This window comes from Romboutsia weinsteinii (assembly GCF_002250835.2).
Lineage (GTDB): Bacteria > Bacillota > Clostridia > Peptostreptococcales > Peptostreptococcaceae > Romboutsia_A > Romboutsia_A weinsteinii.
Window position 1 is genome coordinate 57,672 of record NZ_NOJY02000013.1, and the last position, 52,701, is coordinate 110,372.

Below are 52,701 nucleotides of genomic sequence, written 5' to 3' on the forward strand. Positions count from 1 at the left end.
TTTATGTATTATCCTATTATAAGCTTCGCCATCCATAATATTTTGCTTAATTTGAATAATACTATCTCTATATGACATATATACCACTCCTACACCATATTTCATAAAATTGTTAGCAATAGCAAGACATAGATGAGTCTTCCCGCTACCTACTTGTCCCATAAAAATTATAGAGTTGTTTCTACTATTTTTGATTCCTTTAAAATCTTTAACATAACTTCTAGCACTATTAAACGCATCTAATATTTGCATGTCATAAGCATAATTAAAGTTTTTAAAAGTCTTATTTCTATACCCCTCACTTATTCCACTATTTTTTAATATCTGCTCTGAAATTAATATTTCTCTGCACTCACATGGTATTGCCTCATTGTCATTTAAAATAAAGGTCAAGTCCCTACACTTACTACATCTGTAACTATGAGATGAGTAACTCCTCTGCTCGTCTAAGTTGCTCTTCACTTGGCTTTTTATAAATTTGTTCATTCTCTCCTTGAAGTACACCGGCATATTTAAATCCATTTGTATTCCCCCTATTTTTACTTAGATAAATTTCTAAATCTTTAATAGTCTTTATATTAAGATTTATCCATTGATTAATTATTCCATTTACATATACTTTGCTACATTTATCTTTATTTGAGGCAATTTCTATAGCTTTTTTAAATAGATGTATATCTATCTCCTGACTTATATAAGTAATCCACTCTTCTATTACACCATTTACTTTTCCAATGTTTTCTTCAAATAGTTTTTTGTATTCTTCTCTTTCTATATATTCTTCTTTTTCTTGTTCTTCTTCTTTTTCTTCTTCTTGCCCACGTATGGTAAAAATTTTTTCAATCTTTTGGTACCTATCGTCAATTGCTTCATTTATACACTTATATACTTGTCTTCCATTATCTTTCTCAAAGATTTCTCCAATACGCTCATTAAAAAGTTCTATTACTTCAACTCTTGTAATAGCTTTTATTACAAATTTTAAAAGCGAAGTATCTTTAACAAGTCCTAGATCTTTTTTTATACAATCAATCATGGGTTTACCAAGCTTCCTAAAATTGTATCTACCCCAGTTCTTTATAGCTACTTCCTTTGTTTTGTAATTGTATTTTATTAATTTATAATCATTTTCAAATCTATCTAGAAGGCTTTTCACACTTTCATTTGAATACCCAAGCTCAAAAGCCATTTGCATAGTGTTTAGGTTATATACTCCTATTTGAGTAGTATTAGGATTTGTCATAAGATACAGAAAAAACAGCTTATCCTCTGGAGTCATCTCAAGCATTACTTTATCATCCTTCCAAAATGCAACTTCAACTTGTCTAAATATAGCCATCTTAAATTACCCCCTATGTATTCTAAACGTCCTACTAACAGTGGTTTTACTGTATTTTTCAGCTATTTCAGGTAAATCACTTTTTAACCTCTTAGTATCTATACTACACTTAGTTGAGCTTTTCCATGTTATTTTTCTCTCTTTGCAAAATCCAGTTTCACAGTACTTAAGTTCACTTTGCAGAGTATGTTCTATTATTTTCTTTTCACTTTCCAGCTTTGTTATTTGCCCTACTATTTCATCATGTTGCTCAATTAAGTTGTACATTTCTTCATTTATAATAGCTACTTCATTGACTGAATCTTTGTAAGTTTCTTTTAAGAATCTTCCACACTCTTCACTTCCAAAAGGTAGCTTTTGTTTAGCATTATTTAACATATTTCTTAAAATCTTCATTATATTACATCCCCCATTATCTTTTTTATAAAATAAATCTGACCCTTGCCTGTTATATAAGGCGTTATAAATACTCTTTGACCATCTTCAGTGTTTTTTACAAATTGACGAGTGGTAAAAAGACCTTGTTGTAAGTATATTTGCTTAGGCTCATTTCCTCTTATAGTTTTCATAATATATCCATTATCTCTAAACCAAGCCATAAGATTGTTTCTTCCTAGATTTGCACCTACTGCATATATCATCTTTGCAAATGACCCTATGTTTATTGCATCGTCACAGTCTCCAATAGTTTTTCCTACTTCTATGTACGGTTTTACACTTTCAAATTCTTCTTTTAGATTTTTTATTTTACTTCCTTGTATGCTTAGCATTTCTATAAGTTTTAATAAAAATGTATTATCCTCTTTACTTTTGTTTATTGTTTCTTCGCTCATGTAAGCTCCGTATTTTCTTATACTTGGAAGTACTTCATCCATTACCCACTTTTCAAACTTTATAGCATTTGATAGCTTTGATTTTATAATAAGTCTGTATAAATCTCCCTCAGTTATATACTTTCTATCTACAAATTTATATGCATCACTTCCATCAGACTTCTTACCAGTTACTACCCTTCTGTCGTGATTCACGACGCAAGGGTAAGTACAATGTCTGCGTATTGCATCTCTAGGATTTGTATATCCCAAAACTTCAGCAATTTGAATAGCGTCAAAATATTCTTTATCATCTTTTACTATTACATCAATTTCTCCAAACTCAGCACTAGTAAACGTTTTCAGTTTTAACATAATTATCCCCCTAAATAATTGATTTCTCTAATTCCCCCCAATACTATTTGCAAAGAAAATCTTATTTACATCATCAATATTAAGCTCAAGCCTCTCTATTATCCTCATCATCTCACCCCTAGTAAACTCTGTCCATCCATTTTCTTTTCGGTTGTAAGCTCCCTTAGATATGCCAAGCATCTTTGCCATCTCATATTGATGATACCCTTTATACAATCTTGTCTTTTTTAGTAACTCAAGCATTGTATTTTATCCCCCCTTTGACTAATTCATCACCCTCTGTAATTAAAATGGTAGTCTATCCAATTGTAATATGTCAATTACATTCGTTATATTTTTACCAAAGGTGACTTATTCTGCACTTCAGTTACCGAAATCAGTAATTTAATGCTATAATTACCAAAAAGGGGTGGTAATATGAAATCTGTCGGGGAAAGAATAAAGACATCTAGAAAATATTTAAATTTAACAAAAAGAGAGCTGGCCCAAAGAGTAAATATAACCGAGCTAACTCTTTCAAGATATGAAAGTGGAGAAAGAGAGCCCAAGGTAGGAGTGCTAGGAGAACTGTCAAAAGTACTTAATGTGTCTTGTGACTACCTTATGGGATTTACTGATATAAGAAATTATGATACTGATACGGGTAAGGCAAAGGATGAGAAAGATATTCAGTGTATATTGGAAGATATGCTTAGGAAGGAAGGGCTTATGTTGTATGGAAAGCCTCTGTCTAAGCAAGCTTTGGCAAAGATATTAGCAGCTATACGAGTCGGTATAACTATTGCAAATGAGTAGTATGTTTTATAAAAATTTAAAATACCGAGAGTAATGCCCTCGGTATCTATTTTTTGTTTATTTTTATTAATCTTCTTTTCCAAAAATAAATTCATGCCAAGCGTTTAAGTTATACTCCTTATCCCACTCTAGCACCCATCCTTTTTGTTTGCTTATAATATGACCATTTCGATGCCCTTCTAGCGGGAATTGTAGTTGCTCTATATCTTTATCATTTATTTTATACGCTGTATAAGCTAGGTTTATCATCTCCATAGGGCTTATATTTGTCTTAGTATTTTCTAGAAGTATATCAGCTACTTTTTTGTAAGTCTTTGAATCTTGCTTTAAAAATTCGTTGTAAGCACTTTGTGCTACTTCTCTATGTCTATTATCTCTAGCGTAAGCACTGTCAGTGTATCTTATTCTACTGAAGGCTAGTGCTTGATATCCATTTAGTCTTTGTACTCCAGGCTTTTTAATATATTCTTTTGATACTTCATCTTTCCTGTTGTAGTAATAATCATAACAAGCGTCTATGTACTTATTGACTTCTTCAACATCTTTTTCTTCTATATTTACTTCTACTCCACCTATTTCATCCATTATGTCCATAAATGAAACAAAGTTGACTGCTATATACTTATCTATTTGTATATCAAAGTTTACTCTAAATACTTCTCTTAGAAGATCAATACTTCCGTAAGCATATGCATGAGTTAGTTTTTCAGTAGAGTGACCTGGTATATCTACGTAAGTGTCTCTTGCTATTGATGTTATTTTTATATCATTTTTGTTGCTGTCTATTGTAACTAGCATAACAGAGTCTGATCTATTTCCTCTTTCTATGTGCTCTCCATCTAGACCTGCTAGAAGTATATTTGTTACACCATCTACCATTTGTCCTGTTTCTTCTTGTGTGTTAGTATCAGCGTCTTTTACTGCTTCATCCTTAACATATATAGAGTCTAGTTTGCTATATACGTACCCTACTCCTGCTATCATAGCTATTACAACTGTACATATAAGTATTAAGGCTATTTTTTTAAAGTTTTTCAATTTTCTTATCCCCCTAAAAAATCCTAAGAATTAAGTTCCTAGGATTTTGTATATTTTATTCAACTGTAACAGCTACCTCTTTTAAAACTGGTTCATTTATATCTATCTTAGTTTTTAGATAACTCATTAAGCTTTCCTTTAGGTCATCTCTTTTAAGAGCGTAATCTATTGTAGCTTCTAGGAAACCTAACTTATCCCCTACATCATATCTTCTACCTTCAAAGTTATATGCATATATAGCTTCTTTGCCTCCTAGTGTTTTAAGAGCATCTGTAAGTTGGATTTCTCCACCTTTTCCTGGCTCTTGGTTTTCTAGTATGTTGAATATTTCTGGAGTTATTATGTATCTTCCAAGTATAGCTATGTTTGATGGAGCCTTGTCTACATCTGGCTTTTCTACCATATCTTTTACTTTGTATACTCTATCTTCTATGTGTTTTACATCTAAGATTCCGTATTTATTAGTGTCTTCATTAGCTACTTTTTGAACTCCAAGTATTGAAGTTTTGTACTCGTCATAAGCATTTATAAGTTGCTTTAAGCATGGAGTATCTGCATCTACTATATCATCTCCTAGAAGTACTGCGAAAGGCTCATTTCCGATAAAGCTTTTTGCACAGTGGATAGCATGTCCAAGTCCTTTTGGTTCTTTTTGTCTTATATAGTGGATGTTTACCATGTTAGATATATCTTGAACCATTTTTAGCATTTCTGATTTTCCTTTTTGTTCAAGTTCTAGTTCAAGTTCTACAGATCTATCAAAGTGGTCTTCTATTGATTTTTTGCTACGACCAGTTACTATTAGTATTTCTTCTATCCCTGAATTTATTGCTTCTTCTATTATGTATTGTAGTGTTGGTTTATCTACTATTGGTAGCATTTCTTTTGGTTGTGATTTAGTAGCTGGAAGGAATCTTGTTCCTAATCCTGCTGCTGGTATTATTGCTTTTCTTACTTTTTTGTTCATTTTCTCCTCCATAACTGCATATAAAATCCCACTTATAAACCAAGCTTTAGCCCTTCTACATTCCCAATATATAGTGACTTACTGTTTCTAAATCATTTTTATATTTTTCTAAAGATTTATAATCTATACATTGTTCTAATTTATGTTTAATATCATCTATATCTATACTTAACAATTCATTTTCTGTAATAGATATAGCAAGATTTCTTTCTTTAGCTTTTAATATATTAACACTATCTTCATAAGATGTAGGCCTTTCTATAAGTACTAAGCTAGAATGACTTATTATACATTCTGCTATAGTTCCCCATCCAGCCTTAGTAATTACTATATCACTTGCAGCAATATAGTTTTGAGTATCTAATACCTCTATAGGTAGATTGACAACATTACAATCCTTAGAACAAACTATATCAATTCCAGAAGTAGTAAATATTGTTCCCCTAAAGTTACTTATACTTATACTATTTAAACTAACTGACTTACCACAGGTTATAAATATAGATTCTCCGTATCTTTGCTGAATATCATTAACCTTAGTCTCATCAATATTTCTACAAACAAATCCAGCTTCATATATTTCATCAGCATCTATACTACTCATAGGCAGGCATAAGTCATACCTTATAAACTTATCTACATAAGAATAAGCTTTTTTAAACTTACTTATTATTCTATTATCTATACCTAAGTGCTCATACTGTTCAACCCAGCTAAAATTACTTACAAATATATTAGGTAAATTTAACTTATTACCTACTATACATCCTATAGGACTTATATCATTTACTACACACTTAATATCTATAGCTCTTAAAAAATCACACTCAGATTTAACAATATTATCTAGACTTAATATAAACTCATCTAACTTTTGTTTAAGAGCTACAATGTCTACTTCTAGACTATTATTTTTATTAACAAGACCTACATCAGTTACTATATCTTTATAGATTATCCTGTCTTCAAATTTAGATAAATATATTCTAGCAAATTCATTTTGTTTTTTATCACAAACTATATATACCTTATACTTACTATCATTCAAGATATTTTCGATAAGGCTTAAGCATCTAGTCATATGTCCAAACCCATGAGATGATATATAAAATGCTATATACATCCTACCACCTCTAAGAATTTTTTGTAATCTCTAATATAATCAGCTTCATCATATTCAAATGACGATAATACTAACAATATTGCGTCTGGTGAATGATCAAGAGTTGTTCTCCATACATTAGAACCTATATAAAGAGCTTCATGATTTTTATTTAGATGATAGACTAATTCATTTTTTCCATCGAAGCATCTTATCTTTATACTTCCTGATAAACAGATTAAGACTTGCTCTGTATTATAGTAAGCATGGGACCCCCTATTACTTTCAAATGGAACATCATAGGTGTAAAATATTCTCTTTGCTTTAAAGGGTATATTGATCCCAAGTTCTAAAGGAACTAAATAACCACTTTCTACATTACCTTTACTATTTAACTTAATTTTATAACTATTATTCATATTCTCACCATCTTATTCGTAGTCTAAAATAAGTTCATTTCATTAGATTTATACATATATCTCTTCTTCCGTATCGACCTTCTTTTTCTTCTTTTTTGCAAGTAATACTCCCCCTACTACAATTACAATTAAAGAAATAATAATAGTACCTACTGATATACCTTCTGCTAAATGCATCGACACTGTTATCATTATAAGGCCTGCTATAGCATTTCCTACAAATATACCAAGTAGTGCATCTTTAATTTTCATCTTAAATATAGATGCAAGAGCAGCAGCGCTCCATGATCCTGTAGTTGGAATAGGTACTCCTACAAATATGATTATACCAATTAGACTTGCAGCTTTAAGCTTCTTTGCTCGTCCTTCTATTTTTTTGTCCACCCATCTTATTACTAGGTTAAAGTATTTTCTATGCCTTAGGTACTCTATAACTTGTCTAAATACTAGTACTACAGGTACAGCTACAATAGATGAACCTATTAAACAAGTAATATATAAATATACGGGGTCTAAATTCGTTGCTATCCCAATAGGTATAGCTCCTCTTAGCTCTATGATTGGCACCATAGATAAAAACATAAGTTTTATATATTCCACTTTTACTCTCCTCTATGTTCAACTAGGGAATATAAAAGGCCATAATAACTTATGACCTTTTATATTAATCTCTAAAGAATAAATTTACTTTCTCATAACCCTATTTTATTATTGTATAACTAAATATTACCCACTGTTCTTACTATTGTTTTGAATACCTTCTATTCTTCTATTTATATTATATATTACATCCACTGAACACATAACAGATGATATAGATAGACATATTATATTAGATAACATCACACCTAATACACCTAAGTTAAAAACTTTTATAAGAATAATTGCTATAGGTATATTCAGAATACACGATATTATACTACTAATTGTCTGTATTCTGATTTTACTCATCCCATTTTGAATATTTACAAAAATTCCATTAAAACAAATTAACCATGCATAGAAAGCCGCTAGTAATATTAGTCTTTTATCTACTACGATTGATTTTCCAATCCATATTTTAATTAAAGTATCAAACTTAATTACTATAATACTTAAAATTATAGCAACCGGTATAAGTAAAATAATTAATCTATTCATCGATTTTTTTATCCAACTATACTCTTCATTATGTGTTGATCTTGCAACCTCAGACCATAGTTGAACTAGTAATATAGAAAAGAAAGTTGAAACAATTTGAAATAATTTTGATATTAAAGAATAATCAGTTACCTCATTTACACCTATAAATGTAGATATTATAAAGTTATCAGTTGAGAATAAAATAATAGTTGAGATTTGAAGAACAAAAAATTCTAACCCTAGAGATGTTAATTCTATTCCGTACTTTTTGCTTTTATACTTAATATTCGGTCTTAATTTTTTATCACTAAATATATATATAGTAAATATTATATTCGAGAATGTATTAGCTATTAAATATAATAGTGATATATTTATAAGACTTGCTTGTGTAAATTTAGGCAATAAAATCAAACCTATTAATGTAATTATATTTGCAATTATTTGAAATAAATTAACAATCGAACTCTTGTGAATACCAAATGCTATCGAATTACTAATTCCTAATATAAAATTCAAACAAAAACTTATAATTACAATAATAAAACTTAATATAATCTCATCTTGTGATAAACTATTCTCTTTAAATAGTACATTTGTATCAATTGTACATACCAATATAATGGATATTATTAGTATAATTGTCGAAATAGTTGTTATATATAAATATGCACTTGTTATATAACTCTTTAACTTTTCATATTTTTTTTCTGTCAAAGATTCTGTAACCTTATTTCTTAATCCATTTCCTATACCAAAGTTAGATAACGATGCCCATGATATTATAGTCAGTATTGTTTGCCAGATTCCATAACGTTCGTTGTCTAAATACGACAATGTTAAAGGAATAGTTATGTATGTTATTGCCATAGAAAGTATCTTATATATATAATTAAAAATAGTATTTATAATATAACTATTCTTTTTTATAATTTGCATTTAATTCACCACCAGTCTATTTGCATATTATAAATATCTAAATTTATCCTCATTTTTGTTTTTCTTAAATTTTTCAATATCTCTATACTTCACTATTTTAGCCGGATTCCCAGCTACAATTGCATAATCTGGGATATCTTTTGTTACTACAGCGCCCATTCCTACTATTGCTCCTTCTCCAATTGTCACCCCTGGGAGTATTTTGACACCTTCTCCTAACCAAACAAAATCTTTAATTATTACTTTTTTATAATTATATTTATAGTTAAATGGAATCATTTCTGAATCGTATATATGGTTAGATGACCATATAACTAAATTTATTGCACCATGTACATAGCTTCCAATATCGACACCCCCGGAAGATTCTATATAACTATCTTTTAAACATGAATGTTCTCCAATTTTAAATTTACTTATATCTGTAATAACATTATTGCCTACAAATTTACATTGATTAAATTGTTTTGATAAATTATAATTCTTAATATTAGAAGGTAAATTTATAAATAATCCTAAAATTTTATCAATTTTCATTTTTATAAGTGTATTAAATATAGCTTCTTTTATATTATTCTTTGTCATAAATTAAACTCCATAAAATATTAAAGCATTCTTTTTTTTATAATTTTTTTTTCATTATATATATTTAAATATAATAAAAATTTTTTAGCGAATTCTTTAACTTTAAATTTTAATATTTTATCTTTTCTGTAACTAGCAACAATTTGAGGATAATTAGAGTTCATATACACCTTAGGCATATAAATGTATCCTTTTTGCATATATTCCCATGGTCTATCTCCAAATTGTGAAGGTTCTCTAAAAGGAACTATGTTATATTTTCTGCAAATAATACTAAAAATAGATTGATCCTCTCTGTGAGCTATAAAGCTTTTATCATTTTGTATAGTTTTTTCGAATATCTCATATGAAATATTTTTTTCATCACAGCAAAAATCTAAAAACTCTTCTATAAACTTTATACTTCTTTTAGTTTTTTTTATGAGAAAGTATGTCGCCAATATTTGATTTGAGTTTTTATATATTTCTTCGTTACAGTCTAGAAACTTAAATGTTTCTCCTTTAGTCCATTGCTTAGATATTAACGGTAATTCATACACCATAATATCTTCATTATTTAATTCCATAATATCAACTAAATATTGTACTTTATTTGTATAATATGCACCAGAGTCACAATAAAACAAATAATCTCCATATTCTATTTTATTCAATGTTTTTAATATAAAATAAGGCTTCCATAACCATAATCCAGCACCTCTTTTATATGATAGTATTTTTTTATTACTCTCTCTAAATTCTAAATCTATATCACTAGGCGAATATTCAATTACTTTGTCAACTTTTCCTTTTTTATATGCTGTTTTAGTATTATATTTTTGAGACTTAATAAAATTTTCATCTGCATAATTTATTGCAACTATCACTCGTCTACCTCCTATGCATTCATATTTTAAGCTATTTTATGTATTAATCTTCATTTTTACAGTAATATGGTTCGACTATCCCTAATATCATACATATATATAATATTGAATTTTTATCAAATATTAATCCTGAAGCAAATACTCCTACTATGAGTATTAATGTTAGTCTAAGTAAATATGAATTCTCAGTATCATTACTAAGATTTTTTTTACTAACTATATACATTTTATTGAAAAATGCTAGCATCCATATACCACCTAATACACCTGTTTGAATAACTACACCTATTAAACCTAAGTCTCCTACAAAGTAAAGGTATGGGTCATATCCGGTTATTATAGGCGTTAAATAATACCTAGTATCTAGTAATCCTATCCCTGAAATTAAATTATCTTTTAGTAAATTCATATAATACTCTAATTCTAAATATCTTACTCCAATGTTTCCTGTTTTAGTTTTAATTTCTATTAAAACTGAATTAATGACTTCATTTAAGAAGTTACTTTCATTTGAGAACATTAGCATATATATAAATATAGCTGTTATTAGCGTGTATACTAACCATACTTTATTGATTTTTTTACTCATAAATAATCCATATACTATAACTATTAATACCCCTAAAATAAAGTTTCTAGTCTGTGATACTACTACTAATGATACTATTTGTATAAGTATATGAAGAAAATATTTTCTCTCGAACTTCGTAAGTAATTTTGAATAAATTATTACTATAGAAAACATTATGAATACATAGCCTGTAAAAAATCTTACACTCCCACCTCTAAATGCATAACTCATATTAAAAATTACAACTTTGGGGTAAATAATAGCTTGGATTAAATATAATATAGATAAAGTTGTACCCATATATATAATAATATTTTTGACATTATTTCTCAAATCTCTTTTTCTTTCTTTATTGAAAAAATCAACAAAGTAGAAATAAAATAAATATATAAATATATGATGCATCCCTAGTATTCCATATTTTAAATTTTGCCCAAATGCAAAATAAGCTCCTATTTGTGATATTCCACAAATTACCATTAACGTTATAATGTAATTTTTAAATATATATCTTTTTTTTACTATACTTTTAAATTTGACTATAAATATAATAATACTTAATATGGCTACTAAAGATGTTATATTTATTGATGATAATCGAAGTAAATTCTCATTTATTATTATAATAAAGATTATAATTAGTTCTGGTTTTCTATAATTTATGAATATTATGCTAGCAATTAAAGCTATGATTAAAGCTATAGATAATTTGTTATATATGCTAAATAATCCCACTATGATTGAAAGTACAACCAACGCATTTATTTTTATAATTTTTTTACACATAAAACCTCATTTCTAAAAACAATCTTTATAATAAGATTACTTTATTGTTACTTTAGACTCCACCCTTTATTTAAATAACGGAATCTTACATACATTTTAGGTGGTAACAAACTTTTCGTTATTCTTTTTATTAATTCAGTTTTCTTTATTTCTAATTTCCTTTTATTTATATCTATATAACTATATTTCAACATATCAATTTCACACTTTACATGCTCTTCCAGTCCTAATTCTAACTGTGTTGTGCTAATTCCACCCATTTTCATATTAGTTATTCTGTATGGAATATGTAATACTTTTCTTTTTTGAATATACATATTCAAAAAGAATTTATAATCTGAACAAATTTTCAATTGCTCATCGAATAAATTTTGTTTAATTATAGCTGTTTTAACAAAAGTAGCATTATGGGCATTTTGTATTTTTTCTAAGTGATATTTTGACATAATATGTGTATTATTTTTTTTGTTACTTTGTGACATATTTGGTGCTAAATTCAATTCTTTTTCATATATTTTACCTTTAAACTTTTCTTGCCACGACACATTTCCATATATTAAATCAATTTTATCATTGTAATATTTATTTATTAGTTCTAATGCATCAGGTTCAAAAGTATCATCACTATTTAAAAATACTACTAAATCACCACTCGCTAAATCTATTCCTTTATTCATAGCATTGTATATACCTGTATCTTCTTCAGATAAAAGTATAACTTTTTTTGACTCTGACATATATCTATTGATAATGTCTAATGTCCCATCTTTAGATTTTCCATCTATAATTATATGTTCATAATTATTGTAAGTTTGTTTTATGACTGAATCTAGAGTTTCTTCTATAGTCTGCTTACTGTTAAAACATACTGTTATTATTGAAAATTTCACACCCATAACTTTCAACTCCTCTATTTTAAATTTCTGATTGTATTAAACAAAAAATTATAAGTTGAATGCATAATATGTTCATTTTTTAATTTGTATAAAAATACAAACAACTTATGAGACATTTTATTTGGTCTATACAAATTTATTGCTTTATTAATTTCTGAATCACTCATAATATTTTTTATCATTTCAAGTTTTTGTATCTTATTTAAATTGCATCCTCTTCTATAATTATTGTATATATATAATATAGGAGCTGCTATATTTTTAGTAAATCCGTCCTTTTCTCTCAGCTCCCTATAATATGGGAATTTAGCATAAATTTGTTCTTCTTTATACCAAAAAATATCTATGAATTCTTCAATATTTGAAACGTATTTTGTAGATAATGACTCATTATTACATTTAACATAATGATATGAATATTCATTAATAGCAGCAATTGAGTTTATATTTAAAATATAATCCTGAACAAATACAAGATCTTCGCCTAGACTAAGTTTTTCATTAAATTTTATATTGTGTTCATCTATTATAACCTTCCTATACAGCTTCATAACTGAATAACCTAATGGTAATTTAGCCATTATTTTAGATATTTCAATACTATCTCTACTTTCGATAAAGTTCTCTACAGCTTCTTTATATTTAGACTTACCATTTTTATTATCAACTGAATACCCTATATTAATTAAATCTACACAACTATTGATTGCTACCTTATACATTTTCTCAAACATATCAGGCTCACACCAGTCATCAGAATCTACAAATGTTATATATTGTCCATTTGATGCATCAATTCCCATATTTCTAGCAGAGGAAACCCCCCCATTTTTTTTGTTTATAACCTTTATCCTAATATCAGCTTGAGCATAGCTATCAATTATTTCCTTAGATTTATCTGTACTTCCATCATTTATAACTATAATTTCTATTTCTTCTAGTGTTTGATTGAGTAAGCTTTCAATACACCTTCCAATATACTTCTCAGAATTATATACTGGAACTATAATCGATACATATATATTATTCATTTTGTCTCCTTTAATTTAGCTTTAGTCAACTTAAGCATATAAGATATTCGGCTCTAAATCTTATCTAATTACTTATATGTCTCTAATCATTTGCTAATTTAATACCAAATCAAGCTACATCAATATAATATTATAAGAATATTGACCTATATGTTATATTAACAATTTTAATATATGTAATAGGTAAAATGAGCCTATACTTTATTTATTCTTTGCTCTTTCTAATTCTTCAATTAAACAATCAATATCATTAAAGTAGCACGCTATTTTCTGTAATTCACTGTCATCCAAATTCCACCAATTCACTGATCGTAAGTTTTCTATGGTTTCATCATCAAATCTTTTTTTTATACATCTCGCTGGATTTCCAGCCCAAATTTCATACGGTCCTACATCCTTAGTTACTACTGAGCCCATACCTATTACTGCTCCATCTGATATTTTAACACCCGCCTTAATCATTGAATTAGTTGCAATCCATACATCATTTCCTATTGTAGTTTCCGAAAAAATATCATACTCATGTCTTGAGAAATTTTTTTTCAATATATTGTCCCACTTATGAAAAACTGATGATGTAGACACCCAATTTAATGGGTGCCCAGTTCCACCTATATTACAACCTGGACCAATGCAGCAAAATTTACCTATTTGGGTGTCTATTATAAAATTATTTCTTCCTATATATGAGTATTTATCAATGCTACTCCTATAAAATTTAGTCCCTGATGATATTGCAGCTGATTTATCTATCTTAGAACTTTGTATTATTGCAAAAAGTGATACTTTGTTAAATAGCCTTAATGGCAACGATAAAACATTTTTTAGAGCTACTATCAATCTTCTCATATCTATTTTAAATCTCCTTGACCTTCCATTTGTATATTAAACTTCTCACACTCATATATCTTTGCATCAACCAAGAATCTATACCAATATGCTTGTAAGAAGTGATATATCCTACCTTCTTGTCCATCTAAAAATCCAAATCTTACATAATATCTATATATAAAATATAAATGAGATCTAAAAAATAAAGGCAACTTATAATATCCATTATTTTTTATAAATCTTTTTCTTGATGCTTGTCCTTTATTAGAATTATCATTTATTAAATCATCATTTTCATCTTCATTTAATACCTTTTGTTGATAATCTAATACCTCTCTATTAGAATACCAATTATGTTTATGAGTCCACCACTCTAAATCTTTATTATTATTATCTATAATATCGTACTTAAATGTAGTAGTATCTCCCTCTGATAAAATCATGTGCTCGTCCATTAGCTTTTGCTCACATGATCCATATCCAGTTCTAAATATTCTAAGTAATAACTCAGGATATTTACCTCCATGTTTTATCCATCTTCCCATGAAATAAACTCTTCTTTTTAAAACTATACCCTTTATATTTTCTTCTATTAAAGGTAACTTTTCTTCTATTTCATTTGCTAATTCAGGCGTTAACTCCTCATCTGCATCCATTCTCATAGACCATTTTGTTGTTATATTAGTGCTAGTTAAACCCCAATTAAGTTGTGTAGCATAATCTATAAATTTATTTTCATAAAAATCTAAATTTACACTTTTACTTAGCTCTTCACATAAAGCCTTTGTACCATCAGTACTATAACTATCAACTATAACAAATCTTTTTACTATTCCTTTAAAAGATTCAATACATTTTCTTAAATTATTTTCTTCATTTTTAGTTAGTATCACTACCGTCAAATCTACCACTACTAATTCCTCCTATAGTGTTTTTATAACTTTCGCAGGATTTCCAGCTATGACTACACCTCCAGGAAACTCACCACAAACAACACTACCAGCTCCAACTACAGAGCCATCACCTATTTTAGTTCCTTTTAATATAAGTGCGTTGCACCCTATAAAACAATCTTTACCTATAACGACTTCTCTAGTTCCTATAGCTTCTTTATCATCTATATTTCTTGCTTCCACTTCTATTGGATGGAAATCATTATCAAATATTTTAACATTTCCACCTATCAAAGTATTATCACCTATAGTTATTTCTTTTCTAGCATATATAGTAACTCCCGAAATACCTACATTGTTACCTATACTAATCTTTGCATCTTCTGTCCTTGTAACTATTATAGTTCTTTGGCTTAATCCAACTAGGTTAGAAAGAAAACTACTCTTTATAGTGCAGTTTTCTCCTATATTTAGTTGAGAGCCTTTTTTCTTAAATATTACCGGAACTCCATAAAGGTTTAAATTCTTTCCATACTTAACTTTATTGAAGTTCATAAATAATTTAAAGTAATTGCTCTTAAACATATTAACCTCTTATCCTACTTATAATTTTCTAAGAACCAATTATAAGCTAACTTAATTCCTTCATTTAAACTAACCTTATGCTTCCACCCTAATCCATGTAACTTATCTACAGTAGTTAACTTTCTTGGAGTACCATCTGGCATATCTGTATTAAATACTAACTCTCCTTCAAATCCTACAACGTCTTTAACAGTCTCTGCTAACTCTCTTATAGAAACTTCTTCGCCTGTTCCTATATTTACATGTTGTTCTCCATCATAGTTCTGCATTAAAAACACACATGCATCTGCCATATCATCAACATATAAGAACTCTCTAAGTGGAGTACCTGTTCCCCATACTTCAACAACTTCACTATTATTCACCTTAGCTTCATGGAACTTTCTTATAAGAGCTGGTAACACATGAGAATTCTTTAAATCAAAATTATCATTAGGACCATACAGATTAGTTGGCATACAACTTATAAAATCATCTTCATACTGCCTCTTAAAGAACTTACACATCTCAAGACCTGCAATCTTAGCTACTGCATATGCTTCATTCGTTTCTTCTAATGATCCTGTTAAAAGATACTCTTCCTTAATTGGCTGAGGTGCCATCTTAGGATATATACATGTACTTCCTAAAAATAAAAGCTTATTTACTTTAAAGTCATGAGCAGCTTTAATTACATTATTTTGTATCATTAAATTGTCATATATAAAGTCTGCTGGATAAGTATTGTTAGCATGTATACCACCAACTCTAGCAGCTGCTAGAAATACGTACTCTGGCTTTTCTTCTTCAAAAAATCTTCTTACAGCTTCTTGATTAGTTAAGTCTAACTCTGCATGAGTTCTATATATAATATTGTTATATCCTTTATCTTGTAAATTTCTAACTATCGCTGAACCAACTAACCCTCTATGTCCAGCAACATAAATTTTTGAATTTAAATTCAAACCGTTCACCCCATCTTAAATTTATTCTATTGATTTTTTACTTACATAGAAAATTTATTAGAGCATATAACTCTAATAAATTTTCAGTAGTCATATTAATTTTCAAACTTTGACTTATATCCGTCACCTTGACTTAATTCTTCTAAATCAGACTTGACCATCTCCTTAACTAAGTCCATAAATGAATAGCTTGGAGTCCATCCTAATTCTGTTCTAGCCTTAGTACTGTCTCCCCATAATAATTCAACCTCCGCTGGTCTGAAGTATCTTGGATCTACTTCTATAAGTACTCTTCCAGTGTTTTTATCTATACCTTTTTCATCAACCCCAGTACCTTCCCATACTATCTCGTATCCTAGTTCAGCAAATGCTAGTTCACAGAACTCTCTAACAGTATGAGTTTCATTCATTGATAATACGTAGTCTTGAGGCTTGTCTTGTTGTAACATTCTCCACATACCTTCTACATAATCCTTAGCATGACCCCAGTCTCTCTTAGCATCCATATTTCCTAAGTATAACTTATCTTGCTTACCTAAGTGTATAGCTGCAACTGCTCTAGTTACCTTTCTAGTTAAGAAAGTCTCACCTCTTCTTGGCGATTCATGATTGAATAATATTCCATTACAAGCGAATATATCATAAGATTCTCTGTAGTTTACAGTTATCCAGTAAGAGTAAAGTTTAGCTACTCCGTATGGACTCTTAGGATAAAATGGTGTTTTTTCACTTTGAGGAGCTGTATCTGGAAGCCCTCCAAATAATTCACTTGTAGATGCTTGATAGAACTTAGTCTTAAGTCCATTTTCTCTTATAGCATCTAATATTCTAAGTGTACTTACACCTGTTGCTTCAGCAGTATATTCTGGTGAGTCAAAAGATACTCCAACATGTGATTGTGCTGCTAAGTTGTATATTTCATCTGGTTGTATTTTTTCTAATAATCTATTTAAGTTACTTGAATCTGTTATATCTCCATAATGTAAGAATAATCTAACATCCTCTCCATGTGGATCTTGATATAAGTGATCTATTCTCTTTGTATTAAAAGTACTCGCTCTTCTTATTATTCCATGTACTTCATATCCTTTTTCTAATAATAATTCTGCTAAGTAAGATCCATCTTGTCCTGTTATCCCTGTTATTAATGCTACTTTTCTCATTTTGTTTCTCCCTCATTTATTTTATCTATTATTTTTATAGTATTTTATATAGTTGCTTCTTTAGCTAGTTCTTTAGCTTTAGAATCTAGAGATAAAATACTTTCTTTATATTTATTTATTGATACTTCTTTGGTTAGATTAATTTCTAGATACTTTCTACCGTTTTCTCCTAAAAATTTTATAGTTTCTTTGTTATCTAATATGTAGTTTATTTGATTGTATATGCCTTCATAATTTCCAGGCTCTATACATACCCCACAATTACATTCTTCAACTATAAGTCTAGCTTCCGATCCTTTGTCTAATACTCCAAGTACAGGCTTTCCTGATGCCATTACACCATAAAGTTTACTTGGAACCGATACTCCTTTTATCCCCTTTGCATTTACTACCCAATGTATATCTGCTGCATTTAAAGAATAGATTAAGTCTGATTTATCTTGATATGGTATAAAGGTAACATTCTCTAATTTATTGTTACTTACATATTCCTCTATCTTAGTCTTAACTGTACCATCTCCAATAAAAGCAAATACTACATCTTTTCTATCTCTAAACTTCCCTATAACCTGTATTATATTTTCTAAATCATAGTAAAGACCAATGTTACCAGAGTACATAATAATAAACTTATCCTTTAAGTTATATTTTTCTTTAAATTTAACTATTTTAGGATGGTACCCAGGTAGTGGGTGTATTTCCTTCTCATTAATCCAGTTGTTTATAAAAGTATTTTGTGGAACTTTTTTATTGTTAAATCTATTCTTTAAAGTTTCTTGCATATCTCTTCCCACTACAATAACTTCATCTGACTTTTTACAACTAAATTTATCGACTGACATTACAGTGTTTAGTAGTAGTTTATTTTTAGCATATCCTACTGCCATAGTTTGCTCTGGATTAAAATCTTGTATGTTATATATAAGCTTTCCACCTTTAATCCATTTGCCTAGCACTCCTAGTACTCCACCTAAAATTGGTGGTTGAGATATTGTAAATATATAATCTTGCTTTTCTATCTTTAATGTTGCTATTAGTGAATTAAAGAAATAGGCCAATAAGTTTTTAACTCTACTAATCTTATTACTCTTTTGGAATTCTGGAACTCTTACTCTTACTACCTTCATTTCGTTATATTCTTCATGGTATATTCTTTTTGCTTTATACTTTTCCTCAACAGTTCCGCTATAACTAGGTACTACGCATATTACAGTTATATCAAAGACATCCGTCATACCTTCTGATAGTTCTGTAAGTATTTGCCCTGTAGAGGCTACGTCTGGGTAAAAGTAATGTGCATAAATTAATAATTTTTTTTTCATATTACTTCACCCTATCTATATTATATTTTTTAATTCTTTTACATTAGCTACATTAGATTTTTGTCCAACTAGTATCTTTCCTTCATGCTCTATAACATATATATCATTTAATCCTTCGACTACTATATTGTTGTTAGATGATATGACTAGATTACTCTCACTATTTACAGCTTTAGCATTTCCGACTAGTACATTTCCAGCCTCATCTTTATCCCTATATCTATCTAGCGCTTCCCAGCTTCCTACATCATCCCACCCAAAGCTGCTAGGTACTACATGTATATTTTTAGATTTTTCAAGTACTGCATAGTCTATTGATATTGCTTCTGTATTTTTATAATTTTCATTAATAAAATCTTGCATATGTATTTCTGGAACTACTTCTATTTTTTCTAGTGCTTTGTATGTGTCAATTGAGTGTTCCTTTATTTGCTCTAATACATTAACTACACTCCAAAGGAACATCCCACCATTCCATAGATAATTACCTTCTTCTAGGTACTTCTCTGCATTCACTCTATTTGGCTTTTCTACAAAGGCTTCAACTTTTATCACTTTATGATTATTTATTTTCACCTCATGATTGCTGTACTTGATGTATCCATATCCTGTTTCTGGTCTTGATGGCTCCATACCTAAAGTAATTATTGAATCATTGTCACTGTCTATAAACTCATTTGCACTTTCTATTACTTTTCTAAACTCATCTTCATCTTTTATAAGGTGATCCGATGGTAACACTACCATATTTGCATTATCATAATATCTTTTAATTACAAAAGCTGATAAGGCTATACAAGGTGCCGTATTTCTTCCTTCTGGCTCAACTATTATATTCCTCTCTGGTAATTCTGGGAGTTGTTCTTTAACTAAATCTACATACATCTCTCCAGTACATACAAATATTCTTTCGATGGGTATTATAGGCTTAATTCTATTTACAGTCATCTGTATCATAGTATCTTCACCTATTAAGTTTAAAAACTGTTTTGGTTTCTCTTCTGTAGAAAGAGGCCAAAATCTTGTTCCTTTTCCCCCAGCCATTATTAAGGCACATAGCATACTTTTCACCCCATTTTTATTCTTAATTGCAATCTATTTAAAACATAGTTGTTATTTCATTCATTATTTTTTCTAATTTATTATCTACTTCTAATTGGTTGTCTCCATTACATCCAAAGTAAAACTTTATCTTAGGCTCAGTACCAGATGGTCTAACAGCTATCCATGATCCATCTTCTAGCAAAAACTTTAGTACATCAGATTTTGGTAAATTATTTACTCCTAGTTTATAATCTAATAATTCTTTTACATCTATATTAGCTATTTTAGATATTTTTGAGTTTCTAAAGTAATTCATAATTCTCTTGATTTGCTCCATACCATCTATACCTTTTAAAGTTATCGACTTTAACTCTTCCTTGAAGTATCCATACTTACTATATACCTCTTGAAGTCCTTCATATAAAGTCATACCTTTGTCATAGTAGTAAGACGTCATCTCAGATATAAGTAACGCTGATACTACGCCATCTTTATCTCTAGCATGAGTACCTATTAAGTATCCGTAACTTTCTTCATATCCCATGATAAAAGTCTTATCATTATTTTCTTCAAACTGATTTATTTTCTCTCCAATATACTTAAAACCTGTAAGTGTATCTATACAACCTACACCATTTTCTCTAGCTATGATTGCTCCAAGCTCTGAAGTAACTATAGTCTTCACTATTGTAGGATTGTTAAGCTGGTTTATTTCTTTTTTCTTTTGAGTAAGTACGTAATCTACTAATAATGAACCTACTTGGTTACCATTAAGTACCACATATTCTCCATCAGTATTTTTGGCTACTACACCTACTCTATCACAGTCTGGATCAGTACCTATTATTAGATCTGCTCCGTTTTTCTTAGCCATATCTATAGCTATATTAAATACTGCTTTTTCTTCTGGATTTGGGTATGCTACTGTAGAGAAGTTACTATCTGGTAGTTCTTGTTCCTTTACTACCTCTACATTTTCAAACCCAACTTCTTTTAATACTCTTCTTATTGGTAGGTTTCCTGTACCATGTATTGGGGTAAATATTATCTTGATATTCTTCCCAACTTTATCTACTATGTCTTTTCTTATAACTTGATCTTTCACAGCATCTATAAAAGCTATATCTACACTGTCATCCAATGTAACTATTAGTTCATTATCTTCTGTAGTAGTCGGTATTAAGCTATAATCTTCTATCTTATTAACTTCTGTGATTATCTCTTCTGCTATCTCCGGACATACTTGTCCACCATCACTCCAATATACCTTGTATCCATTATACTCAGGTGGATTATGACTTGCAGTTATTACTACTCCAGCTATACAACCCATGTATCTAACTGCAAAAGATAGTTGAGGGGTAGTCCTTAGACTATCAAATATATATGCTTTTATATCACATGCTGATAGAGTCTTCGCAGTTTCTAGACAAAACTCTTTAGACATATGTCTACTGTCATACGCTATTACTACACCTTTTTCTTTCCCTTCTTGCCCATATTTTTTTATTATATAGTTTGCAAGTCCATATGTAGCTCTTCTTACTGTGTACTTATTTATTCTGTTAGTACCAGCGCCTATCACTCCTCTTAGTCCACCAGTACCAAACTCTAAATTTTTATAAAATCTATCTTCTATTTCTTTGTTATCTTTTATAAGTTCTAATTCTTCTCTTATTTCTTCATCGAAATATTTATTATTAGTCCACTCTTTATATGTATCTATGTAATTCATATCTAATTCTCCCTAGCACTGACTTGCACATCATAGTAATCTAAGTACTTAATTTATTAGAAATAGTTTGTATCATTTATCATCTATAACTGATATCCGTCTTATTTTATATACCTTAAATTTATGTATAAAGTATTATTATTGCCTTTTGTATATATAATAAGATGCTTCAATATAGATTATTGATTTAATTAGCTTGCTGTTCTATCCCCAAATAAAACAAATACTGTTTTCAATATAAGCTTAATATCAATCCATAAGTTTCTTTCTTCTATGTACTTAATGTCTAGTTCTACCCATTCGTCAAAGCCTACGTCATTTCTTCCACCTACCTGCCAGTAACAAGTAAGACCAGGCTTCACTAACAATCTTTGCATTTCGTATTCACTATATTGCTCTACTTCCCTAGGTATAGGTGGTCTCGGCCCTACTATACTCATTTCTCCCTTTAAGATATTTATAAGTTGTGGTAGCTCATCTATACTAGTCTTTCTTATAAATTTACCAATCTTAGTAATTCTAGGATCTTCCTTTATTTTAAATACTGGCCCATCCATTTCATTTTGACCTTGTAACTGTTCTAATAGTTCTTCAGCGTTATGTACCATACTTCTAAACTTGTACATATTAAAAGTCTTTGGATATTGCCCATTTCTTTCTTGAGCAAAAAATACCTTCCCCTTTGGATCTTCTAATTTTATAAGTATTGCTACTATTAAAAGTACTGGTGATAATAATATTAGTCCTATAAAAGATCCCACTATATCTAAAACTCTTTTCATAAATAAATAAAATATAGAGTCTCTTATTTGTATTTTTCTTATAGCAATGGATGAAGATCCATCGCTATAGTAGTTTCGATCTTGTTCTTTCAAGTCTTATATCCCTCCCCATATTACAAATTACGCAGATTTCTTCTTTGAATGCTTACCTTTCTTTTTATCTTGATCTTCATCATGTCCATAGTAATAATTATAGTAAGCATTGCTAGAGCCTTCCGCCTCATACTTATTAAGCACCGCTCCAAGTATATTAGCATTTACTTTATCTAATCTTTCCTTTGATATCTTAACAGCCTCTATATCTGCTTCCTTAGAACCAACTACTAACACTGTACCGTCAACATAACTTGCTATAATACCTGCATCAGTAATTATTCCTACTGGAGGTGCATCTATAAATATATAATCATAATGATTTTTTAATTCTTCTACAAATTTTTTCATCTTCTTAGAACCTAACATTTCAGAAGGATTCGGAGGTATCTTACCACAAGTAAGTATGTGAAGACCTTCAACCTTGCTAGTATGTACACACTCTAAAAAATCTTTATTTCCAGTTAATATATCAGTAACACCTGTAATATTACTTATACCAAACATCCTGTGTACAGTTGGATTTCTTAAGTCACCATCCATTATAAGTACTTTTTTATCTTCTAGTGTAGCAAAGCTTACTGCTAAGTTTGCAGTAACAGTACTTTTACCTTCATTTTGCTGAGAACTAGTAACTACTATAGTTTTTACTTCCTCATCAAAATTAGAAAATTCAATATTAGTTCTTATGCTTCTATATGCCTCTGATATAGGAGACTTTGGGTTATTATAACTAACTACTCTCATAATCATCCTCCTACTATTTATTATCCATAGGTACTACCCCAAGTAGTGGAATACCTAAGTGCTTTTCTATGTCTTTCGGTGTCTTCATCTTAGTATCCATATACTCAAGTACAAATACTACAAACATACCTATCATAATACCTAATACAGCTGCTATTGCAACATTCATTACTTTGTTAGGCTTTATTGCACCTTCTGGTGTTACAGCTTTATCAATTACTTCTACACCATTTGCTTTCATTATTCTTTTTACTTCGCTAGTAAAGGCCTTAGGTACGGCATTGGCTATATCACTAGCTTTTTTAGCATTAGTGTCTTGTACAGACACTTTTATAATTTGAGTATCTTTAACCGAACTTACACTTATGACTTCTGACAATTCCTCATATGTCATATCTAGCTTTAAGCTTTTTGCAACTTCATCAAGAACTGATCTGGATTTTATTATTTCTCCATATGTAAGTGCAAGCTTCTGAGCAACATTGATTTGATCACCAGTAAGTGCAGTATTTGTTTCTGTAGCACTCTCATCTCTACTTACTATTAAAGTAGTACTAGCCTCATATACCGGACTTAATACAAAGAAACTTATAATACCACTTACTACCATAGCTACTACTGTTATAAGAGCTATTATCCAAGCCCTCTTTTTAATAATGTAAAAATACTCTCTTAAGTCAATCGTTTCTTCCATCTTTTATCTCCTATACTTAGATTTTTACTCTTCTTCAAAGTCTATATTATTAAATATAAAATCATTTAATACTTTTAAATTACTGTCCTTATCCCACTTAATGATCCAACCTTTACCTTCTAAATTTGCTGGATTTTTATATACTGGGAACTCCATACTTTTTATATCAGCTTGACCAATCTTTAATACTCTGTATCCAAGAGAAATAAGATCTGTTGGACTTAGATTTGTCTTAGTGTTTTTCATTGCTGAATCTAACATCTTTATATACTCATCTATTCCAGTTTTTTGAACTTTGACAAGTGCAGCCTCTACGACTTCTCTTTGCCTCGCATCCCTTGCGTAAGCACTATCTTGGTATCTAATTCTACTAAATGCAAGTGCTTGATATCCATTTAGATGTTGTTTACCAGTTCCTTTTACTAGTTCTATTGGAGCTTTACCCTTCTTAGTATCTAGTACATAACAACCTGGTATAGTATTGTTCAATATTGTTAAGTCATTTGATGTTACTTCTACCTCCACTCCACCAATAATATCTATAATATCTATAAATGAAGCAAAGTTTACAGTTACATACTTATCAATATCTAACTCAAAGTTACTCTCTATCGTATCTAATAAAAGCTCTGGTCCTTCATAAGCATAAGCATGAGTAAGCTTCTCTGTACTATAACCTTCTATATCAACATAAGTATCTCTAGCTAAAGAAGTAAGCTTTAAGTTCTTATGCTTATTATCTATAGTAAGAATCATCATAGAGTCAGATCTATTACCTCTGTCCAACTTGTCACCATCCACACCCACTAGAAGTATGTTAGTTATATCTTTATTTGTATTTGCATCTTCTTTTATCTCTTCATTTTTACTCTTTGTGTCTTCATCTGGAACGTACATGGAATTTAACTTGAAATATAAATATCCCCCAACTGCTGCCGGAATCGCAAATAGAAATGCTACTAAAGTCAATACTATCTTTTTAGTTTTACCCATTTTTCTATACCTCTTTTGTATATTTTTTCGGTTTATTGGTAATTAATTACATATTTGTAATTATTATACATTCAGTATAATAACATTATTTATATGTCTTGTATATATATTCGACATTCTTAGACATGTTTTTTGTAACTTTTTCTTTACTTTTGTTATAATTTATGTTTTTACGTACTTTTTTATATTATTCATACATATTTATTCCGGTGGGATTGTATCACCTGTACCTGTTTCTCCGCCACTTCCTGCTTCACCACCAGAGCTGCCATTTCCTCCACCTGAGTTCTCACTACCTGTTGATCCGTTCTCTGAATTATCGCTACCGCTTCCACCAGATCCTCCTGACGAACCATTACTATCAGAGTTGCCACCTTCATTTCCAGTAGATCCATTTCCTGAACCACTGTTATTAGATCCACCATTACCAGTACTTCCACTACTACCCGAACCACTTCCTGAGCCTCCAGTTCCAGGTCTATTTGTTGATCCACTTCCACTCGAATTACTTCCTGATCCTCCAGTATTAGGTCTGTTTGTTGAGCCACTTCCACTCGAACTACTCCCTGATCCTCCAGTATTAGGTCTATTTGTTGAGCCAGATCCGCTAGTTCCTGGTCTACTAGTAGAACTCCCTGCGCTAGTATTATTTGATGTTCCACTTTCTTGACTAGATTCTCTACTCTCATCTTCCTTATCTTCTTCAGTAGTACTGATCTCTATCTTGCCTATAGTAATAGCACCATTTCCAACAGTATAATCTCCAATCTTGTTAGTCTTAAAAAATTCCACAGGTATATAATTCTTCTCACTCTTTTTCATAGCTTTAGTAGCTTTCGGCACAACAAATCCATCTACCTCATCAGTATCCAATGCAACATACTTATCATTGATCTTGGCAAAAGAACTACCTTCACCAACCTCAACCTTATTAGTTCCTATACTAATAACGATACTATCATCATTATCTGTTAACTTACCGCCCAGCTTCTTACTAAACTCCTCTACTGAAACATACTCAATTCCACTTTCCTTAAGAGTCTTTACTGTATCTGCCCATACTAGCGCAGTGCTGCTGACCATACCTACTACTGTTAATGCAGCGATCTTTCTTTTCTTCATAAAAATCCCCCTCTTCTAATTAATTTTTTCGTATTGATTTTTGATTACTGTATCTTTATAATTTCCATCATACTCAAAGCTTTTACTCTTATCTTCATCTGTATAAGCCACTATATTAAGTATAGAAATATTCTTACTTGGGTTTAGCTCCTTGATATTTTGTCCTAAAAACTTAATCTGTGCCAGTGCTTCATCTGCCTTATCTACACCTTTAAGCATAAGCTCTATATTAGTTACTCCTTCAATATTTTTCATAGATATTACCTCGTAGTCACTAGGTACGCTATCTATTTCTTTTTCTACTTTGCTGTACTCCATCATCTTAATAGTAGATTCGTCTACTGGAACAATAAGCTTCTCTACAACTTTACCTCTTTCTTCAATAGACATTTCCTTTACACTAGTTGCCACATCTTTATCTGTAAAAAGACACACCTCGTAATTTGCTTTGAATTTTTCTTCTTCATTTTTTAGGTTTTTAATTAACTCTGCAGCCTCCTTTGAGCTAATTTCCCTTTTTAAAAACACACTATAAACAACCTGCTTTCCTTCATCAACTCTACTAATTACCTCGTAATCATCTTTACTCAAGCTTGACACTTCAACACTGTTTTCAGTAGATACATATGATTTTTGGTTGAATTTAGTGTCTCCTTGCATCATAGTAAAACCAAGTGTAATCACTATTGTACCTAGTACAGACACAGTAACTATTCTTTTTTCATTTTTATTAAGCTTCATATTGTTCCCCCTATTTCGACTATATCCTTTATATTGTATGCTCTGATTGAATTTTTTTCAATATTTTACCAATTTTATTGTAAATTAATATAAAAAAGCATACTCTTTCTAAAAAGAGTATGCTCCTTGTTTCCCATATTGCATCATACTATTAAACTCTACTTCTTGCCCCAAATTGACTATTTTATAATTATCTTTTACATATATAATTGCGTCTTTTCTATTTTTTAAATTTAACTTATTAAAAATACTACTAACATGCTTTTTTACTGTATACTCTGTAATATGAAGATTTCCAGCAATTTGTCTATTATTCATTCCTTCACTAACTAAACATAGTACTTCTCTTTCTCTCATGGTTAGTATCTCGATTTTATTTCTTGATCCCATATCAAGTACTTCTGGTAATAGGTCAGTATCATATATTTTCTTTCCTCCTAAGATTCTATTAACACTATAAATAAAATCATCTTTATCCCCTATATCTAATATATAACCATCTAATCCTAAAGTAACTGATTTCACAAAGATGTCTTTGTTTTTGCTAGAATCTAAAATCATAACTTTTATATTGTTGTGCATCTCCTTTATCTCACTAACTACTTCAAGTTGATCGACACTATTATTATGCACATCCAAAAATGCAAAATCCATATTTATCAAAGCAGAACTCTTAAGCTCCCTCATGTTGGATATTGATATTATGAAAGCATCTTCAAACATGTTGTTAAATAGATTAGATAATGCCTCCCTAATTATAAAAGATTCTGATACTAATAAAATGTTCATAATTCCTCCTCCAAAAAACGGAAAAACCGCCTTATTCCTGTTGTTTAGAAAAGTCGGTTGCACTATTGGCTCCATATATCCCAAGTGCCCATATACAGGATATACTTCCTTGCCTCATTTTCGGTTATTAAGTAGTATATAATACCTCTCTTTTAAAAATATTACCATAATTTATATAATATTTCTTCTATTTTCGTTCATCAATTCTATACATAAATTACATTTTTTTTTAAAATAGTTCAATTTATTATCATTTTTTATATTAATAAAAATTTTACTGTATGTAATTATTTTTTTTTCTATCTAAATAAGTTGTAATTTGTATAATTAAAACTTTTTAATAAGTATTAGTTAAATTACAATTGTATTCAATTATTTTTTATTATACATTAGTATAATTATCTTTATAATATATAATAACCTCTTGCCTACTCTTTAGATTAAGCTTATGTAATATACTGCTTATATGCTTTTTTACAGTATACTCTGTAATATGTAAGTTATTAGCTACCTCCTTGTTGCTCAAACCATAGACAACTTGGTTGAATACTTCTTTTTCTCTTCCAGTTAAAATTATTGACTCTAGTTCTCCTCTTTTATTAAATATAGACTCTACCATCTCTGTATCATAGTAACTCTTTCCACGCATGATTCGCTTTACTATGTAGATAAAATCTTCCTTATTATAAATATTTATAATATATCCATCTACTCCAAGTTTTGTTGCTTTAGTAAATGTAGATTGATTTTTTCCTAGATCCAAGATAAGTATTTTGAGTTCACTATTGACATTTTTATAAGAACATATATTTTCTAAATCAATTAAGTTATCTTTATCCGTTTCCATAAATACGAAGTTATACTCATTTAGTTCATCTGATGGCATTTCGTTAAAGTTTGAAATAACCTTAATTTTATCTATATTAAATTCGGTTTTAAATACACTTGCAATTGATTCGCTTACAATAAATGACTTTGAAATTATTAATAAATTCATCTTTATTCCCCTTAGTTTTACTATATAAAATTTATAGCAATATATTTAGTTTTTTAATATATTGCTATTTATATGGTATCTTATACTAAGATATATATATATTCATCTATATGACCATTTTGTATCTACTCATTTACTTATACAGTTTATTAATTTCTTATACTACTTTAGACTACCTAAAAATTAGCATAATTTAATATAAATCTACCTTAACTTTACCCATACACTAAGTTAAAATATATCTAAGGGGTGATTTAATGAAAAGCGTCATAAGATGGATAGTAAATATAGTACTAATAGCAATCATTATCTATTGTGGATATAACATATATCTAAAACTTACCGACTACAAAGAAGCAGATAAGACCTACACTAAAATACAAGAAATCAAAAATACGGGCAAAGAAGACTTATCTACTCTCAATCCAGACTTTAGAGCTTGGATCAAAGTAGACAACACAAATATTGACTACCCTGTAGTTCAAGGAAAAGACAACAACTATTATTTAAATAAAGACTTTTACAGTAACAAACTAGGTTCTGGAAGTATATTTATGGATTATAGAAATGATTACAAAAACGACCGCAACCTTATAATCTATGGACATAACATGAAAAACAAAACCATGTTTGCTCAATTAGAAAAATTTAAAGATGAAAACTTCTGGAAAGAAAACAACAAAATCAGACTTGTTGAAAATGACAAAGAGTATATTTATGAGGTATTCTCAGCTTACTTTGTAAACCCTGATTTTGATTATCTAAGAAATGAGTTTAACAGTGATGAAGAATACAAAAATTATCTACAAGCAATAAAATCAAAATCATTATTCTCTTCAGACCTACCTGTAAGTACTGATGATAAGATAATCACTCTTTCTACTTGTAGCTATGAATTTAATGATGCTCGTACTGTTATACATGGTAAGCTTATATCTGAATAGTATTTAAATAAAAATTTACTGTAAAAGACTTAATTACGTTACTAAAGTCTCGAAAACAATATTTTACGACATTTTTAATATATTTAATATAAATAAATTCTAGTATTCTATTTTAGATAATAAAACTTACTTGTTTATTTTTTCAAAATATTAAATTATATAATTATTACTAAATTAGTAAAATCCTCTCTTGAGAATTGATATGTTTTTATAAAGTTTTATAGATTAGTAATGTATGAATCATATATCATAAATTATTATATAAAATTTTATTACATATATAGTTAAACAATAAATGAGGGATAAACTTAAATTTATTAAGCTCATCCCTCATGTTAGAAACAATAATTATTAACTATTTGCTCTTCTTTTTAAGCAGCACTATTGCTCCAAAAGAAGCTACTGATGCCACTATATATGGAAAGACAGATGCATCTCCTGTGGTTGGATTATCTTTATTGTTTAATACACCATTATTATTAGTTGCTGGTTTTTCTGGCTTTATTGGTTTTTCTGGATCCGTCGGCTTCTCTGGATCTGTTGGTTTTCCCGGTTCCGTCGGCTTCTCTGGATCTGTTGGTTCTTCCGGTTCCGTCGGCTTCTCTGGATCTGTTGGTTCTTCCGGTTCCGTCGGCTCCTCTGGATCTGTTGGCTCTTCCGGTTCCGTCGGCTTCTCTGGCTCTGTTGGTGGAACTGGAGTCGTATTTGTACTATCTATTTTAAATCCTTTATCCCCTAATACCTCTACAGACTTTATATCTGTCTCTCTATTAGAATCATTTAAAAGCTTTAACATAGTTTTACCATTTTCTAAATTAGGAACTACATTATAATCCACTCCATCAGTACCTTCTAACTGCATATTTCCTATATCTATACTATTCTTATCATCCACTAAGTTTCCTTTAGATGTTACATATATATCTACAGTATTATTACTTTCATTATACTTATACATTCCTTTTCCACTATTATCTATAGCTTCAGAGAAATCTACAGCTTTTAGTTTTACATCTCCTTCGATCTTTAAACTAATCTGAAAAGACTTTGCTATAACATTTGCTTCTTTTATTGACACATTTATAGTATCTCCATTTACACCTACACGCTCTAAGCTAGCAGAGTTACTTGCATATGTATTAGAAATTAATAATGAGGACATTAATCCAGTTATAATAAGAGGCTTGATTACTTTTTTTATCTTCATCTTATTTCTCCTCCCCTTCACTATCTTTTAAAACATTGTTAGCTACTTTTTTTATCATTTTTTTATTGTTGTGCACTACTGCCTTTTTAGATTTACCTTTAAATGAAGTTGTAAAATCTATTTCAGGTAAATTTTTAGGTATATCAACATATAAACTATCACTTACTAATCTTTGACCTTCATTAGTTACAGCATCATTAACCCTATATAATTCAGCCTTCACTTTTGATGTAAGCTTTTCAATGTTTTCTGGTGCTATCCAATAAATCCAAGTTCCACTACTTATTTCTCCTAAGTGTGCATTGTCTGGTATACTAGCTAAAAGTATTGCATTTACAACGTCTTCTGATTCTCCTCCTACTACATATCCATCTTCATCTTTTAATAATGGTACGTTGTAAGCAGGATTCCCACGATATTCTCCAGTTATTATTACAGAACCTGCTGGTATTTTAGCTCCCGATGATTGTTCATAAACAAAATCATTTTTAAGTGTTCCAATTCCATCTACATAGTTTCCTGAACTATTTTTATTTCCTATTTCTATATTGTCTCCTGGAGGTCCTATTATATCTAACTCGCCGATTGATACATCTTTAGCTCCTTTGGCAACAATTTTCACATAAGATGCTTGATGAGTCCAAAGCTGTTGTCCTCCACTTGATCCTTCTTCATTGAAGTATACAGTTTCTGTAGGGTTTAACTCACTATTTAAAAACTTACCTTTGTTTGCTAAAGTCCATGACTCCTTGTCATTACTTACATATACCTCATAATTTTTTATTGAACTACTTGTAGTATCTGTATACTTGATACCTACTATAGGCTGTCTTTCTCTCATATCTACTATTACATATGGATCTTGATTACCTACTTTTGCTCCAGTAAATACAGTGTCTTTTTTGTTATCTATAACCTTATTTATTGATGGATTAGGAACTGGACCATGAGGTGTATCCGAGTCATTTTTATCTTCACTACTGCTCATGTTAGTTTCTACAGCCCATTTTGTTTTACTAAGCTCACCTTTATGAGATACTTTTATTTCTCCTAGATCTAATTTCTCAGTTTGATTTAATGCATAATCGTAAGCTATAACTTCATATTTTACAACTCTGTTGTTCATTGCACCTAGTGAGTCTGTAAATGTATCTTCTGTAGTAAACCCAACCGGTACTCCATTTCTGTATATTTCATATCCAAGTATTTTATCTTTACTTTCACTTACCCCTAATTTTATATTTATATCTTTATTAGCTACAATAGTATTAGACTTTATACCATCTTCAAAATTAGCTACTACCTCTGTAGACTTATTCATAGTATCTGTTTTACTTAAAGTTCTTCTTCTAGCTTCATCATTTATATATTGTATCTTTCTCTCCTCTTTTGGATAAGATTTTTGATTTAAGTAAGTATTAGTTGCCTTATCCGCAACTAGCCCCCAAGCTAAGTAGAATTCTCTTAAGTCTTTACCTGCTGCATCTGAAGTATATCTTATTATAGATTGTTCTAGAGGTATATTAAGTTCTTCTTTTGTCGCTTCTCTCATTCTTTTTGACAACCTAGCAAAATACGAATCATTATTTGGATTACTATCTGTGTCTGTTGTTAACATTGATATTGTTGAATTGTGATCATATGCTAAGTGTAACTGCCAATACATAGCTAAATGTATATCATTATTTGGCATACCTACAGTACCTGATGTAACCTGGTTATAAACTTTCTCATATCTTCCTTCAGATTCTATTCTTGAATGAGATTTATCATCTAGAGTTTGAGCTAGTAGAGGTAACATGTTATTTGTAGTCTCAGCAAACTTTATACCTGGCATCTCAGTAACATGACCTATCTCATGTCCAATCCCCCATCCAAATAATTGACCACCTTCTTTAGCACTTCCATCTTCATTAAGTTCATATGGACGTCCACTTACCATGCCACCTGTAGATCCAAATCCAATACCTACATGGTGTGATGAAGCATACATAAATGCACCTTCAAACATTCTTTGATATTTTATATGCACTCTAGTTCTTGGTTTTAGATGCTTACGTTCATTAGTATCTATAGTTCCATTTGAGTCAAAGTCTGGATTTTCACTTACACCTCTTTGTGCATAAGTTAAGTTCATTATTTGCTCCCATGCAAGCATTCCATTATACAATCTATTAACTTGTTCATCTTCGTTGGATTCAATCCCCTTTGTTAATGATTTTAGTACTTGAGTAGCAGGTATGTTAAGTGTTGCACTATGTCCTTCTATATCAGTTGTATTTAATATACTAGTTTGTTCATCATAAGTATATTTATTTTCTAACCCATTATTCACAGACGGATATAAACTTGGTAACTTTGATACATATGCTTTTAATTCCTTTATGTATTCCCTAATAGTTGCCTTTACTTCTGCTTCTTTTGACTTATCATTTATGTTTGAGTAAACATCTAAGTGAGGAATTTTTTTAGCTCCACTTACACGAACTTTTATTGTCTTATTTGATGGATTTTGATTTGGGTATCTAACATATATAGTTCCTCCTCTTTCCACATCTAAGTTATGAATTTCAGGTACTTGAATTATATTCTTACCCTTTTTAAGCTTCATTGTTTTAATAAACTTACCACTCTCTCCATTGTGCTGAGTAAATGCTATTTCAGGAAGAATGTTTCCTTCTGTACCTACATATACGGCTATTTCATCTCCTGATTTAACACTCATACCTAATGCTTGCCAGTCATTTGAAAGTCCTAAATTATTAGTTCCATTGTTTATATTTTGGTTTATTGTAAGTATTTCTTTACTTATATTTTTATCATTTAATATATCTTCAGCTAACTTTAGTTCTTCTAGTATTACCGACTTATTCGGATGGAAGTCACCTGTTAATGGATCTTCTGTGTTAGCTCTCTTTCTTAAGCTATCTATTAATTCTTGCGTTACATTATCGTGTAATTCAACTAGCAATTCATCCTTGAACAATCCACTTACTTCATCTTCTAGGCTGTCATATTTATAAAATTTGATTTCACTTATTGTTGAGTAAGGAGCATAAGATGGATGTATTCTCATAGCAACTTGTATTTTGTTAGTAGTTATTGGACTAGGAAGTTTCACTTCAAAATATGCCTTACCGTTGCTCTTCTTTGTTGTGTAGCTTGCATTTACATTTACAAACTTATTAGCTTTACTATCAAAATATCTTACAGGTACATAATCATAAGCATGTCCTTCTCCAAAGCTTCCATCTAATCTAGGTGTAAGCCTTATTGTATCCATTGTATATTCCTTATCTAGAGTAACAAGAGGTCCCGTACCATGTGATGTATTCCAAGTACTTGACGACCAGAAACTAGAATAGTCATTATCTACAACTGAAAATTTATTCTCTACTCCATTTGGATGATCACCCGAATTCCAATTTGTATACTCTACATCAACAATATGCTCAGTTGGAGATTCACCGTCTACTGCATCCTTTTTAGGTATATTTATAAGATTATAATTTGTCATCTCTGGTGGCATAAGATCCTTAGTTGTTCCTAAGTAAGATTTTGACATATTACTTGTACCTATCTCATTAGTAGCTGTTAAAGCTATTTCGTAAGTAGTTTTATCTTCTAATCCCGTTATTTTATAGCTTGTTCCTGATATTTCAGTACTATTAGCTTTTATCCACTCTAGTTTTTCAGTGTCACTTTTTACTTTATAATACACGTCATATGTCTTTGCTTTTTTACCTTTTTTCCAACTTACATTAAGAGCCTTGTAATCCTCTTCTATACTTACACCATCTGGTGATTCTGGCTTTGATGTTGCTACAGGCTTGGCTGTAATTGGACTTGAGAATCCACTTTGCCACTCGCCATTTAATGACTGTATTTTTATTTCATAATCATTGTAATTCTCTAGTCCTGTAAACTCTGCGGTATTAAACTTTGTTTGTACTCTTTTTTCTTCTACTTTTCCTTTTATCTGTCCCTTTAGTACTATTTCATATCCTGTTACGTTTGGCTCTTTATCCCACTGAACATTTATCATTTCATCTTCTGCTACTACTTTATTTATATTAGGTATGTTCATTTGTGGTGCGGGAATTTCTGTGTAGACATTATTTAAAAACTCTACTTTTGCTATTTCTGCTAGGTTTGGATTTGTAGTTGGCTCTGTTATTACTATACTAATCTTTTTTACTGCTATTTGCTGGCCTAAGTTTATATTTATAGTTCCTTCATCTGCATTTCTAACAACAGAATAAACCTGACCTTCTCTTGACATATTATTTCCATAATTTACAGTCTGAGATTTTCCATTTTCATCGACTATTTCTACGTATCCTGCACCTGCACTTGGAGCTTTTATCTTTATCTGATCCATCTTTGTAGGTTCTAAGAGTTCCATATCTAGTTTTGCTGGATTAGCTTCAGATATCTCTACAGGATTTCCATCATCGTCTAAAGGTCCTATTGATACTACTGTATCTTCACTAAATAGGTCATCTATGCTACCTTGAATATTTTGATTTGTATTTTGAGAATTTAAAATTATTTTAGAGGTTTCTATTATTGGATTTGTATCTTCTATAATAACTGTTTTTAATTCTATATTCATATTCTCATATACATAAGATAAGTCAGTTATATCTACCTTTTGATCTTTGTTTAAGTCATACTTTTTAATTAAATCTGGATTTTTAGTTTCTAAATTTTCAAATATTTCGTCGTAATCTTTTTGAGTAACATTTCCATCCTTATCAAAGTCTCCAAATAAGAAGTTCTCTTTATTGTTCATTATTACTCTTTTTGAATATCCAAGTAACTGTATGTTCTCAGTTTTTAGTGTTTTAAATCCTTCGCCACTTAGTTCTAGTGTATATGTATCGCATGGCAAATCGTAAAATACTACATGATAGTAATATACTCTCGTATCATCATCTTTTAAAAGAGTCTTATCATGGTTTAATTTTTCTACTGAGTACTTTACACTATTTCCACCGATTTGAACTACTCCATCTTCTTTTGAACTATTGCCTCCCAAACTTATTTCTTGAATCTCTGAACCTACCTTAATCGATAACTTCATATTTGTATTATCTTTAGTTGTGTTTTTTATTGGTAATGCAAAGTTTATATCAGCCTCTAAATTACCGACTATATTTAATTTTGAGCTCTCTTTGGCTTGAGGCTCTAAGCTCATATCTTCCACATTATTGGCATATACAGGTGCACTTGATGCTACCATAGATAAAGCTAATAAGCATGATATTTTTCTTTTTTTCATACCCTAACCTCCCTCATACTTTAACTTTTTATAATTTATTACAATAAATTATATTTTAACATTTTTTTACAATATTTGTCATTTTATTGTCTTGAAATGATAAAAATTAATTCTGTTATACATAGTTTCCAATGTAATATATTCCTCATAACCTAAATAAAAAAGGTGTAAAGCATAGAAATTAACCTCTCGCTTTACACCTCATCTATTAATAAACCTATTTGTTACTTCAACTTACCCTTGTAACTCCCTAATCCGCCACTTAAATTATATACCTTATTAAATCCGTACTTAGACAAAATCTTTGCAGCACTAGCACTTCTCATACCAGAAGCACAATAAACAATTACATCTTCATCCTTATACAAATCTAAGGAGTCAACTCTTAAGCTCAACTCATTTACAGGAATATTTTTAGACTTTGGTATATGACCTGAACCAAACTCACCAGGAGTCCTCACATCTAAAATTAAGACATCTCTATTATTTTTTATAATGTTGTTAACCTTTATTCCATCAATATTTTCATACTTCTTATTAAATAAACTACCTAAAAAACTCATGTATTTACCCTCCATTAATGTACTTTTCTTTAATTGATAAAATTCACATACCTTATTTTAATAAAAAATATAAAAAAACTCAGACTAATAAAATCTTGTAATGAAGAACATAATGCAGATATACCATTAGCTATAGGGAGTGGTATGGGTGTTGGTATGACAGTTGGAAGTGTATGTGGAGCTGTCAATGCAGCAGTTGTAATCATAGGATACTTAAAAGGCCGTGAAGGTAATCTAGAACAAAATGAAGCAAGAAAATACTCTAAAACACTAATGAAAAGTGTGAGAGATAGATACAATACAGAAATATGCGCAGATCTAAAAAGAAATAAAGTAGGTTGTGATGATATAATAAACTTCACATATGATGCATTAAATGAAATATTAGCAAACTAAGAATATATAACAAAAAGATGCTTACTATAATCTTATAGTAAGCATCTTTTTTTATTAAAAGCAAAACTGTATATTATTAACCTTATGATTACTGAACAGCGGGTTGGTCTGCTTGGGGTTGTTGACCTTCTCCATTGTTATCACTAGGGTTATCAGCTGGAGGATTTTGATTATTGCTATCGTTACCATCACTTCCATTATCTGGATTTTCTGGATTTGCTGGGTTTTCTGGACTTTCTGGATTACCACCTTCTGTGCCACCATTATTATCTGAGCCATTGTTATTTGACCCATTATTGTTGTTATTGTCGTTACCGTTGTTCCCATTATTATTGTTTCCATTGTTTGAACCATTATTCCCGCCATTATTGTTACCACCATTTTGATTTCCATCTTCTGGTTTATTTTGTGAGTTGTTATTATTTGAATTATTGTTATTACCATTATTATTTTGATTATTGTTTTGGTTATTAGTATGATTGTTATCTGTGTTGTTACCTGGATTAGTAGTATTTTCTCCAGGATTAGTTTCTTCTTGAGTCTTACTTTCCTCGGGATTAGTTTCTTCCTCATTTGTATTTGCATCTTCTTCATTGTTATCTACTGTTGGTGCATCTTGATTTTGATCTTCTTCATCTTCACTATCATCCATATTAATCACAGGCTCTCCTTGTGAACTACCATCATCATGTGATTCACTTCCACCCACCATATCTTTGATAAAAGTAAATGATGCTACTCCCACCAAACAAACAGCCACACTAAGTACTCCTACCATAACCTTTAATCTTTTCGTACCTTTCTCACTACCGTAGTCTTCATCATCACCATCTACTTCTACTTCTTCATCTTCATCATTTTCTTCTTCCATAATTTCAGTTTTATAGTCATTCTTATCATCAATATGTAGCTCATTATCTGTATATGAGTATTTATCAGTATCTATCTTACTACTATTCATATTAGATGATTCTAATAGTTCGTCATTTTGAGTGTTTACTACATTCATGTTAATCACTTCTGCTACTTGTTGATCACAGTCTACTTCATCAATATTTTCAACCTCTTTACTTGTGCCCTCGATTGAGTCATCCTCAAATTCTCCCTCCAAGTAACCTAAGTCATTTTCTACATTTTTAACTACATCCTCTATATCTTTAATACTTCCATCACTATTAATCACATTTATATCTTCGTCAATATCAAGAGTATCATTACAATTATCAATATCTTCAGGTAATATCTCATCATCTAAGTGATACGTATTTACATCCGACCCATCAATAACTACAATTTTTCGGTCTTCTTCCATACTCTTCAAATACTCATCTATATCAACCATCCACTCTTGTAAATCAAAATATCTATCCAAAGGTCTAGCCTGAAGTGACTTCACAAACAAATATCTCAACTTATCATCAAGCCCGTCTTCTTCCTTAAAATAAAGCCCACCAGACACAACCTTAAACACATCTTCCCTACTTTCAAACTCTCCAAAGGGCAGTCTTCCAGTAATCATCCTAAACAGTATCGCCCCTAGTGAATATATATCATCATAAATAGTAATATAATCTACAATTGCCTGCTCCGGTGAAGTATAACCCAAGTCACACTCATCATGCTTTGGATAGACTAATAAGTCTAGCTTCACCTCTGAATCAGTACCTACAAATATATTTCTAGGTCGTAAGTTTCCATCACAGCTTTTATTTTTATAAAAATAATCAAGACCATCTAAGATGTGTCTAGCTATTATCAACGCCTTATCAACATCTAATCTTCCTAAATCTTTTAATATATCATCAAGACTTTTGCCTTCTATATACTCTTTCTCAATAAAATAGTAATTCACACCATCTATTAAGCACTTTCCTGTATTATATATCTTCATTATATTTTCATTATTAATATTTTTGTACATATCTAAATTATCATAAACATCATTTATAAATTCACTACAACAATCATCTGCCAGTAAATACATACAAACAAAATTGCCATCAACCTTATTCCTAGCCTTATATATCTTGGTGGATTCGCACTCTTTCTCAACACCTAATAATTCGTACTTTTCAAAAAAATCTTCCATAAGTCCCTCCCCCAATTAATCAAATTTTTAACCTAAGTTTATTTTTATTCGATATTCTAACTTGCACATCCTTCAAGTTTTGTTAGCCGAATTCCGATAAAAAATACACCATATAAACAAGTAATACCAAGCTTTCCCTAGCATCAATATTTTAACTTTATAAAACTTATAAAATTTACTATAAAACACATCCTACTTGTAATATTTTCTTGCCTAAAATATTACATTACTTAAATTAAATTCTCCCAAAACAATCCCTGATTTTAAAATTAAATTTCATATTTTGTAAGATTTCTAAAAACTTCTGAAATTTAATTGTTGTTTTGACATCGTTTTCATGCTAGTATTAACTTATAACCTAAGAATTTGAAATTATCTTTCAATTTCTTTTAAAATTTATCATGGGGGTATTCAAATGAAAAAATTATTATGTGCAGTATCTGCCTTAATGATGACATCTTTGACTCTGACAGCTTGTAGTGACGCAAATGCTACTGAAAAAACAGAACTAAAAAAAATCCTTTGGGAACATGCAGGAGATCTTGAACCACAAAAAGGTTTTGAAAAAAATATAGGTACTGCCGGCCTACTTTCTGGTAAAGCTGGTGACTATATAATAGTAGGTGGAGGAGCTAACTTCCCTGAGAAATCACCTGCTGAGGGTGGTGCAAAAAAAAACTATCCAGATGTTTATGTACTTGAAGCAAAAGACGGTAAACTAAACCAAGTTGACCACACTACTTTAAAGTATGAAATAGGATACGGAAGTTCGATAACTACAGAAGAAGGAGTCTACTACATAGGTGGAAGCCCCGATGAAAAAGAAGCTGACAATGTAACTTTATTTACAACTAATGAAAAAGGGAAACTTTCTTCAAAATCAATAGGAGACTTACCATTTACTTTTAGTGATGGTGTTTCTGTAAAATCTGATAATAATATTTATGTTGGTCTAGGAAAGCAAAATGGAGAACCTAGCAACAAGTTCTATAAATTTGATATAAAAACAGGAAAAACTGAAGAACTAGCACCAATTCCTGGCGAAGCTACTCGTAATCAAGCAGTATCACAAGTTCTAAATGGTGATATATATGTATTTAGTGGTGGAGATAAAATAGCTTATACTGATGGATACAAATACAATATAAAAGAAAACACTTGGTCAAAAGTGTCTGATGTTCAAATAGAAGATGAGAAAATATCACTTCTAGGAGCAAACTCTGTAAAGCTTAATGAAGATGAGATGCTTGTAATCGGTGGGTTTAACAAAGAAATTTATGATGATGCAGTTAAAAACTTAAACTCCTTAAAAGATGAAGAATTAGCTAAGTTTAAAGAAAAGTACTTTGGTACTGACCCACAGGAGTTTAATTGGAATAAAAAGACATTAATTTACAATTCAGCCAAAGATGAGTGGAAGTCTATAGGAGAAATACCTTTTGAGGCTCCATGTGGAGAAGGATTAATACTTGATGAAGATTATATCTTCTCTATAAATGGTGAAATCAAACCAGGTACTAGAACTAACAGAACTTACTCTGGTACTTTAGTGTTTGAATTAGATTCATCTATATAATTAAGCCAATTATATTTTTAAATATTAAAATATAATATACTAATTTGTCCCTTTTTCTCTCAAATTCGTATAAGGTAATAGTAAAAAGCGCTAGATTTAAGGCTGCCCCCTAAAATCTAGCGCTTTTTATTGTTTTATTTCTTAAAAACTTGCTTTAATACTTCTTCGTATATCTCTAAAAATTCATCTATTTCATCTTTACTTATACATAAAGATGGTAATAATCTAATGATAGTATTACTTGTAGAGTTCAACAGTAGATTTTTCCCCTGAGATATCTGTTTTATAGCATTTACATGCTCTCCAACATCCATTCCAATCATTAGTCCTCTACCTCTAATATCTTTTATAACATTAGGATACTTCTCTTTAAGTTCTTTAAGCTTACTTACCAGATAAACTCCTTTTTCCTTTACTTCTTGGCATAAATTAGTATTAACTAACTTATCCATCACATACTCTCCACCAGCACAAGATACAGGATTTCCACCAAATGTACTTCCGTGATCTCCAGGATGCAGTACATCTTCTAATCTTTCACAAACAAGCATAGCTCCTAGTGGTATTCCTCCACCTACTGACTTAGATACAGTCACTATATCTGGAGTAAAATCATACTTTTCATAAGCTAGTAAATCTCCAGTTCTTCCCATACCAGTCTGTATTTCATCTACTACTATTAAGAAATTATATTCTTTAGATAAATTAACAAGTTCACTTACAAACTCACAACTTGCCTCAACTACTCCACCTTCACCTTGTATCATTTCTAAAAATACAGCACAAGTATTTTCACTTACTTTGTCTCTTAAAGACTTTACGTTGTTATATTCAAAGTACCCGATTCCAGGAAGTATTGGCATAAAAGCCTTTTGATACTTTTCTTGACCAGTAAGTGCCATTCCTCCATTAGTTCTACCATGGAAAGAATTATAAGCTGATAATATCTCATGTTTATTTTCACCAAATCTTTTTCCATATTTTCTACAAAGCTTAATAGCAGCCTCGTTAGATTCAGTACCTGAATTTGTAAAGAAAACCTTAGATGCAAAAGTATTTTCCACAAATAATTTGGCAAGGTTAACCACTGGCTCACTTACAAAGTAATTAGATAAGTGCATATACTTCATAGCTTGTTTTGCTATAGCTTCAGCAATTCCCTTGTCATGACCTAAGTTATTTACTGATATTCCAGAGTACATATCAAGATATTTATTGCCATCAACATCATAAAGGTATGAACCTTCTCCTCTTTCTATCATTAAGTCTAATCTATTATAAGTATTTAAAACATATTTTTTATCTTCTTCATATAAATTTCTCATATCTAACTCCTATGCATAAAATTCTTACTGTCTACTCTACATTCTTTATCTTATTATCTAATTTGCTTCACCTATATTGGCTACTTATATTCTTAGTCTGATAGCTAATTACACTCTATATGTATATAAAAAGGCATATCTAACCTAATAACTAGATTATCTATGCCCTTTTCAAATATTTTACTATTGTCTTAAGTCTTCTAATATTTGTACCTTCTCAGAAGTCTTTTCATCCTTAGCTTTTATAACTCTTGCTGGTGCTCCTGCAACAACAGTATTAGGCTCAACATCACAAGTTACAACTGCTCCAGCAGCAACAACTGCACCTTTTCCAACTCTAACACCTTCAAGTACAACAGCATTAGCTCCTATCATAACATCATCTTCTATTATAACTGGAGTCTTGCTAGGTGGCTCAAGCACACCTGCTATAACTGAACCTGCTCCAACGTGAACATTTTTACCTATAGTTCCTCTAGCACCTACAGTAGCATTCATATCTATCATAGTGTTTTCGCCTATTTCAGCACCTATGTTTATTACTGCACCCATCATTATAACTGCATTTTCACCTATGCTTACTCTATCTCTTATAGTAGCGCCTGGCTCTATTCTAGCTTTTATGTTTTTCATATCTAACATTGGTATAGCTGAATTTCTTCTATCATTTTCTATTTCAAAGTACTCTATAGCATCTTTATTATTTTCAAGTATTGGTTGTATTTCATCATACTCAGCAAATACTATCTTAAAGCTATTATCTCCAAATTCTTTTAACCCTGCAAAATCAACATTTTCTAAATTCCCTTTTATATATACTTTTACAGGTGTGCTTTTCTTAGCATTTTTTATAAATCTTGCTATTGCATATGGATCTGTAAGATTTTCTTCTTGTATTTTGTTTTCGTTGTTATTCATAATATCTATCCTTCCCTTTTTCATTATAGTATTTTGTTTACCACTTATTATCTATTATTTATTAAATCATCCATACAGTAAAGTCCATTTTCTTTATTTGCAATATATTTAGCAGCTCTTACAGCTCCTTGTGCAAATACTTTTTTAGACATTGCTGTATGTTTTACTTCTATAATTTCATCCATACCTGCAAATATCACAGTATGTTCTCCTGGTATAGTTCCACCACGAACAGCATGGATACCTATTTCTTTTTCATTTCTCTTTGCATCAGTTCCTACTCTACCGTAGTTGTACTCCATCTTATTATCTAGCTCTTCATTAATAGCATTTGCTATCATAAAAGCAGTACCACTTGGAGCATCTACCTTCTTATTATGATGCTTTTCTATTATTTCTATATCAAAAGATTCACTTAATACATTAGCTGCTTGCTTTACTAAATTTATTAAAACATTTACACCTAAAGATGTATTTGAAGATTTAAATATAGATATATGCTTTGATGCTTCTTCTATACTTTTTTCTTGTTCTTCATTTAAACCAGTAGTTGCTATTACTAAAGCTACCTTATTTTTTACTCCATATTCTAATAATCCATTTAAATTGCTTGGATTAGAAAAATCTATCAAACAATCACACTCTTCTTCTATTTTAGAAGGGTTGTCGTATACAGGATAAGAATTTTCAAAAGCATCTATACTTCTATCTATTCCAGCAACTATTTCTACATCCTCTAAATCATTTATAACTTCATTTAAAGTTCTACCCATAGCTCCATTACAACCACTTATTACTAACCTTAGCATTATGTCACCTCAATCATATACAGTTTACTAATATCTTTAGTATTTTATTATTTCACTTTAGTTTTTTACTATTTCATCTATTGATAGCTTATTATATTCTTTAATATTTATTAATCTCTATTATTACTACTCTAACTATTAGAAGTATCTTAGTATTGCTAACCTTTGTTTATATCAATTATCTACACTCTGTATCTTTTACTTCTATTCCGAAGTTTTTCATATTATTAGAAAGTACTTCAAGATTATCTTGCTCTATATAAGTCAGAGGTAATCTAAGTTCTCCAACTTCCATACCCATTAAGTTCATAGCAGCCTTAACTGGTATTGGATTTACTTCTATAAATAAAGTATTTATTAATTCATTCATACTAAGTTGTAATTTTCTAGAACCTACTACATCACCACTTAAGTATTTTTCAACTATATCATGAGTTTCTTTAGGTAAGATATTTGCAACTACTGATATAACACCCTTACCTCCAAGAGATAAAATAGGTACTATCATGTCGTCATTTCCACTGTATATATAGAAATCTTCGCCACATAATCTAGCTATTTCAGCAACTTGACTTATATCTCCACTGGCTTCTTTTATACCAACTATATTTTCTATTTCAGACAGTTTCTTAACTGTTTGAGGAGCAATATTTACCCCAGTTCTTCCTGGAACACTATAAAGTATTATTGGTAACTTAACACTATTTGCTATTATTTCAAAATGCTTTACTAATCCTTCTTGAGTAGCCTTGTTGTAGTAAGGAGTAACAACTAAAAGTCCATCTACTCCTACTTCTTCACAATACTTACTTAACTCTATTGAGTAAGCAGTGTTGTTGCTTCCACTTCCTGCTATAACAGGTATTCTCTTGTTGACTTTATCAACTGTAAACTTTATAACTTCTCTTCTTTCCTTATCAGTCATAGTTGCAGATTCGCCAGTTGTTCCACATATAACAATTGAATCTGTCTTAATATCTATATGCCAATTTAATAATTCTTCTAATTTATCATAATCAACTTCACCATTTTTAAATGGAGTAACTAAAGCAACCCCAGATCCCTCAAATAACTTAACCATAATCCTCTTCCACTCCATTCTCTATATTAGCAATCTATCTCTTTAATAATTTGCTTATCTTTATAAATAATTATTAATACTAACTATTTAATAACTTCTTATTCTCTAGTAATTATTAATTAGAATACTTCAGCTAGTGTCTAACTTTATTAGTAATAACTACTCTATCTTATTAAGTAATAACTCTGCTATCTGAACAGTATTAGTCGCAGCACCTTTTCTTATATTATCTGCAACTACCCATAAGTTAATCCCATTCTCCAGACTATAATCTCTTCTTATTCTTCCAACATAAACATCATCCTTACCTTCTATATCTATAGGCATTGGATAAATGTTGTTTTTCACATCATCAGTAACTACTATACCTTTTGCATCTCTTAGTAATTCATATACCTCTTCTATTTCAAAACTCTTCTCAAACTCTAGATTTACAGAAACACTGTGACCATACTTTACCGGAACCCTAACAGTAGTAGCAGTAACTCTTATGTCTTGGTCATTTAAAATCTTCTTAGTTTCCTCAATCATTTTTATCTCTTCTTTTGTATATCCATTGTCCATAAATACATCAATATGAGGCAAGCAGTTGTATGCTATTTGGTGAGGATAATTTTTATTTTCTCCACCCTCTATTCCATTTTCTAAATCTTCTATACCCGCAACTCCAGACCCAGATACAGCTTGATAAGTTGAATATACTACTCTCTTAATTTTAAAAGCATCATGCAATACTTTAAGAGGTACTACTGATTGTATTGTTGAACAGTTTGGGTTTGCAATTATTCCATTGTTCCAATCTATATCACCAGGGTTTACCTCTGGAACTACTAATGGTATATCTTTATCCATTCTCCAAGCACTACTATTATCAACTACTATAACACCATTGTCTATAGCTATTGGAGCGTACTTCTTACTAACACTTCCACCTGCTGAAAATAGTGCAATATCAATCTCTCTCTTAAAAGAATCCTCATTTAACTCTTCAACAACATACTCTTTACCACAAAACTCTATTTTGCTTCCTGCTGATCTTTTCGATGAAAGTAGATATAAATTTTCTATAGGAAAATTTCTCTCCTCTAGTACTTTTAAAAATGTTCTTCCAACCATTCCTGTGGCACCAACTATTGCAATATTTGCTTTTCTCATATCAACACCCCTTTATCTAGTATTTATAAATTAAACTCTCTACCTAGTACCTCTACTACCCTTTGCTTCTCATTTTCATCTATCATAAATGAAATACTTATTTCTGAAGTGGCTACTTGCTTAATATCTATTTTATTGTCAGCTAAAATCCTAAATAATTTGCTCATAATATTACTTTGATTTTTCATACCTATTCCAACAACTGATATCTTACTTAAGTTTGACTCAATCTCAAACTCTACCGGACATATTGTTGATGTTATTTCATCAACAATCTTATTTATTGAATGTAAATCATCTTTACTAATTGCAAAGGAAATATTAACACATCCATTTTGTACCGCACTCTGACTCATCATATCAATATTTATATTCTCATTAGTTAGTTTTTCAACTATCATAGCAACGTTTATAGGTTCAGCTACAATATTTGCTATTGTAACCATTAAAACATCATCATTTATTGCAATCCCTGTAACCACATTCTCTTCCATACTCTTTTGATACTCCTTTATATAAGTTCCTTTTCTATCTTCACTACTAAGTGCTACATATATAGGCACGTTATATTTACATCCAATTCTAACCGCTCTAGTTTCCATAACTCCCGCACCTTGACTTGCCATTTCCATCATCTCTTCATAACTAATAACATCAAGCTTTCTTGCATTAGGGAAAAGTCTTGGATCAACCGTATATATTCCCTCTACATCAGTATATATAGTACAACCACATTCAAGCTTAGCTGCTAGTGCAACCGCAGTAGTATCAGAACCACCTCTACCCAATGTAGTTATATCACCATTTTCATTAACTCCCTGAAATCCAGCAACAATAACAATTTTACCTTCTCCCAAGTAACTCTTTATTTTTTCAATATCTATATCAACGATTTTACTCTTTGTATGACTTCCCTCAGTTCTTATACCCGCTTGTAATCCTGTAAATGAGATAGTATCATATCCATACTCTTGAAAAGCCATGGATAATAATGAAATAGATACCTGTTCACCAGTAGATAAAAGCATATCTAAATCTCTCTTATTTGGATTATCTGATATTTGTTTTGATAAATTTACAAGGAGGTCTGTAGTTTTGCCCATAGCTGATACTACTACCACCACATCATTGCCTTTTTCTTTTTCACTTATTACTCTTTTTGCAACTGACTTTATTTTATCTATACTTCCTACTGAAGTACCTCCAAATTTCACAACTATAGTAGACAAACTGCGACCTCCTTTTGATTTTCATAATTATGAGTCTAATTATATACAAAAAACAAATGCTTTAATATGACTAAAAATGCATATTTTATTGCAAAAGATGCTCTTAGTTATTTATTTGACTATTAAAATTAAAATATTTACTTTTTATAAAAATATATGTATAAAAAATATCTCACTGGTAATAATTAAAATATATAAATATTCAATCTCCCCCATTAAAGGTTTCTATCCCCCATAGAAGCCTTATTTTTTTATACATGAAATGTTTTTAGTACATATATAGCATTTTGATATTGATGATATAGATCAGATATGATATACATGCTTGAGTTAAATAAATCTTTATATTGTTGCTAAACTGTTTGTATTTATATAGTATATTAGTATAGCTTTACTACTTATATACTGGGAGGTATTTATATGAAATATTATGGTACATATAGACTTGTGAAAAGTGAAGATTTAAATCATCATGGAACTCTATTTGCTGGAAGAATGTCAGAATGGTTTGTTGAAAGCTGTTTTATAACAGTGGCAAAAGAGTATAAGCACCCAGAAAACTTAGTATGCAGAAAAGTGCATGAAATCAATTTTAACGAACCAATAAGAAAAGGTAATATTATAAATATAGAATCTAAAATAGTTTATACTGGAAAGACAAGCTTAACTGTTTATGGAAAAGTTACTAAAGGTGATAGTGATAAGGTTATTGTGGATGGATTTTTAACTTTTGTTTGTGTAGATGAGCATGGCGTTAAGATGCCTCATAATTTAAAAATGGATGAGCCCTCTACTGAAGAAGATATTAGACTTTTAAATATTGCAAAAAGTTTTAGAAAGTAAAATAGATACAATGAAAAAGAGAAGATTTCATAGTCTAAAAATCTTCTCTTTTTATTATTTTATTTATATTATTATTATTTAGGTATTTTACTTATTATTTTTATCTATTATACCTTGCATTATATCAGTAGCACTTTTTATAGTTGCAGTTGGGTCTAAGTTTAAATCCATTAAAGCCTTTTTAATCTCATCCATTAATTTTTCAGTCGCTTCTACATATCCAACTACACCCGGTCTTTTAGCTGAATACTCTAATTGCTTAACAGCAACTTCATACTGAGGCTTTTCTTTATATAAACTTTTTATTTCTTCTGATTCTAAAGAAGACTTAGTTGTTGGAATATATCCTGTATCTATACTAAAGTTTACGGTATTCTCCTTATCAGTCATAAACTCTATAAATTCTCCTGCTGCTTTTTTTTCATCTTCTGTAGATTTTTCCATTACCACAACATTAGCTCCACCTGTAGGTACCGCATATTGACTTTCTTCTGGTAAAAAACCTGTAGCTATTGTAAACTTACCTTCTGTTTGCTCTAATAATCCTGCTAAACTTGCAGTTGATTGGAATGTCATTGCTGCCTTTCCATTCACAAATGCATCTTTAGCTGCATCCCATGCATCATATCCTTCTCCTGGAGGTAATTGCATAGTTCCTTCTTTCATCATATCTTGCCATAATGTAAGAGCGTTGACACCTTTTTCATTATTAAAATCTACTTTATTATTATCATCTAGTACAGTTGATCCTTGTTGGTATAATAAAGCTTCAAAGAACCATATATCTATTGGTACTGCAAGACCAACTACCCCATCATCTTTATTAGTAAGCTTTTGTGCATACATTTTAAGTTCTTCCCAATTTTTAGGCCCTGTTGGATCTAGTCCTGCCTTTTCACACATTTCTGCATTTACATACATTAGTGGTGTACTTCTATTTAAAGGTACTCCTACAGTTTTACCATCATATTCTGCTTCTCTCATTAATCCCTCTAAAAAATCACTTTGCTTCTCATCACTTATTATATTTTTCATATCTGCTAAAGCACCTACTGATGAAAATTGAGCTACTTGAGTAACTTCAAGCATTGTTATATCAGGTTGATTACCTGCTGCAAGACCTGCTTGTAATTTAGTACCATTTTCCCAATAATCTCCTTGTGATATCATTTTTACTTCAACAGTATCACTTTGCGAGTTAAACTTATCTACATAACTTTTCATTATCTTTTCATTTTCCCCTGTTAAAGCATTCCAAAACTCCACTACAACCTTGCCATCACTACTTTTTTCTTCCGCGTTATTAGTGCTAGCACAACCTGTTAATGATGATACTAATAGTCCTAAAGCTAATGTTGTAGATATAATCTTTTTAAGTTTCATAATTATTCCCCTTTGTTAATTATTTTTATTTTATACCTGAGTAGGTAAATGCTTCTTTTATTTTATTATTCAAAATAGTGTAAATTAGTAATATTGGAGCTGTCAGCATTACATTTCCTGCCATAACAACATTCCAATTAGTCACTCCTTCACTTTCCTTAAGCATAGCAACTCCTATCGGTAATGTTCTTACTAGATCTGTGTTGCTCATTACAAGCGGCCAGAAATAATTGTTCCAGTGATATATAAAACTAAACAGTCCGAAAGTTATCATTGCTGGTTTTGCCATAGGAAGCATTACCTTCCACATTATCTTCCAATCAGAAGCATTATCTAGTCTACTAGCTTCTATTATTTCATTTGATATTTGCATAAAGTTTTGTCTTAGCAAGAAAATACCAAATGATGAAGTCATAAATGGAAGTATTAATGGCACATATGTATTTATTAAGCCCAACTTACTCATCATTATATAAACTGGTAAAAAAGTTATTTGAGGAGGAACCATTAGCCCTATTAATATTAATCCAAATAATATTTTTTCTCCCTTAAATCTAATCTTTGCAAAAGCATATGCTGCTGGAACCATTACTAAAAATTGAATTACTATTATTGAAAGTGTTATAAAAATGCTATTTCCTAAATATCTAAGAAACGGTCCAGAACTCCAAGCTTTCATGTAATTCTCACTTATAAACTCATTAGGTATAATAGTCGGTGGTATTTGTATAGCTTCTTGAGTAGTCTTAAATGATGTAGATATCATCCATATAAATGGAAATATGAATATCAATATTATTAATATTAAAGCAGTATACTCTAATACTTTTTTTAATATTTTTCCTATATCTTTAGTATTTCTTTTTTCTTTAACTGAAGATATACTATCTCTACTATTAAAATAATTGGTTAAATGCATATTACTTCTCCCCCTTTACTGATAGTGAACCTTATTTGATAATAACTTAAAGTGTGCTAGTGTAAGAATCCCTACTATTATTATTAAGAATACACTGGCAGCAGAGGCTTCACCAATATTGTAGTATCTAAATCCAGATTCATATATGTGGTAAACTAACATGTTAGTTGAATTTATAGGACCTCCCTTTGTCATAACATTTATAAGGTCAAATACTTGGAATGATGCTGTAGTTGTTGTTATTAATAAGAAAAATATTGTCGGAGATAACATTGGAAGTGTTATCTTAAAGAAAGTAGTAATCTTGCTAGAGTTGTCTAAATCAGCAGCTTCATATATATGCTTTGGTATACTTTGAAGTCCTGCTACAAATACTAAGGTGTTATATCCTACTGTTTTCCAAATCCCAACTGATATTATTGAAAATAGAGCAGTTTTTTCACTACTTAACCACTTAGAAGTTGGAAGTCCTATATTTTCTAAGACCCAGTTCAAAATACCATAGTCAGGATTTAGTATCCACATAAATAAAACTCCTATAGATACTAAGGATACTATATGTGGTGTAAACATTATGGTCTGTGCTAAATTATGTATAAAAGTCTTTTTATTTAACCATACTGCGCATAATAAAGACAATGAAATAGATATACCAACCATAGCTATTGTATATATTGCCGTATTTTTGATTGTTACTATAAAATCTGAATCACCTAATAGATTCTGATAATTCTCTAAACCTACGAAATCAAATGATAAGTTTATCAAACTTCCAGATTGAAAGCTCAAATATATATTGTATAATATCGGATAAACTACAAATAGAATAATTCCGATTAATGCTGGTGCTATATATAAATACGCCTTATAGTGCTTCTTCATATAATTTCCTCTCAATTTCACATTTTTTTATTTTAGGTAATATACTTTCTAATCTCTCTATGTCATAAATACATTCTTCTTTTTCATCAAAGTAATATAAATCTTTTTTATCTATGTATATACTTATTTGCTTATCTATCTCTAAGGTATCATCTTCTGTTTTTATCATTATGTTTTTGCTATTATGTTTTAAACAATATAATACTTCTGCTCCTAAAATCTCCTTTGTTGTAACCGTACAATTTAATATAATTCCATCAAAATTAACTCCTCCACTCAACGATGCTTTTTCAGGCCTAAATCCTATTTTTATATTTTTTAAGTTAGTTTTTATTACATTCATTGCTGGACTTCCTATAAATTGAGCTACAAACTCATTAACAGGTTTATTGTAAATTTCCTTAGGACTTCCTGCCTGCATTATTTCTCCCTTATTCATTATCACTATCTTATCTGCCATAGACATTGCTTCTACTTGGTCATGAGTAACATACACAAATGTCGTCTTTAATTTGTTATGAATTTGTATAAGCTCACTTCTCATTTGATTCCTAAGCTTTGCATCTAAGTTTGATAAAGGCTCATCCATTAAAAATACCTTAGGAGTTTTTACCATAGACCTTGCTAGAGCTACTCTTTGTCTCTGTCCTCCAGATAAATCCGATGGCTTTCTAGTCAAGTATTCTTCTAGTCCAACCGTTTTGGATACATCTTTTATTAACTCTTCTCTTTTGCCCTTTGCTACCTTATTATTTTTAAGTCCAAACTCTATATTTTCTTTTACAGTCATATGAGGATATAATGCATAATTTTGAAATACCATTGATATACCTCTTTTACTTGCTTCTACATGTGTTACATTATCTTCCCCTATAAGAAGGGTTCCATTTGTTATATCCTCTAGACCCGCTATCATTCTAAGTGTTGTAGATTTACCGCAACCTGATGGTCCTACTAATACCTGTCTCTTATACACATCT

General features: G+C 30.2%; 51 protein-coding genes and 1 riboswitch (1 of these 52 cut by a window edge). Of the genes, 5 read left to right on the forward strand and 46 right to left on the reverse strand.

Annotated features, from left to right (window positions below):
• The 5 genes in view from CHL78_RS09445 to CHL78_RS09465 are tightly spaced (at most 27 nt apart) and all read right to left on the reverse strand, a layout consistent with a single transcriptional unit that may run on beyond the window.
• Positions 1 to 522, reverse strand: partial view of an ATP-binding protein gene (locus CHL78_RS09445; RefSeq protein WP_243446410.1) — the 5' portion only. 252 nt of this gene lie to the left of the window's left edge; the window shows 522 of its 774 coding nt (coding positions 1-522); its start codon is at positions 520 to 522; its stop codon lies off the left edge, out of view.
• On the reverse strand, positions 419 to 1,339 hold the full coding sequence (locus tag CHL78_RS09450; RefSeq protein WP_094369233.1) for a DnaD domain protein: 921 nt from the start codon (positions 1,337 to 1,339) through the stop codon (positions 419 to 421). The genes CHL78_RS09445 and CHL78_RS09450 overlap by 104 nt, the downstream gene beginning before the upstream one ends.
• A gap of 6 nt (positions 1,340 to 1,345) precedes the next feature.
• On the reverse strand, positions 1,346 to 1,735 hold the full coding sequence (locus CHL78_RS09455) for a hypothetical protein (protein ID WP_094369234.1): 390 nt from the start codon (positions 1,733 to 1,735) through the stop codon (positions 1,346 to 1,348).
• A complete protein-coding gene (locus tag CHL78_RS09460; protein WP_094369235.1) occupies positions 1,735 to 2,526 on the reverse strand; it encodes a phage antirepressor KilAC domain-containing protein in 792 nt (263 codons plus the stop codon). Before CHL78_RS09460 ends, CHL78_RS09455 begins: the two co-directional genes overlap by 1 nt.
• Before the next feature lie 27 nt (positions 2,527 to 2,553).
• Complete coding sequence (locus CHL78_RS09465; RefSeq protein ID WP_094369236.1) at positions 2,554 to 2,769, reverse strand: helix-turn-helix domain-containing protein; 216 nt, start codon at positions 2,767 to 2,769, stop codon at positions 2,554 to 2,556.
• 174 nt (positions 2,770 to 2,943) lie between these two features.
• Here CHL78_RS09465 and CHL78_RS09470 point away from each other — a divergent pair, with 174 nt between their 5' ends.
• The gene (locus CHL78_RS09470; protein WP_094369237.1) at positions 2,944 to 3,321 is read left to right on the forward strand and encodes a helix-turn-helix domain-containing protein; all 378 of its coding nucleotides are present in this window, start codon (positions 2,944 to 2,946) and stop codon (positions 3,319 to 3,321) included.
• Positions 3,322 to 3,387: 66 nt separating this feature from the next.
• Here CHL78_RS09470 and CHL78_RS09475 read toward each other — a convergent pair whose 3' ends face one another.
• The 27 genes from CHL78_RS09475 to CHL78_RS09605 form a co-directional block, all read right to left on the reverse strand.
• The gene (locus CHL78_RS09475; RefSeq protein WP_094369238.1) at positions 3,388 to 4,359 is read right to left on the reverse strand and encodes an LCP family protein; all 972 of its coding nucleotides are present in this window, start codon (positions 4,357 to 4,359) and stop codon (positions 3,388 to 3,390) included.
• A gap of 55 nt (positions 4,360 to 4,414) precedes the next feature.
• A complete protein-coding gene (gene galU / locus CHL78_RS09480; RefSeq protein WP_094369239.1) occupies positions 4,415 to 5,326 on the reverse strand; it encodes a UTP--glucose-1-phosphate uridylyltransferase GalU in 912 nt (303 codons plus the stop codon).
• A 55-nt stretch (positions 5,327 to 5,381) separates the two neighbouring features.
• Positions 5,382 to 6,449 carry a glycosyltransferase gene (locus tag CHL78_RS09485; protein ID WP_094369240.1) on the reverse strand — a complete coding sequence of 356 codons (1,068 nt, stop codon included), beginning with the start codon at positions 6,447 to 6,449 and terminating at the stop codon, positions 5,382 to 5,384.
• On the reverse strand, positions 6,440 to 6,847 hold the full coding sequence (locus CHL78_RS09490) for a sugar 3,4-ketoisomerase (protein ID WP_094369241.1): 408 nt from the start codon (positions 6,845 to 6,847) through the stop codon (positions 6,440 to 6,442). The genes CHL78_RS09485 and CHL78_RS09490 overlap by 10 nt, the downstream gene beginning before the upstream one ends.
• A gap of 48 nt (positions 6,848 to 6,895) precedes the next feature.
• Complete coding sequence (locus CHL78_RS09495; protein ID WP_094369242.1) at positions 6,896 to 7,447, reverse strand: COG2426 family protein; 552 nt, start codon at positions 7,445 to 7,447, stop codon at positions 6,896 to 6,898.
• A gap of 126 nt (positions 7,448 to 7,573) precedes the next feature.
• A complete protein-coding gene (locus CHL78_RS09500; RefSeq protein WP_094369243.1) occupies positions 7,574 to 8,908 on the reverse strand; it encodes a lipopolysaccharide biosynthesis protein in 1,335 nt (444 codons plus the stop codon).
• A 27-nt stretch (positions 8,909 to 8,935) separates the two neighbouring features.
• Positions 8,936 to 9,493 carry an acyltransferase gene (locus tag CHL78_RS21320; RefSeq protein WP_094369244.1) on the reverse strand — a complete coding sequence of 186 codons (558 nt, stop codon included), beginning with the start codon at positions 9,491 to 9,493 and terminating at the stop codon, positions 8,936 to 8,938.
• A 20-nt stretch (positions 9,494 to 9,513) separates the two neighbouring features.
• Positions 9,514 to 10,359 carry a hypothetical protein gene (locus CHL78_RS09510; RefSeq protein WP_094369245.1) on the reverse strand — a complete coding sequence of 282 codons (846 nt, stop codon included), beginning with the start codon at positions 10,357 to 10,359 and terminating at the stop codon, positions 9,514 to 9,516.
• A 43-nt stretch (positions 10,360 to 10,402) separates the two neighbouring features.
• Positions 10,403 to 11,716, reverse strand: coding sequence for a hypothetical protein (locus CHL78_RS09515; RefSeq protein ID WP_094369246.1), 1,314 nt, complete (start codon positions 11,714 to 11,716; stop codon positions 10,403 to 10,405).
• Positions 11,717 to 11,763: 47 nt separating this feature from the next.
• Positions 11,764 to 12,612, reverse strand: coding sequence for a glycosyltransferase family 2 protein (locus CHL78_RS09520; RefSeq protein ID WP_094369247.1), 849 nt, complete (start codon positions 12,610 to 12,612; stop codon positions 11,764 to 11,766).
• 14 nt (positions 12,613 to 12,626) lie between these two features.
• Positions 12,627 to 13,643: a glycosyltransferase family 2 protein gene (locus tag CHL78_RS09525; protein WP_094369248.1), complete on the reverse strand. Its 1,017-nt coding sequence runs from the start codon at positions 13,641 to 13,643 to the stop codon at positions 12,627 to 12,629.
• 201 nt (positions 13,644 to 13,844) lie between these two features.
• Positions 13,845 to 14,492, reverse strand: coding sequence for a CatB-related O-acetyltransferase (locus CHL78_RS21585; RefSeq protein ID WP_094369249.1), 648 nt, complete (start codon positions 14,490 to 14,492; stop codon positions 13,845 to 13,847).
• 2 nt (positions 14,493 to 14,494) lie between these two features.
• The gene (locus tag CHL78_RS09535) at positions 14,495 to 15,385 is read right to left on the reverse strand and encodes a glycosyltransferase family 2 protein (RefSeq protein WP_094369250.1); all 891 of its coding nucleotides are present in this window, start codon (positions 15,383 to 15,385) and stop codon (positions 14,495 to 14,497) included.
• Positions 15,386 to 15,397: 12 nt separating this feature from the next.
• A complete protein-coding gene (locus CHL78_RS09540; protein WP_094369251.1) occupies positions 15,398 to 15,952 on the reverse strand; it encodes an acyltransferase in 555 nt (184 codons plus the stop codon).
• Positions 15,953 to 15,966: 14 nt separating this feature from the next.
• Entirely contained in the window at positions 15,967 to 16,896 is a 930-nt protein-coding gene (fcl, locus tag CHL78_RS09545; RefSeq protein ID WP_094369252.1) for a GDP-L-fucose synthase, read from the reverse strand.
• 95 nt (positions 16,897 to 16,991) lie between these two features.
• Positions 16,992 to 18,059 carry a GDP-mannose 4,6-dehydratase gene (gene gmd / locus CHL78_RS09550; protein WP_094369253.1) on the reverse strand — a complete coding sequence of 356 codons (1,068 nt, stop codon included), beginning with the start codon at positions 18,057 to 18,059 and terminating at the stop codon, positions 16,992 to 16,994.
• A gap of 44 nt (positions 18,060 to 18,103) precedes the next feature.
• On the reverse strand, positions 18,104 to 19,381 hold the full coding sequence (locus CHL78_RS09555; protein ID WP_094369254.1) for a glycosyltransferase family 4 protein: 1,278 nt from the start codon (positions 19,379 to 19,381) through the stop codon (positions 18,104 to 18,106).
• A 15-nt stretch (positions 19,382 to 19,396) separates the two neighbouring features.
• Complete coding sequence (locus tag CHL78_RS09560) at positions 19,397 to 20,443, reverse strand: mannose-1-phosphate guanylyltransferase (RefSeq protein ID WP_094369255.1); 1,047 nt, start codon at positions 20,441 to 20,443, stop codon at positions 19,397 to 19,399.
• A gap of 37 nt (positions 20,444 to 20,480) precedes the next feature.
• Entirely contained in the window at positions 20,481 to 22,160 is a 1,680-nt protein-coding gene (locus CHL78_RS09565; RefSeq protein WP_094369256.1) for a phospho-sugar mutase, read from the reverse strand.
• Between the two features lie 191 nt (positions 22,161 to 22,351).
• Positions 22,352 to 23,035, reverse strand: a complete 684-nt coding sequence (locus tag CHL78_RS09570; protein ID WP_330408606.1) for a sugar transferase — start codon at positions 23,033 to 23,035, stop codon at positions 22,352 to 22,354.
• 27 nt (positions 23,036 to 23,062) lie between these two features.
• Positions 23,063 to 23,782: a CpsD/CapB family tyrosine-protein kinase gene (locus CHL78_RS09575; protein ID WP_199534020.1), complete on the reverse strand. Its 720-nt coding sequence runs from the start codon at positions 23,780 to 23,782 to the stop codon at positions 23,063 to 23,065.
• 13 nt (positions 23,783 to 23,795) lie between these two features.
• Complete coding sequence (locus CHL78_RS09580; RefSeq protein WP_094369258.1) at positions 23,796 to 24,476, reverse strand: YveK family protein; 681 nt, start codon at positions 24,474 to 24,476, stop codon at positions 23,796 to 23,798.
• A 24-nt stretch (positions 24,477 to 24,500) separates the two neighbouring features.
• Positions 24,501 to 25,469: an LCP family protein gene (locus tag CHL78_RS09585; RefSeq protein WP_094369259.1), complete on the reverse strand. Its 969-nt coding sequence runs from the start codon at positions 25,467 to 25,469 to the stop codon at positions 24,501 to 24,503.
• A gap of 201 nt (positions 25,470 to 25,670) precedes the next feature.
• Positions 25,671 to 26,591, reverse strand: a complete 921-nt coding sequence (locus tag CHL78_RS09590; RefSeq protein ID WP_094369260.1) for a hypothetical protein — start codon at positions 26,589 to 26,591, stop codon at positions 25,671 to 25,673.
• A 15-nt stretch (positions 26,592 to 26,606) separates the two neighbouring features.
• Positions 26,607 to 27,332: a hypothetical protein gene (locus CHL78_RS09595; RefSeq protein WP_094369261.1), complete on the reverse strand. Its 726-nt coding sequence runs from the start codon at positions 27,330 to 27,332 to the stop codon at positions 26,607 to 26,609.
• A 108-nt stretch (positions 27,333 to 27,440) separates the two neighbouring features.
• On the reverse strand, positions 27,441 to 28,121 hold the full coding sequence (locus tag CHL78_RS09600) for a response regulator transcription factor (RefSeq protein WP_094369262.1): 681 nt from the start codon (positions 28,119 to 28,121) through the stop codon (positions 27,441 to 27,443).
• A gap of 42 nt (positions 28,122 to 28,163) precedes the next feature.
• Positions 28,164 to 28,247, reverse strand: a riboswitch (cyclic di-GMP riboswitch).
• A gap of 256 nt (positions 28,248 to 28,503) precedes the next feature.
• Positions 28,504 to 29,118, reverse strand: a complete 615-nt coding sequence (locus tag CHL78_RS09605) for a response regulator transcription factor (protein WP_116041418.1) — start codon at positions 29,116 to 29,118, stop codon at positions 28,504 to 28,506.
• Positions 29,119 to 29,375: 257 nt separating this feature from the next.
• Between CHL78_RS09605 and srtB the strand changes: the two genes are divergently transcribed.
• The gene (srtB, locus tag CHL78_RS09610) at positions 29,376 to 30,062 is read left to right on the forward strand and encodes a class B sortase (RefSeq protein WP_116041420.1); all 687 of its coding nucleotides are present in this window, start codon (positions 29,376 to 29,378) and stop codon (positions 30,060 to 30,062) included.
• Between the two features lie 355 nt (positions 30,063 to 30,417).
• Here the strand turns inward: srtB and CHL78_RS21105 are convergent, their stop codons facing one another.
• The 3 genes from CHL78_RS21105 to CHL78_RS09625 all read right to left on the reverse strand — a co-directional run bounded on the left by CHL78_RS21105 (position 30,418) and on the right by CHL78_RS09625 (position 37,116).
• The gene (locus CHL78_RS21105; RefSeq protein ID WP_243446411.1) at positions 30,418 to 31,269 is read right to left on the reverse strand and encodes a hypothetical protein; all 852 of its coding nucleotides are present in this window, start codon (positions 31,267 to 31,269) and stop codon (positions 30,418 to 30,420) included.
• A gap of 1 nt (position 31,270) precedes the next feature.
• Entirely contained in the window at positions 31,271 to 36,553 is a 5,283-nt protein-coding gene (locus CHL78_RS09620; RefSeq protein ID WP_116041423.1) for a fibronectin type III domain-containing protein, read from the reverse strand.
• Between the two features lie 224 nt (positions 36,554 to 36,777).
• Positions 36,778 to 37,116: a rhodanese-like domain-containing protein gene (locus CHL78_RS09625; protein WP_094365914.1), complete on the reverse strand. Its 339-nt coding sequence runs from the start codon at positions 37,114 to 37,116 to the stop codon at positions 36,778 to 36,780.
• Positions 37,117 to 37,149: 33 nt separating this feature from the next.
• On the opposite strand from CHL78_RS09625, the gene CHL78_RS09630 reads away from it, so the two are divergent.
• On the forward strand, positions 37,150 to 37,512 hold the full coding sequence (locus CHL78_RS09630; RefSeq protein ID WP_094365915.1) for a C-GCAxxG-C-C family (seleno)protein: 363 nt from the start codon (positions 37,150 to 37,152) through the stop codon (positions 37,510 to 37,512).
• A gap of 88 nt (positions 37,513 to 37,600) precedes the next feature.
• Here CHL78_RS09630 and CHL78_RS09635 read toward each other — a convergent pair whose 3' ends face one another.
• A complete protein-coding gene (locus CHL78_RS09635; RefSeq protein ID WP_094365916.1) occupies positions 37,601 to 39,601 on the reverse strand; it encodes a protein kinase domain-containing protein in 2,001 nt (666 codons plus the stop codon).
• Positions 39,602 to 40,016: 415 nt separating this feature from the next.
• Between CHL78_RS09635 and CHL78_RS09640 the strand changes: the two genes are divergently transcribed.
• Positions 40,017 to 41,177, forward strand: a complete 1,161-nt coding sequence (locus CHL78_RS09640) for a cyclically-permuted mutarotase family protein (protein ID WP_094365917.1) — start codon at positions 40,017 to 40,019, stop codon at positions 41,175 to 41,177.
• 134 nt (positions 41,178 to 41,311) lie between these two features.
• Here the strand turns inward: CHL78_RS09640 and CHL78_RS09645 are convergent, their stop codons facing one another.
• The 6 genes from CHL78_RS09645 to CHL78_RS09670 form a co-directional block, all read right to left on the reverse strand.
• Positions 41,312 to 42,502 (reverse strand): aspartate aminotransferase family protein, encoded by a 1,191-nt coding sequence (locus tag CHL78_RS09645; protein ID WP_094365918.1) that lies wholly within the window; start codon positions 42,500 to 42,502, stop codon positions 41,312 to 41,314.
• Positions 42,503 to 42,685: 183 nt separating this feature from the next.
• A complete protein-coding gene (gene dapD / locus CHL78_RS09650) occupies positions 42,686 to 43,420 on the reverse strand; it encodes a 2,3,4,5-tetrahydropyridine-2,6-dicarboxylate N-acetyltransferase (protein WP_094365919.1) in 735 nt (244 codons plus the stop codon).
• A 47-nt stretch (positions 43,421 to 43,467) separates the two neighbouring features.
• The gene (dapB, locus tag CHL78_RS09655; protein WP_094365920.1) at positions 43,468 to 44,229 is read right to left on the reverse strand and encodes a 4-hydroxy-tetrahydrodipicolinate reductase; all 762 of its coding nucleotides are present in this window, start codon (positions 44,227 to 44,229) and stop codon (positions 43,468 to 43,470) included.
• A gap of 178 nt (positions 44,230 to 44,407) precedes the next feature.
• Positions 44,408 to 45,310: a 4-hydroxy-tetrahydrodipicolinate synthase gene (gene dapA / locus CHL78_RS09660; protein ID WP_094365921.1), complete on the reverse strand. Its 903-nt coding sequence runs from the start codon at positions 45,308 to 45,310 to the stop codon at positions 44,408 to 44,410.
• Positions 45,311 to 45,469: 159 nt separating this feature from the next.
• Positions 45,470 to 46,465, reverse strand: coding sequence for an aspartate-semialdehyde dehydrogenase (locus CHL78_RS09665; protein ID WP_094365922.1), 996 nt, complete (start codon positions 46,463 to 46,465; stop codon positions 45,470 to 45,472).
• Positions 46,466 to 46,488: 23 nt separating this feature from the next.
• Positions 46,489 to 47,694 (reverse strand): aspartate kinase, encoded by a 1,206-nt coding sequence (locus CHL78_RS09670; protein WP_094365923.1) that lies wholly within the window; start codon positions 47,692 to 47,694, stop codon positions 46,489 to 46,491.
• A gap of 420 nt (positions 47,695 to 48,114) precedes the next feature.
• Between CHL78_RS09670 and CHL78_RS09675 the strand changes: the two genes are divergently transcribed.
• The gene (locus tag CHL78_RS09675; protein WP_094365924.1) at positions 48,115 to 48,537 is read left to right on the forward strand and encodes an acyl-CoA thioesterase; all 423 of its coding nucleotides are present in this window, start codon (positions 48,115 to 48,117) and stop codon (positions 48,535 to 48,537) included.
• An 87-nt stretch (positions 48,538 to 48,624) separates the two neighbouring features.
• Here the strand turns inward: CHL78_RS09675 and CHL78_RS09680 are convergent, their stop codons facing one another.
• The 4 genes from CHL78_RS09680 to CHL78_RS09695 all read right to left on the reverse strand — a co-directional run.
• Entirely contained in the window at positions 48,625 to 49,920 is a 1,296-nt protein-coding gene (locus CHL78_RS09680) for an ABC transporter substrate-binding protein (RefSeq protein ID WP_094365925.1), read from the reverse strand.
• A 25-nt stretch (positions 49,921 to 49,945) separates the two neighbouring features.
• Entirely contained in the window at positions 49,946 to 50,839 is an 894-nt protein-coding gene (locus CHL78_RS09685; protein ID WP_094365926.1) for a carbohydrate ABC transporter permease, read from the reverse strand.
• Positions 50,840 to 50,854: 15 nt separating this feature from the next.
• Positions 50,855 to 51,721 carry a carbohydrate ABC transporter permease gene (locus CHL78_RS09690; RefSeq protein WP_094365927.1) on the reverse strand — a complete coding sequence of 289 codons (867 nt, stop codon included), beginning with the start codon at positions 51,719 to 51,721 and terminating at the stop codon, positions 50,855 to 50,857.
• On the reverse strand, positions 51,705 to 52,701 hold a 997-nt coding region (locus CHL78_RS09695; RefSeq protein WP_147295809.1), incomplete at its 5' end, for an ABC transporter ATP-binding protein. The genes CHL78_RS09690 and CHL78_RS09695, both read right to left, overlap by 17 nt.

Excerpts from the sequence above, each read along its gene's own strand:
- CHL78_RS09485 (WP_094369240.1), bottom strand. The coding sequence starts at position 6,449 with ATGTATATAGCATTTTATATATCATCTCATGGGTTTGGACATATGACT.
- galU (WP_094369239.1), bottom strand. The coding sequence starts at position 5,326 with ATGAACAAAAAAGTAAGAAAAGCAATAATACCAGCAGCAGGATTAGGA.
- CHL78_RS21585 (WP_094369249.1), bottom strand. The coding sequence starts at position 14,492 with ATGAGAAGATTGATAGTAGCTCTAAAAAATGTTTTATCGTTGCCATTA.
- gmd (WP_094369253.1), bottom strand. The coding sequence starts at position 18,059 with ATGAGAAAAGTAGCATTAATAACAGGGATAACAGGACAAGATGGATCT.
- CHL78_RS09590 (WP_094369260.1), bottom strand. The coding sequence starts at position 26,591 with ATGAAGAAAAGAAAGATCGCTGCATTAACAGTAGTAGGTATGGTCAGC.
- CHL78_RS09460 (WP_094369235.1), bottom strand. The coding sequence starts at position 2,526 with ATGTTAAAACTGAAAACGTTTACTAGTGCTGAGTTTGGAGAAATTGAT.
- dapD (WP_094365919.1), bottom strand. The coding sequence starts at position 43,420 with ATGAATAACAACGAAAACAAAATACAAGAAGAAAATCTTACAGATCCA.
- CHL78_RS09680 (WP_094365925.1), bottom strand. The coding sequence starts at position 49,920 with ATGAAACTTAAAAAGATTATATCTACAACATTAGCTTTAGGACTATTA.
- CHL78_RS09525 (WP_094369248.1), bottom strand. The coding sequence starts at position 13,643 with ATGAATAATATATATGTATCGATTATAGTTCCAGTATATAATTCTGAG.
- dapB (WP_094365920.1), bottom strand. The coding sequence starts at position 44,229 with ATGCTAAGGTTAGTAATAAGTGGTTGTAATGGAGCTATGGGTAGAACT.
- CHL78_RS09470 (WP_094369237.1), top strand. The coding sequence starts at position 2,944 with ATGAAATCTGTCGGGGAAAGAATAAAGACATCTAGAAAATATTTAAAT.
- CHL78_RS09575 (WP_199534020.1), bottom strand. The coding sequence starts at position 23,782 with ATGAGAGTAGTTAGTTATAATAACCCAAAGTCTCCTATATCAGAGGCA.
- srtB (WP_116041420.1), top strand. The coding sequence starts at position 29,376 with ATGAAAAGCGTCATAAGATGGATAGTAAATATAGTACTAATAGCAATC.
- dapA (WP_094365921.1), bottom strand. The coding sequence starts at position 45,310 with ATGGTTAAGTTATTTGAGGGATCTGGGGTTGCTTTAGTTACTCCATTT.
- CHL78_RS09520 (WP_094369247.1), bottom strand. The coding sequence starts at position 12,612 with ATGGGTGTGAAATTTTCAATAATAACAGTATGTTTTAACAGTAAGCAG.
- CHL78_RS09580 (WP_094369258.1), bottom strand. The coding sequence starts at position 24,476 with ATGGAAGAAACGATTGACTTAAGAGAGTATTTTTACATTATTAAAAAG.
- CHL78_RS09560 (WP_094369255.1), bottom strand. The coding sequence starts at position 20,443 with ATGCTATGTGCCTTAATAATGGCTGGGGGAAAAGGAACAAGATTTTGG.
- CHL78_RS09465 (WP_094369236.1), bottom strand. The coding sequence starts at position 2,769 with ATGCTTGAGTTACTAAAAAAGACAAGATTGTATAAAGGGTATCATCAA.
- CHL78_RS09515 (WP_094369246.1), bottom strand. The coding sequence starts at position 11,716 with ATGTGTAAAAAAATTATAAAAATAAATGCGTTGGTTGTACTTTCAATC.
- CHL78_RS09605 (WP_116041418.1), bottom strand. The coding sequence starts at position 29,118 with ATGAATTTATTAATAATTTCAAAGTCATTTATTGTAAGCGAATCAATT.
- CHL78_RS09625 (WP_094365914.1), bottom strand. The coding sequence starts at position 37,116 with ATGAGTTTTTTAGGTAGTTTATTTAATAAGAAGTATGAAAATATTGAT.
- CHL78_RS09490 (WP_094369241.1), bottom strand. The coding sequence starts at position 6,847 with ATGAATAATAGTTATAAAATTAAGTTAAATAGTAAAGGTAATGTAGAA.
- CHL78_RS09565 (WP_094369256.1), bottom strand. The coding sequence starts at position 22,160 with ATGAATTACATAGATACATATAAAGAGTGGACTAATAATAAATATTTC.
- CHL78_RS09620 (WP_116041423.1), bottom strand. The coding sequence starts at position 36,553 with ATGAAAAAAAGAAAAATATCATGCTTATTAGCTTTATCTATGGTAGCA.
- CHL78_RS09555 (WP_094369254.1), bottom strand. The coding sequence starts at position 19,381 with ATGAAAAAAAAATTATTAATTTATGCACATTACTTTTACCCAGACGTA.
- CHL78_RS09665 (WP_094365922.1), bottom strand. The coding sequence starts at position 46,465 with ATGAGAAAAGCAAATATTGCAATAGTTGGTGCCACAGGAATGGTTGGA.
- CHL78_RS09690 (WP_094365927.1), bottom strand. The coding sequence starts at position 51,721 with ATGAAGAAGCACTATAAGGCGTATTTATATATAGCACCAGCATTAATC.
- CHL78_RS09500 (WP_094369243.1), bottom strand. The coding sequence starts at position 8,908 with ATGCAAATTATAAAAAAGAATAGTTATATTATAAATACTATTTTTAAT.
- CHL78_RS21320 (WP_094369244.1), bottom strand. The coding sequence starts at position 9,493 with ATGACAAAGAATAATATAAAAGAAGCTATATTTAATACACTTATAAAA.
- CHL78_RS09540 (WP_094369251.1), bottom strand. The coding sequence starts at position 15,952 with ATGTTTAAGAGCAATTACTTTAAATTATTTATGAACTTCAATAAAGTT.
- CHL78_RS09640 (WP_094365917.1), top strand. The coding sequence starts at position 40,017 with ATGAAAAAATTATTATGTGCAGTATCTGCCTTAATGATGACATCTTTG.
- CHL78_RS21105 (WP_243446411.1), bottom strand. The coding sequence starts at position 31,269 with ATGAAGATAAAAAAAGTAATCAAGCCTCTTATTATAACTGGATTAATG.
- CHL78_RS09585 (WP_094369259.1), bottom strand. The coding sequence starts at position 25,469 with ATGGGTAAAACTAAAAAGATAGTATTGACTTTAGTAGCATTTCTATTT.
- CHL78_RS09600 (WP_094369262.1), bottom strand. The coding sequence starts at position 28,121 with ATGAACATTTTATTAGTATCAGAATCTTTTATAATTAGGGAGGCATTA.
- CHL78_RS09455 (WP_094369234.1), bottom strand. The coding sequence starts at position 1,735 with ATGAAGATTTTAAGAAATATGTTAAATAATGCTAAACAAAAGCTACCT.
- CHL78_RS09595 (WP_094369261.1), bottom strand. The coding sequence starts at position 27,332 with ATGAAGCTTAATAAAAATGAAAAAAGAATAGTTACTGTGTCTGTACTA.
- CHL78_RS09450 (WP_094369233.1), bottom strand. The coding sequence starts at position 1,339 with ATGGCTATATTTAGACAAGTTGAAGTTGCATTTTGGAAGGATGATAAA.
- CHL78_RS09645 (WP_094365918.1), bottom strand. The coding sequence starts at position 42,502 with ATGAGAAATTTATATGAAGAAGATAAAAAATATGTTTTAAATACTTAT.
- CHL78_RS09675 (WP_094365924.1), top strand. The coding sequence starts at position 48,115 with ATGAAATATTATGGTACATATAGACTTGTGAAAAGTGAAGATTTAAAT.
- CHL78_RS09685 (WP_094365926.1), bottom strand. The coding sequence starts at position 50,839 with ATGCATTTAACCAATTATTTTAATAGTAGAGATAGTATATCTTCAGTT.
- CHL78_RS09635 (WP_094365916.1), bottom strand. The coding sequence starts at position 39,601 with ATGGAAGATTTTTTTGAAAAGTACGAATTATTAGGTGTTGAGAAAGAG.